Source organism: Pseudidiomarina xizangensis (genome assembly GCF_052541995.1).
This window is the reverse complement of record NZ_JBOBQA010000001.1, coordinates 1-57,671: the sequence shown is the minus strand read 5'-3', so window position 1 is coordinate 57,671 and position 57,671 is coordinate 1. Positions and strand designations below refer to the sequence as shown.

General features: G+C 48.7%; 48 protein-coding genes (1 of these 48 running past the window's edge). 23 read left to right on the top strand and 25 right to left on the bottom strand.

Going from position 1 to position 57,671, the window contains the following annotated elements; genetic code table 11:
- The 4 genes from parC to ACQ5ES_RS00225 form a co-directional block, all read right to left on the bottom strand.
- On the bottom strand, nt 1–1,696 hold the 5' portion of the coding sequence (parC, locus tag ACQ5ES_RS00240) for a DNA topoisomerase IV subunit A (RefSeq protein ID WP_445013965.1). Its footprint begins 545 nt before the window's first position; 1,696 of the gene's 2,241 nt are visible here — the first part of the coding sequence; the start codon lies at nt 1,694–1,696; the stop codon falls past the left edge of the window.
- A 14-nt stretch (nt 1,697–1,710) separates the two neighbouring features.
- Entirely contained in the window at nt 1,711–3,603 is a 1,893-nt protein-coding gene (parE, locus tag ACQ5ES_RS00235; RefSeq protein ID WP_445013964.1) for a DNA topoisomerase IV subunit B, read from the bottom strand.
- 76 nt (nt 3,604–3,679) lie between these two features.
- Nucleotides 3,680–4,120, bottom strand: coding sequence for a DUF1249 domain-containing protein (locus ACQ5ES_RS00230; protein ID WP_445013963.1), 441 nt, complete (start codon nt 4,118–4,120; stop codon nt 3,680–3,682).
- Nucleotides 4,121–4,129: 9 nt separating this feature from the next.
- A complete protein-coding gene (locus ACQ5ES_RS00225; RefSeq protein WP_445013962.1) occupies nt 4,130–4,735 on the bottom strand; it encodes an NUDIX domain-containing protein in 606 nt (201 codons plus the stop codon).
- Nucleotides 4,736–4,986: 251 nt separating this feature from the next.
- Between ACQ5ES_RS00225 and tolC the strand changes: the two genes are divergently transcribed.
- Together tolC and lpxL are read left to right on the top strand one after the other, a co-directional pair.
- The gene (gene tolC / locus ACQ5ES_RS00220) at nt 4,987–6,345 is read left to right on the top strand and encodes an outer membrane channel protein TolC (RefSeq protein ID WP_445013961.1); all 1,359 of its coding nucleotides are present in this window, start codon (nt 4,987–4,989) and stop codon (nt 6,343–6,345) included.
- The gene (gene lpxL / locus ACQ5ES_RS00215) at nt 6,338–7,264 is read left to right on the top strand and encodes an LpxL/LpxP family Kdo(2)-lipid IV(A) lauroyl/palmitoleoyl acyltransferase (RefSeq protein WP_445015340.1); all 927 of its coding nucleotides are present in this window, start codon (nt 6,338–6,340) and stop codon (nt 7,262–7,264) included. Before tolC ends, lpxL begins: the two co-directional genes overlap by 8 nt.
- Here lpxL and glnE read toward each other — a convergent pair.
- Nucleotides 7,261–10,032, bottom strand: coding sequence for a bifunctional [glutamate--ammonia ligase]-adenylyl-L-tyrosine phosphorylase/[glutamate--ammonia-ligase] adenylyltransferase (glnE, locus tag ACQ5ES_RS00210; protein ID WP_445013960.1), 2,772 nt, complete (start codon nt 10,030–10,032; stop codon nt 7,261–7,263). The two genes, lpxL and glnE, sit on opposite strands and share 4 nt — an antisense overlap.
- The gene (locus ACQ5ES_RS00205) at nt 10,032–11,579 is read right to left on the bottom strand and encodes a CYTH domain-containing protein (RefSeq protein WP_445013959.1); all 1,548 of its coding nucleotides are present in this window, start codon (nt 11,577–11,579) and stop codon (nt 10,032–10,034) included. Before ACQ5ES_RS00205 ends, glnE begins: the two co-directional genes overlap by 1 nt.
- 169 nt (nt 11,580–11,748) lie before the next feature.
- Between ACQ5ES_RS00205 and putA the strand changes: the two genes are divergently transcribed.
- Nucleotides 11,749–14,916, top strand: a complete 3,168-nt coding sequence (gene putA, locus ACQ5ES_RS00200) for a bifunctional proline dehydrogenase/L-glutamate gamma-semialdehyde dehydrogenase PutA (RefSeq protein WP_445013958.1) — start codon at nt 11,749–11,751, stop codon at nt 14,914–14,916.
- Here the strand turns inward: putA and ACQ5ES_RS00195 are convergent.
- The 3 genes from ACQ5ES_RS00195 to ACQ5ES_RS00185 are packed head-to-tail and all read right to left on the bottom strand — an operon-like array spanning nt 14,913 to nt 18,895.
- On the bottom strand, nt 14,913–16,688 hold the full coding sequence (locus ACQ5ES_RS00195) for an acyl-CoA dehydrogenase C-terminal domain-containing protein (protein ID WP_445013957.1): 1,776 nt from the start codon (nt 16,686–16,688) through the stop codon (nt 14,913–14,915). The genes putA and ACQ5ES_RS00195 overlap by 4 nt on opposite strands.
- A gap of 54 nt (nt 16,689–16,742) precedes the next feature.
- A complete protein-coding gene (locus ACQ5ES_RS00190; protein WP_445013956.1) occupies nt 16,743–17,453 on the bottom strand; it encodes a general secretion pathway protein GspB in 711 nt (236 codons plus the stop codon).
- Nucleotides 17,453–18,895, bottom strand: a complete 1,443-nt coding sequence (locus ACQ5ES_RS00185) for an ExeA family protein (RefSeq protein WP_445013955.1) — start codon at nt 18,893–18,895, stop codon at nt 17,453–17,455. The genes ACQ5ES_RS00190 and ACQ5ES_RS00185 overlap by 1 nt, the downstream gene beginning before the upstream one ends.
- A 104-nt stretch (nt 18,896–18,999) precedes the next feature.
- Here ACQ5ES_RS00185 and ACQ5ES_RS00180 point away from each other — a divergent pair, with 104 nt between their 5' ends.
- Nucleotides 19,000–20,106 (top strand): tRNA nucleotidyltransferase/poly(A) polymerase-related protein, encoded by a 1,107-nt coding sequence (locus tag ACQ5ES_RS00180; protein ID WP_445013954.1) that lies wholly within the window; start codon nt 19,000–19,002, stop codon nt 20,104–20,106.
- Here ACQ5ES_RS00180 and ACQ5ES_RS00175 read toward each other — a convergent pair.
- From ACQ5ES_RS00175 to folB, 3 genes are read right to left on the bottom strand one after another with little or no spacing between them, the layout of a single operon-like run.
- Nucleotides 20,095–20,889 carry an undecaprenyl-diphosphate phosphatase gene (locus ACQ5ES_RS00175; RefSeq protein WP_445013953.1) on the bottom strand — a complete coding sequence of 265 codons (795 nt, stop codon included), beginning with the start codon at nt 20,887–20,889 and terminating at the stop codon, nt 20,095–20,097. The genes ACQ5ES_RS00180 and ACQ5ES_RS00175 overlap by 12 nt on opposite strands.
- Complete coding sequence (folK, locus tag ACQ5ES_RS00170; RefSeq protein ID WP_445013952.1) at nt 20,886–21,437, bottom strand: 2-amino-4-hydroxy-6-hydroxymethyldihydropteridine diphosphokinase; 552 nt, start codon at nt 21,435–21,437, stop codon at nt 20,886–20,888. Before folK ends, ACQ5ES_RS00175 begins: the two co-directional genes overlap by 4 nt.
- Before the next feature lies 1 nt (nt 21,438).
- Nucleotides 21,439–21,792 carry a dihydroneopterin aldolase gene (gene folB, locus ACQ5ES_RS00165; RefSeq protein ID WP_445013951.1) on the bottom strand — a complete coding sequence of 118 codons (354 nt, stop codon included), beginning with the start codon at nt 21,790–21,792 and terminating at the stop codon, nt 21,439–21,441.
- A gap of 97 nt (nt 21,793–21,889) precedes the next feature.
- On the opposite strand from folB, the gene plsY reads away from it, so the two are divergent.
- Complete coding sequence (gene plsY, locus ACQ5ES_RS00160) at nt 21,890–22,480, top strand: glycerol-3-phosphate 1-O-acyltransferase PlsY (protein ID WP_445013950.1); 591 nt, start codon at nt 21,890–21,892, stop codon at nt 22,478–22,480.
- Here the strand turns inward: plsY and tsaD are convergent.
- The 3 genes from tsaD to ACQ5ES_RS00145 are packed head-to-tail and all read right to left on the bottom strand — an operon-like array spanning nt 22,477 to nt 25,737.
- The gene (gene tsaD, locus ACQ5ES_RS00155) at nt 22,477–23,502 is read right to left on the bottom strand and encodes a tRNA (adenosine(37)-N6)-threonylcarbamoyltransferase complex transferase subunit TsaD (protein WP_445013949.1); all 1,026 of its coding nucleotides are present in this window, start codon (nt 23,500–23,502) and stop codon (nt 22,477–22,479) included. The genes plsY and tsaD overlap by 4 nt on opposite strands.
- 51 nt (nt 23,503–23,553) lie before the next feature.
- Nucleotides 23,554–24,666: a PilT/PilU family type 4a pilus ATPase gene (locus ACQ5ES_RS00150; protein ID WP_445013948.1), complete on the bottom strand. Its 1,113-nt coding sequence runs from the start codon at nt 24,664–24,666 to the stop codon at nt 23,554–23,556.
- Nucleotides 24,667–24,699: 33 nt separating this feature from the next.
- Nucleotides 24,700–25,737, bottom strand: coding sequence for a type IV pilus twitching motility protein PilT (locus ACQ5ES_RS00145; RefSeq protein WP_445013947.1), 1,038 nt, complete (start codon nt 25,735–25,737; stop codon nt 24,700–24,702).
- A 38-nt stretch (nt 25,738–25,775) separates the two neighbouring features.
- Between ACQ5ES_RS00145 and ACQ5ES_RS00140 the strand changes: the two genes are divergently transcribed.
- The 4 genes from ACQ5ES_RS00140 to ACQ5ES_RS00125 are packed head-to-tail and all read left to right on the top strand — an operon-like array spanning nt 25,776 to nt 28,305.
- Nucleotides 25,776–26,495 carry a YggS family pyridoxal phosphate-dependent enzyme gene (locus ACQ5ES_RS00140; protein WP_445015338.1) on the top strand — a complete coding sequence of 240 codons (720 nt, stop codon included), beginning with the start codon at nt 25,776–25,778 and terminating at the stop codon, nt 26,493–26,495.
- A complete protein-coding gene (gene proC / locus ACQ5ES_RS00135; RefSeq protein ID WP_445013946.1) occupies nt 26,476–27,303 on the top strand; it encodes a pyrroline-5-carboxylate reductase in 828 nt (275 codons plus the stop codon). Before ACQ5ES_RS00140 ends, proC begins: the two co-directional genes overlap by 20 nt.
- 29 nt (nt 27,304–27,332) lie before the next feature.
- Nucleotides 27,333–27,857, top strand: a complete 525-nt coding sequence (locus ACQ5ES_RS00130) for a YggT family protein (protein ID WP_445013945.1) — start codon at nt 27,333–27,335, stop codon at nt 27,855–27,857.
- 4 nt (nt 27,858–27,861) lie between these two features.
- Nucleotides 27,862–28,305 carry a DUF4426 domain-containing protein gene (locus ACQ5ES_RS00125; RefSeq protein ID WP_445013944.1) on the top strand — a complete coding sequence of 148 codons (444 nt, stop codon included), beginning with the start codon at nt 27,862–27,864 and terminating at the stop codon, nt 28,303–28,305.
- On the opposite strand, the gene ACQ5ES_RS00120 is transcribed toward ACQ5ES_RS00125, so the two are convergent.
- Nucleotides 28,302–30,041: a potassium/proton antiporter gene (locus tag ACQ5ES_RS00120; protein ID WP_445013943.1), complete on the bottom strand. Its 1,740-nt coding sequence runs from the start codon at nt 30,039–30,041 to the stop codon at nt 28,302–28,304. The genes ACQ5ES_RS00125 and ACQ5ES_RS00120 overlap by 4 nt on opposite strands.
- Nucleotides 30,042–30,112: 71 nt before the next feature.
- Between ACQ5ES_RS00120 and rdgB the strand changes: the two genes are divergently transcribed.
- Nucleotides 30,113–30,709: an RdgB/HAM1 family non-canonical purine NTP pyrophosphatase gene (gene rdgB / locus ACQ5ES_RS00115; RefSeq protein ID WP_445013942.1), complete on the top strand. Its 597-nt coding sequence runs from the start codon at nt 30,113–30,115 to the stop codon at nt 30,707–30,709.
- Nucleotides 30,706–31,842, top strand: coding sequence for a radical SAM family heme chaperone HemW (hemW, locus tag ACQ5ES_RS00110; RefSeq protein WP_445013941.1), 1,137 nt, complete (start codon nt 30,706–30,708; stop codon nt 31,840–31,842). Before rdgB ends, hemW begins: the two co-directional genes overlap by 4 nt.
- 4 nt (nt 31,843–31,846) lie before the next feature.
- On the opposite strand, the gene trmB is transcribed toward hemW, so the two are convergent.
- Together trmB and ACQ5ES_RS00100 are read right to left on the bottom strand one after the other, a co-directional pair.
- Nucleotides 31,847–32,578 carry a tRNA (guanosine(46)-N7)-methyltransferase TrmB gene (gene trmB, locus ACQ5ES_RS00105; protein ID WP_445013940.1) on the bottom strand — a complete coding sequence of 244 codons (732 nt, stop codon included), beginning with the start codon at nt 32,576–32,578 and terminating at the stop codon, nt 31,847–31,849.
- Nucleotides 32,579–32,662: 84 nt separating this feature from the next.
- Nucleotides 32,663–33,724: an OmpA family protein gene (locus ACQ5ES_RS00100; RefSeq protein WP_445013939.1), complete on the bottom strand. Its 1,062-nt coding sequence runs from the start codon at nt 33,722–33,724 to the stop codon at nt 32,663–32,665.
- A gap of 154 nt (nt 33,725–33,878) precedes the next feature.
- On the opposite strand from ACQ5ES_RS00100, the gene mutY reads away from it, so the two are divergent.
- From mutY to ACQ5ES_RS00080, 4 genes are all read left to right on the top strand, one after another.
- Nucleotides 33,879–34,925, top strand: coding sequence for an A/G-specific adenine glycosylase (mutY, locus tag ACQ5ES_RS00095; RefSeq protein WP_445013938.1), 1,047 nt, complete (start codon nt 33,879–33,881; stop codon nt 34,923–34,925).
- Nucleotides 34,926–34,965: 40 nt separating this feature from the next.
- Entirely contained in the window at nt 34,966–35,238 is a 273-nt protein-coding gene (locus ACQ5ES_RS00090) for an oxidative damage protection protein (RefSeq protein WP_445013937.1), read from the top strand.
- A 188-nt stretch (nt 35,239–35,426) separates the two neighbouring features.
- The gene (gene proB, locus ACQ5ES_RS00085; protein WP_445013936.1) at nt 35,427–36,539 is read left to right on the top strand and encodes a glutamate 5-kinase; all 1,113 of its coding nucleotides are present in this window, start codon (nt 35,427–35,429) and stop codon (nt 36,537–36,539) included.
- Nucleotides 36,536–37,789: a glutamate-5-semialdehyde dehydrogenase gene (locus ACQ5ES_RS00080; protein ID WP_445013935.1), complete on the top strand. Its 1,254-nt coding sequence runs from the start codon at nt 36,536–36,538 to the stop codon at nt 37,787–37,789. The genes proB and ACQ5ES_RS00080 overlap by 4 nt, the downstream gene beginning before the upstream one ends.
- Here the strand turns inward: ACQ5ES_RS00080 and waaA are convergent.
- Together waaA and ACQ5ES_RS00070 are read right to left on the bottom strand one after the other, a co-directional pair.
- Nucleotides 37,786–39,846, bottom strand: coding sequence for a lipid IV(A) 3-deoxy-D-manno-octulosonic acid transferase (waaA, locus tag ACQ5ES_RS00075; RefSeq protein ID WP_445013934.1), 2,061 nt, complete (start codon nt 39,844–39,846; stop codon nt 37,786–37,788). The two genes, ACQ5ES_RS00080 and waaA, sit on opposite strands and share 4 nt — an antisense overlap.
- 5 nt (nt 39,847–39,851) lie before the next feature.
- On the bottom strand, nt 39,852–40,592 hold the full coding sequence (locus ACQ5ES_RS00070) for a glycosyltransferase (RefSeq protein ID WP_445013933.1): 741 nt from the start codon (nt 40,590–40,592) through the stop codon (nt 39,852–39,854).
- Nucleotides 40,593–40,750: 158 nt separating this feature from the next.
- On the opposite strand from ACQ5ES_RS00070, the gene ACQ5ES_RS00065 reads away from it, so the two are divergent.
- On the top strand, nt 40,751–42,337 hold the full coding sequence (locus ACQ5ES_RS00065) for a cryptochrome/photolyase family protein (protein ID WP_445013932.1): 1,587 nt from the start codon (nt 40,751–40,753) through the stop codon (nt 42,335–42,337).
- Between the two features lie 58 nt (nt 42,338–42,395).
- On the opposite strand, the gene ACQ5ES_RS00060 is transcribed toward ACQ5ES_RS00065, so the two are convergent.
- A complete protein-coding gene (locus tag ACQ5ES_RS00060; protein ID WP_445013931.1) occupies nt 42,396–44,201 on the bottom strand; it encodes a DEAD/DEAH box helicase in 1,806 nt (601 codons plus the stop codon).
- Between the two features lie 276 nt (nt 44,202–44,477).
- Here ACQ5ES_RS00060 and ACQ5ES_RS00055 point away from each other — a divergent pair, with 276 nt between their 5' ends.
- Genes ACQ5ES_RS00055 through trxA form a run of 3 tightly spaced genes read left to right on the top strand, consistent with a single transcriptional unit; the run spans nt 44,478 to nt 48,211 of the window.
- Nucleotides 44,478–45,935 (top strand): NAD-dependent succinate-semialdehyde dehydrogenase, encoded by a 1,458-nt coding sequence (locus tag ACQ5ES_RS00055; RefSeq protein WP_445013930.1) that lies wholly within the window; start codon nt 44,478–44,480, stop codon nt 45,933–45,935.
- 39 nt (nt 45,936–45,974) lie between these two features.
- Nucleotides 45,975–47,324 (top strand): aldehyde dehydrogenase family protein, encoded by a 1,350-nt coding sequence (locus ACQ5ES_RS00050; RefSeq protein WP_445015336.1) that lies wholly within the window; start codon nt 45,975–45,977, stop codon nt 47,322–47,324.
- A gap of 38 nt (nt 47,325–47,362) precedes the next feature.
- Nucleotides 47,363–48,211 carry a thioredoxin gene (gene trxA / locus ACQ5ES_RS00045; protein ID WP_445013929.1) on the top strand — a complete coding sequence of 283 codons (849 nt, stop codon included), beginning with the start codon at nt 47,363–47,365 and terminating at the stop codon, nt 48,209–48,211.
- Here trxA and alkB read toward each other — a convergent pair.
- On the bottom strand, nt 48,208–48,858 hold the full coding sequence (gene alkB / locus ACQ5ES_RS00040; protein WP_445013928.1) for a DNA oxidative demethylase AlkB: 651 nt from the start codon (nt 48,856–48,858) through the stop codon (nt 48,208–48,210). The genes trxA and alkB overlap by 4 nt on opposite strands.
- 125 nt (nt 48,859–48,983) lie before the next feature.
- Between alkB and ACQ5ES_RS00035 the strand changes: the two genes are divergently transcribed.
- From ACQ5ES_RS00035 to nspC, 4 genes are all read left to right on the top strand, one after another.
- A complete protein-coding gene (locus ACQ5ES_RS00035) occupies nt 48,984–50,402 on the top strand; it encodes a sodium-dependent transporter (protein WP_445013927.1) in 1,419 nt (472 codons plus the stop codon).
- 18 nt (nt 50,403–50,420) lie between these two features.
- Complete coding sequence (locus ACQ5ES_RS00030; protein ID WP_445013926.1) at nt 50,421–52,346, top strand: tRNA(Met) cytidine acetyltransferase TmcA domain-containing protein; 1,926 nt, start codon at nt 50,421–50,423, stop codon at nt 52,344–52,346.
- A gap of 101 nt (nt 52,347–52,447) precedes the next feature.
- Nucleotides 52,448–53,647: a saccharopine dehydrogenase family protein gene (locus tag ACQ5ES_RS00025; protein WP_445013925.1), complete on the top strand. Its 1,200-nt coding sequence runs from the start codon at nt 52,448–52,450 to the stop codon at nt 53,645–53,647.
- Between the two features lie 4 nt (nt 53,648–53,651).
- Complete coding sequence (nspC, locus tag ACQ5ES_RS00020) at nt 53,652–54,788, top strand: carboxynorspermidine decarboxylase (protein WP_445013924.1); 1,137 nt, start codon at nt 53,652–53,654, stop codon at nt 54,786–54,788.
- Between the two features lie 39 nt (nt 54,789–54,827).
- On the opposite strand, the gene ACQ5ES_RS00015 is transcribed toward nspC, so the two are convergent.
- The 3 genes from ACQ5ES_RS00015 to murB are packed head-to-tail and all read right to left on the bottom strand — an operon-like array spanning nt 54,828 to nt 57,566.
- Entirely contained in the window at nt 54,828–55,577 is a 750-nt protein-coding gene (locus tag ACQ5ES_RS00015; protein WP_445013923.1) for a type III pantothenate kinase, read from the bottom strand.
- Nucleotides 55,567–56,568: a bifunctional biotin--[acetyl-CoA-carboxylase] ligase/biotin operon repressor BirA gene (gene birA / locus ACQ5ES_RS00010; RefSeq protein WP_445013922.1), complete on the bottom strand. Its 1,002-nt coding sequence runs from the start codon at nt 56,566–56,568 to the stop codon at nt 55,567–55,569. Before birA ends, ACQ5ES_RS00015 begins: the two co-directional genes overlap by 11 nt.
- Nucleotides 56,565–57,566, bottom strand: a complete 1,002-nt coding sequence (murB, locus tag ACQ5ES_RS00005) for a UDP-N-acetylmuramate dehydrogenase (RefSeq protein WP_445013921.1) — start codon at nt 57,564–57,566, stop codon at nt 56,565–56,567. The genes birA and murB overlap by 4 nt, the downstream gene beginning before the upstream one ends.
- Between the last annotated feature and the right edge of the window lie 105 nt (nt 57,567–57,671).

Genomic DNA, 57,671 nt, shown 5'->3' with positions numbered 1-57,671 from the left:
TTCGTGCGGATGGCAGCAAATGGGCTTCGCAAGAAAAACTACGACCAGAACTATCAAGAAACACAACTTGCTGATTGCTTTTGCCTTGCGCACTAGCGAGGAAGTTATCACCTGATTTATACGCCAGGCTCGTTCCGTCAACGTCGTGTCCTTTCGCGGCGCGCACCCAACCTTTTTTCGATAACACGACAGTCACTGATTCCGCTGGGGTAAGATCGCGTTCGCTTAACGCCTTAGCTTCTTGCCGTTCAACCAATGGCGAACGTCGATCATCACCGTACTTCTCGGCATCAGCCAGAATTTCTTTTCGCATTAAGGTTTTCAGACGACGGTCAGAACTGAGCAACAATTCTAACTTTTCACGTTCCTTTTCTAACTCGTCTTGTTCGCCTTTTAGCTTCATCTCTTCTAATTTAGCTAAATGGCGAAGTTTCAATTCGAGTATTGCTTCGGCTTGCATCTCCGAAAGCTTAAAGCGTTTTATTAATTCTGCTTTCGGCTCGTCTTCATAACGAATAATTGCGATAACTTCGTCGAGATTCAGATACGCAATTAATAAACCTTCAAGAATGTGAAGACGTGCCAGAACTTTATCTAAACGATGCTGTAAGCGCCGTGTTACTGTCGTTTGACGGAACGTCAGCCACTCTTTAAGTACCGTAAGTATCGGTTTCACCTGCGGGCGACCATCGAGTCCCAACATGTTCAGATTCACCCGATACTGTTTCTCTAAATCAGTTGTCGCAAACAGGTGTTGCATCATTTGTTCGATGTCGACGCGATTTGAACGCGGCACGACCACCAACCGCGTGGGATTTTCATGATCTGATTCATCACGTAAATCTGACACCATTGGCAATTTCTTCGCTTGCATTTGTCCCGCAATTTGCTCAAGAACTTTTGAGCCAGAGGCCTGATGCGGTAGCGCATGAATGACCACTTCGCCATCTTCGAGCAGGTACTTCGCACGCATGCGGATGCTGCCGCGACCGGTTTCGTAAAGCTTTACGATTTCGTCTTTCGGAGTGATAATTTCAGCATCGGTTGGATAATCCGGCCCTTGTAAATGTTCCATTACCTCAGCAAGGTCGGCGCTCGGCTTTTCGAGCAGCAACGCACACGCGTGCGCAACTTCCCGGGCGTTGTGCGGTGGAATATCCGTCGCCATACCCACCGCAATACCGGTTACTCCATTAAGCAGAATGTGCGGCAATCGAGCAGGCAGCATCCGCGGCTCTTTCATAGTGCCATCAAAGTTTGGCGTCCAATCTACCGTACCCTGGCCTAGCTCACTTAATAGCAACTCACTGAAACGCGATAACTTCGCTTCGGTGTAACGCATCGCGGCGAACGACTTGGGATCATCCTGCGACCCCCAGTTACCTTGCCCATCAACTAGTGGATAACGGTAGGAAAAAGGTTGCGCCATTAACACCATGGCTTCATAACAAGCGCTATCACCATGTGGATGAAATTTACCTAATACGTCACCGACGGTACGCGCCGATTTCTTATACTTCGCCAGCGCCGACAAGCCAAGCTCGGACATCGCGTAAATAATACGCCGCTGCACCGGTTTTAAGCCGTCACCAATATGCGGTAACGCCCGATCCATGATCACGTACATGGAATAATTTAAGTAGGCGTCTTCAGTAAAGCGGCGTAACGGAATTTGTTCTACTGTGTCCATCGACATTCTTTTTCTTCTCCTTACAGCTCAGCCAAGTCGACCAAATTGCCTTTACTTTCCAGCCAATCACGGCGGTCACTGGCACGCTTTTTCGCCAACAACATATCCATCAGCTCTTCGGTGGCAGCTTCATCATCAACCGTCAACTGCACTAGACGTCGCGTATTTGGGTCCATGGTTGTTTCACGTAGTTGCAGTGGATTCATTTCACCCAAACCTTTAAACCGCTGTACATTGACTTTACCTTTGCGCTTTTCGGCATCAATACGATCCAAAATACCTTGCTTCTCGTCCTCATCCAGGGCGTAGAAAACTTCTTTACCCACATCGACCCGATACAGCGGCGGCATCGCCACATACACGTGGCCGAAATTAACTAGAGAACGAAAATGGCGGACAAAAAGGGCGCATAACAGCGTCGCGATATGAAGACCATCTGAGTCGGCATCCGCCAAAATACATATTTTCCCGTAGCGTAATTTTTCTAAATCTTCGGAGTCTGGATCGACACCCAAAGCAACGGAAATATCGTGGATTTCTTGTGACCCCAAGATTTGGTCAGATTCAACCTCCCAGGTGTTCAGGATCTTACCGCGTAGCGGCATCACAGCCTGAAACTCTCGATCCCGTGCTTGTTTCGCTGAGCCTCCAGCAGAGTCACCTTCCACCAGAAATAGTTCACCGCGCGACGGATCTTGTGTCGCACAATCTGTTAATTTGCCGGGTAACGGCGGCCCTTGTGTGACTTTTTTACGTACAACTTTCTTACTGGCGCGCATACGGCGTTGCGCGTTGTTGATACACAAGTCAGACAACTGCTCAGCTTGCTCGGTATGCTCGTTGAGCCACAAACTGAAGGCGTCTTTTACCACTCCCGAGACAAACGCAGAACACTGACGTGATGACAGCCGTTCTTTTGTTTGACCGGCGAACTGTGGGTCCTGCATCTTCACCGAGAGTATGTAGGTACAACGCTCCCAAATATCCTCTGGTGTCAGTCGAACCCCACGCGGCATTAAGTTGCGAAACTCACAAAACTCGCGCATGGCCTCTAATAAACCCTGGCGCAGGCCATTCACGTGGGTGCCGCCCTGGGTCGTTGGAATCAAATTGACGTAGCTTTCGGCAACACCCTCACCGCCTTCCGGGAGCCAGGTTACCGCCCAATCTACCGCCTCTTCATTGCCACTATAGCTGCCAATGAATGGCTCTTCAGGAAGCGTCGGTAATTCCTGTACAGCTTCAACCAGATAATCACGGAGACCATCCTCGTACTGCCAGGTTTGCTCGCTCGAATCAATCAGGTTGCGAAAGGTGATTTTCAAGCCCGGACAAAGCACCGCTTTAGCCCGTAGCAAATGAGTCAACTTGAGTACAGAAAATTTCGCCGAATCAAAATATTTAGGATCAGGCCAAAAGTGTAAGTTTGTGCCAGTATTACGTTTACCGACGGTACCCGTAACAGTCAAATCGCTGACTTTGTCGCCATTCTCAAAGGCCATTTCATAAACTTGGCCATCACGCTTTACCGTCACATTGACACGGGTGGACAAGGCGTTAACTACTGAGATACCAACCCCATGCAAACCACCGGAGAAGTTGTAACTCTTGTTAGAAAACTTTCCACCAGCATGCAACTTCATCATAATCAGTTCGACCCCTGGCACCCCTTCTTCTGGATGCACATCGACTGGCATACCACGACCGTCGTCCTGTACTTCTAACGATTGATCAGGGTGTAAAATCACCAGCATTTCACGGGCGTGGCCGGCCAAAGCCTCATCCACACTGTTATCGATGACTTCTTGACCAAGATGATTGGGGCGAGTGGTATCGGTATACATTCCGGGGCGACGCCGCACCGGCTCAAGGCCATTGAGGACCTCAATCGCATCTGCTTTGTAATCTGACATGCGCTCTTCTTTTTGGTGACAAGAATTGTTGTTATAGGATGCTCATATACTGTTACAGGATGAGCTGAAACTCAAGCTAGTATTCGGTTGCTAAGCCTTGTTCACGAATAAGTTCAAGCCACTCCTGCAAAAATCGATTGACCTGAAATTTCTCGTTGGCTTGATGCATCGCTCGATTAGGCTGTTCGTACACCGCCCGCAGTCGTGTCACATTTTGACTGCGAGTCACTTCGGCCAGCTGCGCATCATGATACAAACGCACTTCAAGTTCCGTCTCTACTAACCCAGGTAGTTGCGTCTGCAGGGCGTGCTGTTGAATGCGAACATCTGTGGTATAGGGAGCACTTTGGATGACAGCCACTCGGAAATGTAAATGCGACCCAACCTTTATCAGTTGTTCATGTCCTTGTTTCACTTGTGCGACGACTTTAACCAGCGCAGCATAATTTATTGCCGCCAGCCGTTGCAGCGCAGCCAAGTCAAACTGGTAACGTTTTCGCTTCACATCAGTGATCATAGGTTTTCTTTAAGCTTCTCGTATCTGTTGCAAATGAAGTTGTAACCATTGTAGCCCAATCACACTTGCCGCATTGTTAATTTTTCCGTCTTCCAGCAGTTGTACCACCTCTTCACGCGGCAGTACGTGCACGCGGATATCTTCATTCTCACTTGCTAAGCCACCTTGCTTTGCCGCTTTGGTGCTATCTACTCGCGCAATATATATGGAAATTTTCTCAGTGCAGCCGCCGGGTGTTGATAAATAGGTCAATGCATAATCAAGTTGCTCGGTTGTCAGCCCTGCTTCTTCATCTAGTTCACGATGGGCGACAGCTTCGGGTTGTTCCTCTGGGTCGTCGATCATGCCCGCCACGAATTCCAGCAACCAAGGCGAATCATCATGTTCCAGGGCACCAATGCGAAATTGCTCCAACAGCACCAACTCATCGCGGTCGACATCATAAGGTAAAACTACCACGGCATGTCCTCGGTCCATAATCTCGCGATCGAACTCTTGCGACCAGCCACCAGCAAATAACTTGTGTTTTATGCGGTAGTTGAAAAGACTCAAAAAGCCTTTGCGGATACGTTTTTTCTCAATAACTTGATAATCATCATGGTTAAATTTTTGCACAGTAAACCTTTTGCGTTAGTTTTGCGTCTATGCTGTTTCTATCCTGCTACTTTACCAACCACGAGAAAGTGATTGGTTTTGTGCACAAATCTCATAATTAGTTACATTTAAGCATGTCCTGTTGCAACTGAAAGCATGAATCCAACCAACTATCGGGTGTATGCTAGTAATCATTCAAATGTGTATGTAAAATACCGAACAATTAGCAACGGTCATCTGAGCCAGACAAACCTATCAGGATAACTGAACTCATGAATAAAAAGTTTCTTTCAGCTCTCATCGGACTTACTTTTGCTGCGGGCAGTTCCGTCACTTATGCTGACGATCTCGCACAAATTTTTCAACTCGCTTTGCAAAACGACCCCACCTTAAAGCAAGCACAAGCACAAAGTGATGCTGCACGTGAAGGCGTTAATATCGCTCAAGCGGATTGGTGGCCACAAGCAGATTTATCTGCTGGTTATTCTCGCAGCACGCGCGAAACTTTAGATTTCGATAGTGGTGGTAATATGTTTATGTACGATATTACCAGCACCGGTTGGAATGCAGGCATTAATTTAAGCCAAACGTTGTTTAGTAAAGCTGTTTGGGAGCAGACCGCAATCGCCGACAAGCAAGCGTATCAAGCGGAGGTAAGTTACTTAAGCCAACGTCAGCAATTAATGATACGGGTAGTTAATTCTTACTTTAATGTGCTTGAGCGCAAAGACGATTTGGAATTCGCCGAAGCAGAAAAACGTGCGATCGAGCGCCAGCTAGAGCAAACGAAACAACGTTTTTCAGTAGGTTTGACGGCAATCACCGATGTGCATGAAGCCCAAGCTCAATTTGACAATGCTCTCGCGCGTGAAATACAGGCAGGTAATGCTGTTGAAATTGCCCGTGAAAGTCTGCGTGAAATTACTGGTCGTTACCACGAGAACCTAGCTCAACTCAATAAAGACGAGTTTTCACCAACATTGCCAACCCCGGAAAATGCTGACGCTTGGGTGAATACCGCTGAAGATAAAAACTTGCAGCTGTTAGTACAGCGAGTTGCTGTGGAAATTTCTAATCAACGCATCGATCTAGCACAAGCAGGTCATTATCCTCGGGTATCACTCTCCGGAAGCGTGTCAACTCAAGATAGTGAAAGTGAGGTTCTGGGTCGAACCACGAACCCACCACGCATGGACAGCACGTCAATTGGTCTGAATTTGAATGTCCCGCTGTTTAGTGGGTTCCGTACCTCTTCGCAAGCTGATCAGGCACGAGCTAACTATGTTGCTAGCAGTCAACAACTCGAACTCACGCGACGCAATGTCGAACGCCAGGTTCGTAGTGCTTATTACGATATTGTTGCTGCTATGGCGACTATACGCGCTTTAGAACAAGCAGTTGTCTCGGCCGAGAGCGCATTAAAAGCGACTCAGACGGGGTTCGAAGTCGGTACAAGAACCATTGTTGATGTGCTCGATAGCACGCGTAATTTGTTCAATGCTCGCCGTAACCTTTCGACTGCGCGTTACAATTACATCCGTCAATCACTGACACTGCAGCAAGCTTCCGGTAAGATCAGTGAACAAGATCTGATGGCAATTAATGCAAGTCTGATTAATGAAAATAATTGAGAAGCCGCAATTCGAAACAAGGTTTTTACTACCTAAATATTGGCTGACCTGGTTAGGGGTCAGCCTTCTTTATTTTGTTTCCTGGTTACCTTACAAATGGCAACTGGCCATGGGTCGAGGGCTGGGAAAGCTGTTCTACAAATTTGTTCCGAAACGCGCAGAGGTTGCCCGACGCAACCTCAAATTGTGCTTCCCCGACAAGTCCAGCAGCGAAATTGAACAGCTGCTTCGCACCAATATGCAAAATACCGGCATTGCCTTTTTCGAAACGGGCATGGCATGGTGGTGGCCCAACTGGCGGATGCGCCGCAAACTTCATGTACACGGCGTCGAGCACCTGCAAGCCCCGTTACGTGAAGGTAAAGGCGTATTACTCTTGCTGTTCCACTTTTTGAGCCTGGAAGTGCACGCCCGCTTGCATGGTTTGATCCAACCGGCAGTTGGACTTTATCGCCCGCACAACAACGCATTGATGGAGTATTTACAGACCCGTGGACGTGGTCGCTCGAATAAGTACATGATCCCAAAGACAGATGTCCGAAGTATGATGCAAGCGATCGAACAAGGTGAAATTGCAGGTTACCTTCCAGATCAGGATTACGGTCGGCGCCGTACAGTTTTCGCACCTTTCTTTGCAGTTAAAAAAGCCAGCACAACAACGGGAACCCTATTATTTGCCGCCAATAAAAAGTGTGCCGTGCTATCAACCACCTGTTTTCGCCGCGCTGATGGCAGTGGCTATGATGTAACCTTTTATCCGCAGTTTGGTGACTTCCCAACAGATGACCCCATCGCCGATGTTACCCGCGTGAATAAAATGGTCGAGTACGCGATTATGCAACGTCCTGAGCAATACATGTGGGTGCATCGACGCTTTAAAACACGGCCCAATGAGGACGACCCGAGCCTCTACGGTTAAGCAAACCATTGACGCCAGGCTTGCTGTACGACACTGCGCTCTTGCTCAACCGCTAGATGCGTCAGCGAACCACGGTCATCTAGTGCCAGCTGGTGCAACCATTCGCGCTCACGTATGTACACATCGGTCAGCGCCTGAGCTTGCTCGGTGCGAATAATACCAAGCTCACCCGCGCACTCAATAATACGCACGTTATCAGAATAACGGGGTAATTCCGGATAATCAGCACTAAATCGCAGCACCAGATACTGCACTAAAAACTCGATGTCGGTAATACCACCGACGCCTTGCTTCAAGTCAAAGGTATGTTGTGTTTTAGCTTCAGCATCGCGCTGTTCATTGTGCGTACGCATCTTTTCCCGCATGGAAACAACGCTTTCGGTCAGCTCCTGAGGATCACGTTTACGGCGCAGCTGCGTGTGCCGTAGCTCATCAAATGCCGCCCGTAATTTGTTGCTACCAAACACCGCCCGAGCGCGAACCAGAGCCTGTAATTCCCACGTCCAGGCGTCCTCGTCTAAATAGTTTGCGTAAGTGTCAACACGACTCACCAATAGCCCCGCCTTGCCCGAGGGACGTAAGCGCATATCGACCTCATACAACACACCAATCATGGTTCGGGTGGTAAATAAATGTAAAATACGCTGCGCTAGACGCAGATAAAATTGTTGCACCTCAAGCGGTTTAGCGCCGTCAGTTTCACCTTCATAGTCACTGTCGGTAATAAACACTAGATCAAGATCTGAACTGTAACTTAGTTCCAAACCACCCAATTTCCCGTACGCGATAACCGCTAAGCCAGTATCCTCGATTGAGCGTCCTGGCGGACAGCCGTGGCGAGCAGCCAGATGCTGCCAGGCCAAATGCACCACGTGTTCGATCACCGCTTCAGCAAGATAGCTTAGATGATCGCTGACTTTCATTAACGACAAGGCGCCGCTAATATCTGCCGCAGCTATTTTTAGCTGGCAGGACTGTCGCGCCTGGCGTAACGCATTTAGTTGCGCTTCCAAATCGTCCTCTTGCTCCGGAATACGCACCATATAGTCGTTGATTATAGCGGGGTAATCACGTAATTCCGGAAGTTCATAAAGATGTTGCGGATCAATGAGCTCGTCCAACAGAATTGGGAAATTGGCCAGGTGTTGGGTAATCCACGAACTTGCCCGGCACAGCTTGATTAACTGTTCTCTGGCACCCGAGTTCTCCACTAACAGTTCAACGTAAGCCGTGCGGCTCATGATACGCCGTAAAACCGTAAACACCCGCTCCAGAACAACTTCGGCGTCAGCTAGCTGCAAACTACGTTGTAATAACAGGGGAACGAGTTTCGCCATTGCTTTACGCCCGCGAGGCCCACTACCACGTTTACGTATTTCATGCCGTAAGTCACTTACCAATGCCCAAATTTGCTGCGCACGCTGCTTATTTAATCCGGCGTCGTGTAACACGTCGAGCGCAGTTTCATCCTCGATCATGTCCTGCCACAGCAACTGCAGCGGACCGGCGTCTTCATCGTCGCTCTCGTTGTCGCCGATCACAGTTTGGAAATGCGCATGCACCTTAGCCATGTTCGTGCGGATTTGTTCTGCCAGCTCTGCCCAGCTGAGCTCAAAAGCTCGGGCGACGCGCTCCTGACGCGCTGAATCACTCGGTAACGTTTGCGTTTGCTCGTCGTTCAGTTGCTGCAACACATGCTCGACCTTACGCAAATATTCATAGCACGTCATGAGTTCTTCGATGGCGCCACTGGGCAGTAGGCCAAGCTCATCAATTGCCTGATATGCACGATAAATAGAGGGGGTTTGCAGTTGGCGTTGCTGACCACCGCGAATTAGCTGAAAACTTTGCGCAATAAACTCGATTTCACGAATACCGCCAGGCCCCAGTTTAATATTGTTCTGGACCCCCTGCCGTCTTGTCTCCTGAGTGATTAAGGTTTTCATTTTCCGAAGTGCATCGATCGCCGAAAAGTCAATATAACGACGATAAACGAAGGGCCTTAACAGTTGCCGCAACTGCTGTTCGTAACCATCAGAAGCACCAATTAAACGAGCCTTAACCATGGCATAGCGCTCCCAGTCACGACCCTGTTCCTGGTAGTAATTTTCCAACCCTGCCAAGCTCGTAACCACCGGTCCGGACTGACCAAAAGGGCGTAAACGTAAGTCAACGCGAAAGACCCTTCCATCACCCGTCACTGTATCCAGCAAGCCTACTAAAGCTTGTACCAGCTTGGTAAAAAAGATGTTGGTCTCGATAGGCTTCCGTGGATGGTCCGTTTCACCGCGTTCGGGATAGCAAAAAATAAGATCAATATCCGAAGAGAAATTAAGTTCGCGTCCCCCTAGTTTGCCCATTCCAATAATAAGCAGCGGTTGCGCGTTTCCTTGTTCGTCGCGCGGACAACCATAGCGCTCACTCAATTGTGGATAAAGCCAATCGCGTGCAGCAATAATAAAGGCATCGGCAGCTGCTGATATATGCGTTAGCATTTCTTTTAACTGCAGCTGTTGTGCGAGATCAGCGGCCGCTAAGCTAGCAAACCAGCGTTGTCGGAAACGCCGCAGAACCTGCTGCGCTTCGCTTTCAGTTGTGACCCCGGTCAGTGCATCTCGCAACAGCGACAAATAATCGTCAGGGTTAGGTAAAACCACTTTGCCAACTTTATCAACAACAACAGCATCGGCATCGTTTTGCCATGTCGTGGCAATAAATTCACTTACTGAACACCAAAACTCTTGCTGTTGCGAACGCTCTGTCATCATTAACCTAACCAGTAGGGTTCTTGCTTTAACGCCGCTTTCCGCGAATGCTCCAGCGCATACAGCAATGATTCTAACTGCACCGTTTGCCAGTTCAGCAAACGATCAGGTTGATTATCATCATTATCTTTTATTGCATCACGGAGCAATTTTAACGCCATGATTTCGCGGATCCCTCGTACCATATCTTGCCAGGGGGCACGAAACTGCTCTCTATCCTCTTCATCAAATAGATAACCTACGCAATAGCCCAACTGAAGTGAGCTTTGCAGCAATGGTAGTTGTTTTAAATAGTACTCAGGTTTTAAGTCGCGCTCTTTGGCAAATGCATCGATTACATTTTGCCAATCTTCACGCAGCCGCTGACTTGCCCACTGCCGCAATGGCAACTGTGCGACCTGTTCATGTCGCGGCTGTTCATGACACAATGCCCCCAGCTCCAACAAGGTTAACTGATAATCATCACGAACACTTAAACTCTGCACCAGCTCCAACTGCACCGCATGCTGCTGTTGCTCGCGAATCGCATCATATAATTTCGGATACTGTTCCAGAGCACGATGATAGGCACCATCTTCGGCAGTGAGTTCAGTCAAGCCATCATAACGACTCAACCATCCCAAATGCCCCAGCATTTGCTCCAGTCGTAGGATGTGATCGCCGACGTCAGTTTCTAAAGTAGCAAGTTGCTGCAACACAACTTTACTCAAGCGAATACCGTCAGTAATCCCCGCGACGGCTCGTACACTAGGCACTTCGGTTAAACAGGCATCATTATGCTGCCAATATTGCAACGCATAGGTCAGAGCTCGATAAAGCCCCGTTCCGACATCATCATTCGGCTGCTGTGGAACAAAATGCGCATGCGTGAACGGCTCAAGTACAGTTTTACCAGCTAACATGTATCCACGTGCGGCTTTACTGAGGTTACCGAGTCGCGCATTCAGGCGCGTGATAAACCTTCTTGCTAAGCGATAGGCATCGGTAATATCGCCTTGTTGAACCTCAAGCTCGATTTCCGCCAGGGGGCGCTCTTGCTCACCTACTTTTATCAAGCCTTCATCGTAGACCAGCTCAATATGTCCATCACCGCTCGGTAAGTGCCATCGATAACGAGTAAAGTCGGTACGAAAGATTTCATGAAGATCGCGATTGATATCAAATAAAGGAAAGTCATCAGGCCAAATATCTTCTTCGAACAGCGTCAAGTCAGGTTGTTCTGAGGTAATCGCAGTGTTGTATTCCGGTCGACTGTGCACACCACCTAAAACTTCTCCGGCTAGCTTAATGGTTTGCTCACGCTGGTCTCCGCGCTGACGAATCCGCAAACCCATATCATGCTGCCGTAACCGCAAATCCTCGGTATCGAAATAACCGTTACTCAGCTGCAACTCAGTCATCTCAGCGTCTTTCGCGAGGCTTTGGCACAATGCCAATACTTGCTCGCGAGAAACACCTTCTACTAACAGTTTGATCTCAATTTCCTGGCTCACAAAGACTCTCACGTACTTCGATTCATCTAGGTTATCTACGGTACTCGCAGCCTGCATGCGGGTCAACTGAAATGGTCTTGACAGAAGGGTACAAAAATTGCACCGTGGGCGGCGAGAAAAAATTTAGAAATCTGATTGTATGGGCTTTACGCGCGCTAAAAAAGACATATACTTGCGCGCAAATTATGTCCCCTCCAGCCTTAGGCTGAGTCTTACAGGAGATGCTATGTTCAAAGCCAGTGATGTACTTCAGGCTCAGTACACCGGTGCCGACCTCGGCACTTTGCAACGCGCAATCACAGAAAGTTATTTAGTTGATGAAGATGCGTATCTGCAAGAGTTGATGCAACTCGTGCCTAATGATGACGCGACCCTTGATGCGGTAACCGAAAGATCAGCCAAGTTGGTCAATACCGTACGCGAGCGTGCCGAAGGCGGCGGTGTCGATGCTTTTTTACAGGAATATAGCCTCGATACCAAAGAAGGCATCATCTTGATGTGTTTGGCTGAAGCTTTATTGCGTGTTCCCGATGCCCGCACCGCAGATGCCTTAATTCAGGATCGTCTCTCGGGCGGCGCATGGCAAAAGCATATGGGACAAAGCGCATCGTGGTTAGTGAACTCCGGAACCTGGGGTTTGGCTTTAACCAATACGGTGATCAACCCAACCGGACAACCGATGCAAACCCCACGCGGCGTGTTTCGACGCCTAACCCGACGCTTAGGCATGCCCGTCGTGCGTAAAGCAACGTACACCGCGATGCGTATTATGGGAAAACAGTTTGTGCTTGGGGAAAGCATCGAACAAGCGCTAAAGAATAGCCGTGCCAATCGTGATAAAGGCTACACCCATGCCTACGACATGTTAGGCGAGGCGGCGCTAACTATGGCTGATGCGCGACGCTATCATGAAGAGTATGTGAACTCTATTAAGGTAGTGGCAAAAGAGGATTTTAATAATCCCAAGGCGCCACGGCCGACTATTTCGATCAAGTTATCTGCCCTGCACCCACGGTACGAATCGGCGAATCAAAATCGGGTACTGACCGAACTTGCGCAAAGTCTTACTGACCTCGTCAAGTTAGCTAAAGAAGCAGATGTCGGTGTCACCATTGACGCCGAAGAAGCCGACCGCCACGAATTATCGTTAGAGTTGTTTGAGAAAGTCTACCGTAGCGGCGTATGTAAAGGCTGGCCACGCTTTGGTGTGGTTGTTCAAGCGTACTCGAAACGCGCCCTGCCAACTTTGTGCTGGTTAACCGCGCTGGCCCGCGAGTGCGGTGATGAGATACCGGTACGACTGGTTAAAGGTGCTTATTGGGACACTGAAATAAAACTGTGTCAGATGAATGGCCTGACCGGTTACCCAGTATTCACCCGCAAGGCGAATACTGACGTCAGCTACCTTGCCTGCTCTCGCTATTTGATGAGCGAGGCTACTGATGGTGCGCTGTACCCGCAGTTTGCTACTCACAATGCGCAAACCGTGGTTGCTATTCAACAGATGAATGAAACTACTAAACGCCGTATTGAATTCCAGCGGCTACACGGGATGGGCGATGAGCTTTACGACACCCTACTGCAAGACGAACCAGAAACTACGGTGCGTATTTATGCACCGGTAGGTGCACATAAAGATTTGTTGCCCTACTTAGTTCGTCGCTTACTAGAAAACGGCGCCAACACCTCGTTTGTGCATAAGTTAGTCGACCCAGATACCCCGGTCGACGAGCTCATCAAGCACCCGATGCACACCATTACCAAGTACGAGACTTTGGCCAACACTAAAATTCCATTGCCGACGCAGATTTTCAGCGATCGCAAAAACTCGTTAGGATTGAACATGAACATTCATTCGCAAGCAGATGACTTTATTGCTGCGGTGCAGCAATACCGTGATAAACAATGGCAGGGCGGTCCAATCGTCAATGGCGAAGTTGCTGATGCCCACCATCGGGTAAGCATTACCAGTCCACAAGAAACCCAACGGCAAATCGGTAGTATCAGCTGGGGTGACAAAGCACTTGCTGAACAAGCGTTGAACAGCGCCAATGCTGCGTATCGCCGCTGGCGCGATACCGATGTCGAAGTCCGTGCAAAGGCTCTGGAGAAGTTTGCCGATTTAATGGAAGCTAACCGTGATGAGATGATCGCATTGTGCTCGCTCGAAGGCGGTAAAAGCTTACAAGATGGTATCGATGAGGTACGTGAAGCCGTCGACTTCTGCCGATACTACGCTGTTGAAGGGCGTAAATTAATGGCGGACAGCACGACCCTACCCGGTCCCACCGGCGAAACCAACGAACTCTTGGTGCAAGGCCGCGGAACCTTTATCTGCATCAGTCCCTGGAACTTCCCGCTCGCCATTTTTACTGGTCAGGTTGTTGCCGCTTTGGTCGCCGGTAATTGTGTCATCGCTAAACCCGCCGAACAAACTGGACTTATCGCTTTCCGCGCAGTTCAGCTGTTGCTTGAAGCAGGTATCCCAGGTGACGTGGTGCACTTTATGCCGGGTAGTGGCGCTGAAGTAGGTTCATTTTTGGTTAGCCAGGAAGATATCGGTGGCGTCTGCTTTACTGGCTCTACTTACACTGCACAATCTATTAACCGTGCCCTGGCGGCACGTACTGGCGCAATCGTGCCATTGATTGCTGAAACAGGCGGTCAGAATGCCATGTTGATAGATTCAACCGCGCTACCTGAACAAGCGGTAACTGATATTGTCGATAGTGCGTTCAAGAGCGCCGGGCAACGCTGCTCTGCGCTGCGCGTATTGTTCGTCCAGGACGATATCGCTGACCGTGTCATCGACCTATTAAAAGGTGCGATGGCAGAACTACAAGTTGGCGACCCGTTATTACATGAGACCGACGTTGGTCCAGTTATTGATGGTGTCGCTAAAAGTACTCTGGAACAACATATCAGCGATATTTCCCAAGCTGGCCGTTTGATCGGAAAAGCGCCAATGCCGGATTACACCAATGGCGGAACTTTCGTTGCACCGACGGCGATTGAAATCGATAGCATCAATCAATTGGTAAAAGAAAACTTTGGCCCCATTTTACATGTTATTCGCTATTCAACCGACAATCTCGACGATGTTATCAACAGCATCAATGCGACTGGCTTTGGTTTAACCTTTGGCATTCATAGCCGCAACGAAACTTTTGCTGCCGATATCGCGCGCCGGATTGATGTAGGTAACGTTTACATTAACCGCAACCAAATCGGTGCCGTAGTTGGCGTACAGCCATTTGGTGGCCGCGGTATGTCCGGTACTGGTCCAAAAGCAGGTGGGCCACATTACCTCACCCGCTTTATCACCGAAAAAACGCGCACCAACAACATCACTGCTGTTGGTGGTAACGCAACCTTGCTCTCTTTGGGTGATTAAAACTCGTCCAACTCATGCAAGTACAACGACTGGCTGCCGTCTTCCACGGCGGCGGCCAGACTTTCTACCCGCGGTAAGAGTCGCGCCATAAAAAACTTCGCAGTCTTAACTTTACTCGATAAATATGGACGCTCCGCGGTCAGTGGTAATGCAGCTTTTGCCATCCGTAACCACAAGTAGCCATAAATCACATAGCCAAGCAGATGCAGGTATTCAACTGCCACACTGTTAATCACGTTTTCATCTTCAGCAACCTGCCCTAAGACTTTTTCTGTTACTGCAGAAGCGCGCCGCACGGCTTGTGCCAACAACGCATATTCAGCTTCGAGTTCCGCCACCGGCTCGTCCAGCAGACTCTGAATGTCGTCCAGCAATGGTTTAATTAGCTCACCACGCGAACCAGCAACCTTGCGTCCTAGCAAATCAAGAGCTTGAATGCCGTTGGTCCCTTCGTAAATCTGAGCGATACGACAGTCGCGTACCAATTGCTCTTGCCCCCACTCCCGCACATAACCATGGCCACCCAATACTTGCTGACCGATGACCGTGGTCTCGAAGCCTGTATCGGTTATAAATGCCTTCGCTATCGGGGTCAGTAATGCAACCAATGCGTCAGCGCGCGCTTTTTCAGCGGCGTCATCACTGTACTTCGCTGTATCAAGTTGCTGTCCTACATAGGTTGAAAATGCTCGTCCACCTTCAACAAAAGCCTTCATAGTCAGCAACATACGACGGACATCACCATGCACGATCAGCGGATCGGCTTCTTTATCAAGATCCCGCGTGGCTTTTGCGCCCCGTCCTTGAATCCGGTCCTGGGCATAGTCCAGCGCGGTTTGGTAAGATCGTGCCGCAGCCCCAAGTCCCTGAATGCCTACGCCCAAGCGCTCGTAGTTCATCATCGTGAACATCGCCGGCAAACCTTGGTGTGGAGCGCCCACTAGCCAACCTTTGGCACCGTCGAAGTTCATCACGCAAGTTGCTGATGCGTGAATACCCATTTTATGTTCGATGGAGCCGCACTGAACACCGTTACGCTCGCCGACGTTGCCATCTGCATCGGGTAAAAATTTAGGCACAATAAACAGACTGATACCTTTACTGCCCGCTGGCGCGCCGGGAAGCTTTGCCAGTACTAAGTGGACAATATTTTCGGTGAGATCATGTTCGCCTCCGGTAATGAAGATTTTGGTACCGGTAACAGCGTAGCTGCCGTCCGCTTGCGGTTCGGCTTTGCTTCTAATAATTCCCAAATCAGTGCCCGCATGCGGCTCAGTCAGACACATTGTGCCGGTCCATTCGCCAGCAGTCATACGCGGTAAATAAAGGTTTTTCAAATCATCGCTGGCGTAGGCATCAATGGCAATGATTGCGCCGGCTGTAAGACCTGGGTAAAGCGAAAAAGAAATATCAGCAGCACATAGCATTTCTTCGTACTGTGCCGAAACTACTTTGGGTAGGCCCATACCACCAAAGTCTGGATTCGCTGTTACTCCAACCCAACCACCAGCGGCTAACTGTTGAAAATTCTCTTGGTAATTTTGTGGAGTGGTAACCCTACCGTTATCGAATGTCACGCCTTCTTCATCGGCAGCACGGGCGTGGGGTGCAATCATCGACTCAGCTAGCTTTGCAGCTTCATCAATAATTGCTCTCGCCATATCCACATCAACCTCAGCGAGCGAAGAAAAGCGCGCCCAATCTTCATCGACATGGAACACATCTTGCAGCAAAAACTGCATGTCATCACGAGGAACTCGATAATCCGCCATACACCACCTCAATAAAATCAAACAATGAATTTAAACAGGTGTTTTAATATCAACTTAACGCGAGCTTGTCCAGTCCTCTAATGCAGGTTGTTGGAATGCATCGTTGCCAAGTGCTAAAACAACGTGGTTCGGTGCGATTGTAAGAACCTGAATTCCCTGCCAAAGATCACCTTGGCGTAAACGCTTTCCGGCCAGTTCGATAAAGCGTTCATTGGCCCGCGATGAGTATTGGTGGGCATCGTAACTAAAACTCGGGATCTGCGACTGCAAACGCCCGGTAAGATCACTAATGCGCGGCAGAACCGAATTTTTCTGACTACCTCGGCTGCCGGTAGCCACAATCGCCTCTTCAAATGCGGAGAGTAAATCTGCTGGCACTTGATTAAGATCGACAGCTTGATCTTTTGCTACTGCTGCTGGTTCTGAAAAGCTCGACTGTGTTTGTTGTTGTCGTTCCGGTTGCGCTGCTACTGTTACTACAGGCTCTGACACCGCTTTCGGCGCAGGTAGTGCAACAACGCGCACCGGCTTCGGCTCACCCAACTGCCACTGCTGTTCGGTTGCTACAATTGGTTGCTGTGGTGGATTTGGCGTCAGTAGCAATAGCACCGCTAGCCAACCCATGATTGCTGCAAACGGAACTGCCAACCAAGCCAACCACAGCAAAGATCTTGGTTGGCGGGCTGCGGGTTCGAGTAATACGGCTGACTGTGCTGGCAGTAGCTTTGATTGCTGCTGCCGTAACGCTTTTAATACCGACGACATCAGTATTGCCCCCCAGACTCTCGCTGCTGCAACCGCGGTCCGATAGTTGTATGGTGACTGGCGAGCCACGCTAAGGTTATGCCATCAAGTTCGCCGGTCATAGGCAAACCATGTTGCTGCTGAACCGCTTGAGTCAATGCACTCAAATCCTGAATCGGATCAGTAACGTATGTGTGCAATTGCTTTTGCAGCCATAGCTGATATGTTTCGGCATCGCTCAAACTGTAGCCCGGAGGGTGCGGAAACAGTGCCATAAACTCACCAGTCCAACCGTCCGCAGGCTGCGTGTTGGCAGCGCCAATCCACTGCCAGTTACCCGACTCTAATTGAAGTAACACCGGCAAATTTAGTGCTTTGATGCGATCGAAACGCAACCGGCCTGTCACGCAACCCAGCTGATACGTTACCACCCAGTCGCACAAGGTTTTGTCGTTCGCTGGCTGTGGTAATTGCCATGCTCGCAGTAAGTCTCTTACTGGTTGTTGCTGGGCAACAGTTACGCGGTCGTCAGTGACCGGCATAGCGGTATTCTGCTGCCACTGCCACCACCAACTGCCCACCGCACCCAGGGCTAGAGCGATAACAGCTAAAGCTACCGCTCCCAATGGATTGAGCAGGCGCCGCGAAGTACCACCAGCAACATCTAACTCCTGAGCCGCATGACGTATTTGTGTGCGACCGACAACCTGTACCTGATCGTTGTATGCGGCTAGCAAAGCACGATCGCAAAGTAAATTTAACCGTCTTGGTATACCACCGCTGTACTGATGTACTAAGCGTAACGCGGTTTTATCAAATAATGCCCGCTGGGCGCCAGCAACCTGCAACCGGTAATTTATGTAGCGTTCAGTGTCGCCTTCTTGCAGGGGCAACAGGTGATAGCGAGCAGTAATGCGTTGCGCAAGTTGCCGTAACTCACGGCGACGCAGCAAATCCTGTAATTCTGGTTGACCGATCAGTATTACCCGTAGCAATTTATTTTGATTGGTTTCCAGGTTGGTCAACAGCCGCAATTGCTCTAAAACTTGTGGGCGTAAATGTTGCGCTTCATCAATTAGCACCACACACTGTTCACCTTCGGCATGGGCTGCAAGTAAAAATTCCGAAAGTTTATCGGTTAAGCGTTTATTGGTGATATTACGCTTCGCATAGCGAATGCCAAACTCATCGCACAGGGTCGCCAATAACTCTGTTTCGTTGAGCATCGGATTAAGGATAAATGCCGTGCGAGTTTGCTCTGGCAACTGCTCGAGCAATGCCCGAGATACGGTGGTTTTGCCAGTGCCCACTTCACCTGTGAGCAAGATGAAACCACCACTACCTTGCAATCCATAACTCAAATGTGCAAGCGCCTCTTGGTGACGTTCACTGAGATACAGAAAGCTAGGATCAGGCGCAATAGAAAACGGTTCTGTTTGTAAGCCAAAGTAGTTCAGATACATAGTATGTAGTCATTTGCTAACGTGAAACGATCTTCAGTGTAACGACTGACTTGCATCAGGGCTAGTCATTCGCCATCATCAGGATAAATAAATAGGAGTGTGGTGTGAAAGTCTATCTGGTCGGTGGCGCAGTGCGCGACAAGTTATTGGGTAAAGCCTTACATGAACGGGACTACGTAGTAGTAGGCGCGACCCCTGAAGAAATGTTAGCTCGTGGTTTTCGCCAGGTCGGGAAAGACTTTCCGGTATTTTTACATCCACATACCGATGAAGAGTATGCATTGGCTCGCACCGAACGGAAGTCAGGACCAGGCTACACAGGTTTTACCATCGCCGCCGAACCTTCCGTGACTCTCGAACAAGATTTACAACGCCGCGATCTAACCATAAACGCCATTGCTGAAGCTGATGATGGCCAACTTATCGACCCCTACGGAGGTTTGGCCGATCTCAAGGCGCGCATGCTCCGACATGTTTCGTCCGCATTCGTTGAAGACCCGTTAAGGGTGCTTCGTGCCGCTCGATTTGCCGCTCGATTTGCTGACGATGGGTTTGTGATCGCTGCGGAAACCTTACAACTGATGCGTCAAATCAGCACCCATGACGAGCTTGCTACACTCGCCAACGAACGGGTTTGGCAGGAAACTGTGAAAGCGCTGAACACGTCTCGCCCTGCGGTTTATTTTAAGGTGCTTAAAGACGCAGAGGCTCTCTCGCCCTGGTTCCCTGAACTAGAAGACAACACAACTTTTCACGCCGTGCAAGCGCGCCTTTCGGCGATCGATATGACGACTGCGGAGTTAGTGTTCGCGCTTTGGATGGGCGAACTTTCAGCTGCGCAAATTAACCTGCTCAGTGAGCGTTTGCGAGTGCCGAAGGAATGGCGCCAGCTCGGTAAACTAGCCTGCCGCTGGCATGCGGCTGCGCAACAGCTCACACAACATAAAGTTTTTGCCGAGTGCGCGCTACATGCAGACCTCTGGCGCCGGCCTGAACGATTCGGTCAACTTCTGCTGGTTTGGCGGCAACAGGGCCTTACCTTAACCGAACAGGAAAAGTTACAAACAGCCTTCGACGCAGCAGATCGGGTTTCGGCCGCGACGCTTATTGAGCAAGCGCGCGCCGCTGGAGAAAGTTTGGTTGGTCCAGAGATCGGCGCAGCGGTTCAACAAGCGCGTGACACTGCGATTGCCGGGGTTCTAAAGGAATAGGTAGAACAAAATCGCACCGAGCACCAGGCGGTAGATGACGAAGGGCAACATCCCCATCCGCTCAATTACCTGCAGGAACAGTTTGATGCACACATACGCCGCGACAAAGGCAATGGCCATTCCCAACAGCACCAGACCCCAAGCGACCGGTTCCGCCTGCTGTATGAGTTGTACACCTTTGTACCCACCCGCCAACATAATAATCGGTATCGACAACAAAAACGAAAAACGGGCGGCATCCATGCGCGTCAATCCCAACAGCAATCCAGCGGTAATGGTAATACCTGAACGTGAGGTACCAGGAATTAATGCGATAGCTTGCGCCAGACCAACAAATAACGCTTGTTTCAGCGTCAAAGCACTGAGTGATGATTTTTCGCTGGCCCGGGTATCGGCATACCAAAGCAAGAAACCAAAGGCGATGGTAGAGCTTGCAATGACGAGGGCGGAGCGGCCGTAGTTTTCTAACAAATCGTTACCGAGTAAACCTGCCATCGCCGCAGGTACTGTCGCCCAAACAATAAACCAAGCTAATCGACTATGGCTGGTATGCTGCCCACGCAGACTGTTAAACCAACCTACAACTAGCTCAACCACCTCGGTTCGGTAATAAAACACAACCGCGGCCAGGGTGCCAACATGCACCGCGACATCAAAAGCCAGCCCTTGGTCTTGCCACCCTAATAGCTGCGACGGCAAAATCAAATGCGCGGAGCTGGAGATCGGAAGAAACTCGGTAAAACCCTGTATAAGTGCAAGAATTATAGCTTCAAACGTACTCAACTTAGCTTTCCTTGTGCAGTGTTGGGAGTTATTAAGTTGGGGAGATCTTCAAACGGGAATTCTATCCGTTGCAAGCGTTGTTCGCCACGATAATTCTGCCAAAGTTGTGCAAATGACTCACCGACAACAGGATGACGATGGTGGGGCGCCAGCTCAGCCAGCGGGCACAACACAAAAGCGTTGTGCAAAATCTCCGCACGTGGCAGTTGTACCGGTGTCTCGCACACCTCATCATTGTATAACAGCACGTCTATATCCAGTGTGCGCGGACTGTACTTGGCTGCGCTGGACGGATGTCCATGGGCGCGCTCAATAGCTTTACAGGATTGGCTAAGTTCAGTCATCGAAAGAGCAGTTTTTAACGCCACGACGGTATTCAAGAAATCATGTCCCGCGAACCCAATCGCTTCACTTTCGTATACTGCTGCCACGCGCAGCGGATGTTCTACAGTCGCGAACTGCTGGTGCAATGCACGTATGCCCGCCGCAATGTGATGCTGTCGTCGTCGATTGCTGCCTAATCCTAAAAACACTTGCGCCAACGACATATCAGCTGCGACTCCGGGTGATTTCAACACCAACAGTCTGAGCAGCTGCGACAGCCTTTGGTTTACTCACGCAGACCTTAACAGTCGTCACCTGAAACTCACTTAAGATCAATTGCGCCACTTCTTCAGCCACGGTTTCGATAAGTTGCCGGGGTCGGGATTCAACCAACTTCACCACAGCCTGACTTAGAGCAGCATAATCCAGGGCATGCTCTAGCTCATCACTAGCCGCAGCAGCAGCTTGATCCCAATCCATGGTCAAATCAACTAGTAATGGCTGGCGCTGCTCATGTTCCCACTCATAAACGCCAATCAGGGCGTCTGTGCGTAAGCCTTTAACAAACACTTTATCCATTCAACACAACTCTTATAATCAGCGTAGAAATTTATTCCAGAAGCGCTTATGCTTAAGTCTTTGATAGTAACGGAAAGCGCGCCGGAAAATAAACTATATGGGTGCAATAATTGTATTGGCCATTGTCGTGGCCTACTTATTTGGATCGTTAAGCAGTGCAGTTATCATCTGTAAACTGTTCGGCCTACCTGATCCTCGTGTCACCGGATCGAAAAATCCGGGTGCTACCAATGTTTACCGGTTAGGCGGTAAAGTCCCGGCTATTTTGACCTTAAGCTTTGATGTTTTGAAAGGCATGATTCCGGTTTGGGTTTCATACTTTCTCGGTATCACACCACTATTCCTGGGTATGATCGCCGTCGCCGCTTGTCTTGGTCATATTTTTCCGTTGTACTTTCAATTTCGTGGCGGTAAAGCTGTTGCTACCGCCTTAGGCACCATGTTTCCAGTAGCATGGGAAATGGCGCTGCTACTTATTGCAACCTGGCTACTGGTTTTCAGAATCGGTAAAGTTTCCTCTCTAGCTGCCATCATCACCGTGACGCTTGCGCCGTTTTATGCGTATTGGATCAAACCTCAGTACACCGTACCGACAATTATGATTTCAATTCTCATCATTTGGCGTCATCAAGCCAATATTTCCCGCCTTCGCCACGGCAGTGAGCAACGCATTCGGCGTCGCCGTTAAGACCTCATTTGCGGTGCCTCTAGCTGCTCCAAGGGCCAACGCGGAAAGGTTTTCACTGCGGTATCTACCTGCTCTCCAGCTGCCAATCGTTGGGCCCCGGCAAAAGCAATCATCGCGCCGTTATCAGTACAGAACTCGGGGCGCGGGAAGAACACCTGTCCACCAATTTGTTCAGCAAATGCATGTAATTGCCGTCGCAGCTCTTTATTCGCACTCACTCCACCAGCGACAACTAGACGTTTAAGCCCTGTTTCACGCAGCGCACGGCGACATTTTATGACGAGAGTATCTACTACGGCTTCCTGAAACGCGCGCGCTATGTTGGCCCGAGTCTGTTCATCGGTAGCTGCGTCAGCGATGGTATTTGCAGCGAAGGTCTTCAGCCCGCTGAAACTAAAATCTAACCCAGGTCGATCGGTCATCGGTCGCGGAAACTTATAAGGGCCTGCTTGTCCTTGTTCAGCCAATGCAGCCAATCGCGGGCCGCCAGGGTAATCCAACCCCATTAACTTTGCCGTTTTATCGAAAGCTTCACCCGCTGCATCATCTACTGATTCACCCAGCAACTCATAACGACCGATACCATCTACTCGCACCAACTGTGTATGACCGCCGGAAACCAGTAAAGCGATAAAAGGAAAATCTGGAGCTTCAGGTTCAAGCATGGGCGCCAGCAGATGACCTTCCATGTGATGCACCGCGACTGCCGGAACTTGCCACCCCAACGCCAAACTACGGCCAATGCAGGCACCCACCAATAACGCACCGACCAGACCTGGCCCCGCAGTGTAAGCGACACCATCAATATCAGCAGAGGTCAGGTTTGCTTCGCTTAATGCGGCTTGAATCAATGGCAGGGTTTTTCGGACATGATCGCGCGACGCCAATTCAGGCACCACACCACCATAATCCGCATGCAATTTCACTTGCGAATACAATTGATGAGCTAACAGGCCTTGATCAGTATCGTAAATCGCGATTCCTGTTTCATCACAGGATGTTTCAATACCTAACACGCGCATGCTTAACCTCGTACCACCAGCATAAATTTGAGAGCGGTAGTTTACTCGAAGTTACTCAAGATCGACAGTCACTCCTTTCATACCACCTTCATCGCCCGGACGTGACTCGCCACTGAGCTTCACGCGCAGACGCAGATCGTTTGGTGCATCAGCATGGCGTATTGCTTCTTCAAAAGAAATCTTACGTGCCTTGTACAAGTCAAATAGCGCCTGATCGAAGGTCTGCATACCTAGCTCACGTGATTTGGCCATAATTTCTTTGACTTCGCCCATGTCATTCTTGGCGATCTTTTCAGCCACAATTGGACTATTTAACAGCACCTCAATTGCGGCTACCCGACCACCATCCGTCGTTGGTACCAGTTGCTGTGCAACAATGCCGCGCAGGTTAAGTGAAAGGTCAAACATCAATTTACCCACTTTCTCTTTTGGCACCATATGCATGATGCGCTCGATCGCTTGGTTGGCATTGTTAGCGTGTAATGTTGCGACACACAAGTGACCAGTTTCAGCAAAAGTAAGCGCATATTCCATGACCTCTTGCGAGCGGATCTCGCCAACTAGGATGACATCTGGTGCCTGCCGCAACGAACTTTTCAAGGCCGTTTCAAAAGTTTCTGTATCGGTTCCTACCTCACGTTGAGTAACCATCGATTTACCATGTTCATGGACGAACTCAACTGGGTCCTCAATGGTTATGATATGTCCGCGAGAATTCTGATTACGATAACCAAGCAATGCCGCTAAGCTCGTTGATTTACCTGTACCTGTACCACCAACGACCAGCACTAAGCCGCGTTTCGCCATAATCAGTTTGGTAAGGGTTTCCGGCAACTTTAATTCGTCCACGGTTGGAATTTCTGTAACGATTCGACGAATCACCATGCCGGCGCGTTGCCGTTGCCAAAATGCACTTACCCGAAAGCGACCAATCCCTTCGCGAAAAATCGCAAAGTTTGCTTCGAAATGCTTGAAGTACTCATCATGATGCTTTTCTCCAAGCGCCTCTTTTACCAGATCTAACGCCCCCTCCTCGGAAAGTTTTTGATCGCTGAGGTGACGTAGTTCGCCATTTACTTTGGCACTTGGCGGCAAGTTAGCGGAAACAAAAAGATCCGATGCCTCTTTCTCAATCATGATCTTAAGTAATTTATCTAGCAACATAGTGCTTCCTCGCTTCTGATCAGTCGCCATCGGTTATTTAAACGCCTCTTTGTTCGCCGCTTTCGCGCGTGCGTCAATACGCGCTACTAAGCCTTGATTGAGAAGGTTGAGCAAGCCTTGATCCAAGGTCTGCATGCCATGCGAGGCGCCGGTCTGAATTGACGAGTACATCTGCGCCACTTTGTCCTCACGGATAAGATTTTTAATCGCTGACGTTGCGATCATAATCTCATGTGCCGCCACACGCCCGCCACCGACACGCTTTAACAACGTTTGCGAAATTACCGCGCGCAACGATTCAGATAACATCGAGCGCACCATTGGTTTTTCATCACCTGGAAAGACGTCGATAATCCGGTCAATTGTTTTTGGCGCGGAAGTGGTATGTAAGGTTCCAAACACCAAATGACCAGTTTCTGCCGCCGTCATAGCTAAGCGGATGGTTTCCAGGTCACGCATCTCACCGACCAGCACAACGTCAGGGTCTTCACGTAACGCAGACCGCAACGCCGCGCTAAAACTATGGGTATCACGATGCACTTCACGTTGGTTTATCAAGCTCTGCTTATTCTTGTGCACAAACTCGATCGGATCTTCAATAGTGAGAATATGGTGATGCTTAGCTTCATTGATAAAATCGACCATTGCCGCCAAAGTGGTTGACTTACCAGACCCCGTAGGCCCTGTCACCAAGACTAATCCACGCGGTTGATCGGCAATCGTCTTGAAAATTTCTGGGCAACCCAGTTGCTCTAACGTCAGTACATCGCTGGGAATCGTCCGCAACACTGCGGCACACCCTCTGTTTTGTACAAATACGTTCACCCGAAAACGGGCAAGATCAGGAATTTCGAAAGAAAAATCGCATTCAAAGTTCTGTTCGTACTCCTTTCTTTGGCGATCATTCATGATGTCGTAAACCAATTCCTGTACTTGCTTGTGGGTCAGCACCGGAATATTAATTTTACGAACATCACCATCAACCCGTATCATAGGGGGAGAATCTGCCGAAAGGTGTAAATCTGACGCGTTATTCTTGACGGCAAAGCCTAGTAACTCAGTTATATCCATACCAGTTCTCTTATTTATTGTCGGTGAGCCGTAACATGATGAATAGCATAATTGACCGCTTAAAAGAAGTCCGCAATAGCATTGCATCGGCCTGTCTACAAAGCAATCGTAGACCAGAATCGGTGCAATTGTTAGCTGTAAGTAAAACCAAACCAGCTAAGAAGATACGCGAGCTATATCTGGCAGGACAACGATGCTTCGGTGAAAACTACTTACAAGAAGCGCTCGAAAAGCAACAGCAATTAAGCGATTTAGACGACATCGTCTGGCATTTTATTGGTCCCATCCAATCGAATAAAACACGTGACATCGCCGCCAATTTTAATTGGGTTCAAAGTATTGACCGGTTGAAGATTGCCCGCCGACTTAACGACCAACGCGCTAAAAATCAAGCGCCACTCAACATTCTAATTCAAGTCAATATTGATGATGAGCGAAGTAAAGCCGGAATCCAACCCGAGCAGTTGCTAGACTTTGCTGCAGAATTACAGGAGTTTCCGCAAGTGACCTTGCGAGGTCTGATGACACTGCCTGCAGCCAATGCATCCAGCTCGCAACAGCAACAGAGTTTGCAAGCAATGCAAAGGTTGTTTTCGCAATTAGCATCCCAATATCCTACAGTTGATACACTTTCTATGGGCATGAGTAATGATCTTGAACCTGCTATCAAAGCCGGTTCAACGATGGTTCGTATTGGTACGGCCTTATTCGGCGCCCGTGATACAAAAGGAGTAAAGAATGACAACGCAAGTGCGTAAAATTGCCTTTATTGGCGCTGGAAATATGACCCAAAGTATCGTCGGCGGAATGGTTTCAAGTGGCTATCCGAGCGATCAAATTTACATCAGTAATCCAAGTGTTGGAAAACTCGAAAAAATGGCGGAGTCTTTGCAGGTGCATACCAGCCAAGACAATGCAGAGGTCGCCAACGCCGCCGATGTCATCGTACTTGCTGTGAAGCCCCAGTTAATGGCAGATGTGTGTGCCGCACTTACCGAACAAGTCGACAATTTAAAAGATAAGTTAATTGTTACCATCGCTGCCGGTATTCGTATCGAAAAATATCGCCAGTATCTTGGTGACGATATCCGCATGATTCGGGTTATGCCAAATACACCTTCGTTAGTGGGTAAAGGTATGTCAGGTTTGGTCGCTGACGACCGTGTGAATGATGCTGATAAATCTTACATTACCGAAGCATTTGATGGTGTAGGCGCAACACTATGGGTTGCTGATGAGGATGAACTTGATATCCTTGGCGCAGTAGCTGGTAGTGGACCTGCTTACTTTTTTGAATTCATGGCCAGCTTGCAAAAAGCAGCTGTTGCCCTTGGCTTCGACAGTGACAAAGCCCGTACCATGGTGCAACAAACAGCGTTAGGCGCAGCCGAGATGGCGATTGCCAGTGACCTGGAATTAGAGGACTTGCGTAAACAAGTTACTAGCAAAGGTGGTTCAACGGCGAAAGGCATTGAGCAATACCAAGCATTCGATATTGATAAAATCTCCGATTCTGCGGTCAAAGCGGCAGTAAAACGAAACCAGGAAATGGCCGAACTTTTCTAAAAAGTCTACAGGTTTAAAGGCGAAAAACTATGGAACTCATGCGTTTTCTTATCACCATTGTATTCGAGCTGTTTTTGATGGTGGTGATCTTACGAGTCTGGCTTCAGGCCGCTCGTGCTGATTTTTACAATCCGGTCAGTCAGTTTGTGGTGAAGGCAACAAACCCGTTGGTTCTGCCGTTACGCAAAGTCATTCCAATGGTTGGGGTATGGGATCTGGCCACCATAGTTCTCGCGCTGCTGGTTAGCATTGCTAAATTTGTCGCGCTGTATGCGGTGCACGGTTATCCTATGATCTGGAGTGACATTTTATTGGTAGGTGTGCTCAGCGCGGTTAGTCAGTTCCTGCAATTATTGTTCTGGATTGTACTGATTCGTGCACTTTTAAGCTGGTTTGCGCAAGGTTACAACCCCATGCAGGCAATTCTGGTGCAGTTAACTGAACCCTTCTTAGCTCCTATTCGCCGCATCATTCCGCCGTTAGGTGGACTCGATTTGTCGGTGTTGGTTTTGGTCATAGGTATTCAGGCACTACGCATATTGATAGGGATTTAATGTTATGCACAAACTAAGCTCTTGGTTAATGATGTTGCTCATTAGCGCAGGGTCCGTCGTTGCGACTCCCGCGCTAGCGGAGCAAAGTAAGCGCCTTGGCCCTTGGGAAGTACATTACAACGCTTTCAATTCCACCCTGTTGCGCCCAGAGATGGCACGCCAGTATAATCTTGAACGTTCAAGCACTCTAGCCACGCTGAATATTTCAGTACTCGCGGCGGAACAACCGGGTAAACCAGCACAACAAGTGACGGTTGAAGGTTATGTGATGAATCCACTGAGCATGCAACAAACCTTGGAGTTTCGCGAAATAGTTGAAGGTGATGCGGTTTATTACCTAGCGCAGACGTCATTCACCAACCTTGAAACTCTGCGGTTCTTCATTACCATTAAACAGGGTGATGAACTACAGGAACTTCGTTTCTCAGAGGAATTCTGGCGTAATTAGTTGTCTTCGCGCTCGAGCAACTTAATCCCTACTTTGCTAATTTTATTGTTTTCGTTCAGCTCACGGACGGTGAGCTGAACACGTCCCAAAGTTAGTTGATCACCCACCACCATACGCCGATGAAACTTCTGTGAGAAGTACGCATGTAAGGTCATTCCGGCCTCCGCTTCAGGTAAGTTACCTAACGGATAGAAGCTAGCGACATCAGCCAGCGATAAGTCGCCGTTTAAGGTAAAGTCGCCGAAGAAATCACTGCTGTTGAGGGACCGCGATTTTCCACCTGCAGCTAACACACGACTGATCTCATCGAGATGTTGGACTTTAGCAACCACCAATACGTGATCATCTTCAAGTAGCTTCGGCCGCGTTTCTGGCTGTAACCATTCACCGTTGCGAATCAATCCCACAAATTCGAGTGGCACCGACCAACGCAACTCATACCAAAAATGATCGCAGGCTGGCGAGCGCTCGCTAATCTCATAGGACCATAATTCCAGCGGGTCATTGCTACCTACCTGGTCTAGCGCCATGCGCCGATCAGGTTCAGCCTCCAGTGGCACTTCTAGCTTGAGCCAACGCGCCATAGGTGCGAGGGTCCAGCCCTGCAACACCAGTGACACCAGCACCACCACAAATGCCACATCAAAAAATAGCTCTTGTCCAGGCAGGCCACTTAGCCATGGATACAACGCCAAAATGATAGGCACCGCACCACGTAAACCCACCCAGCTGATAAACAGCTGTTCACGTACGGGAAAAGCAAATGGTGACAAACTGATAACAACGGCCAGTGGCCTGACAATGAAAATCATTAAGCCAGCGATACTTAACGATAGCCACAAGTTCTCAATCAAGTGTGATGGTGTCACCAATAACCCAAGAATTAGAAACATCATGATTTGGCTTAACCACGCCAGTCCATCTTGTACTTGCAGAATGTGCATTAATTGCGGTAGCCGTGCATTGCCGATCATGTAACCCATGAGGTATACCGCCAGAAAACCACTGCCACCGGCGCCAGATGTGAGCGCGAACACAACCACAGCACTAGCTGCTGCGAGCAACGGGAAAAATGCAAACTGGGTCGTGATTTTACGGGCCATTTCGACAAATATCCGGCCGCCAATCCAACCGCTGGCGTAGCCGACGATAAGTTGCTGGGCAACCTCTAAACCAACAGCAGAAAATGAGAAGGCTTGTCCCGATGCGATTAACGTCGTCATCGTCATCGTCAGGATCACCGCCATCGGATCGTTAGTGCCCGACTCAATCTCCAGGGTTGAAGCGACACGCTGTTTAATTTTCAGGTTCTGGGATTGAAAGATACTAAATACCGCCGCAGCATCAGTAGAACTAAGAATAGCCCCTATCAACAACGCAGTCGCCCAAGGCAAGTCGAATAGCCAAACAATACCTAAAGCGGTCAATGTCGAGGTTAATGCAACCCCTAATGTGGCAAGACTAATAGCTGGCCAAAGCGCAACCCGGAAGCGCTCGCGCTTAGTTCGCATACCACCATCAAAGATAATGATGACTAGCGCCAATGAACCAATCAGAAAAGCAACTTGCGGCTGGTCAAATTCAATGCCGAGCAAACCTTCTTCGCCCGCCAGCATTCCAACCACCAGAAATACCAGGAGCAAAGGAGCGCCAAGCCGCGAAGATACGACCGCAGCGAGAATGCTCACCAAGAGTAGTGAGCCCATGAGCAGCATAATACCGTTTAAGTCTGCCAAGATTTCCCCTTTGGTCAGTGTGCCGCATGCCTTATACTAGACCTATTGTGCCGAAACCGAAGTCATCTGTCATGCAAGAAGTTGTATTAGCTACTGGTAATCAAGGAAAAATACGCGAGTTGAAGGAGTTATTGCAACCTCTCGACTGGCAAGTTCGTGCCCAAGGTGAATGGAAATTTGCCGAAGCTGAAGAAACCGGACTCAGTTTTGTTGAAAACGCTATTTTAAAAGCACGTCATGCCGCCGAGCAAACTGGACTTCCGGCACTGGCTGACGACTCAGGCCTCGCGGTTAACGCACTCGACGGTGCTCCTGGCATCTATTCCGCGCGTTACGCAGGCGACAACGCAACTGACCATGATAATGTGGTAAAACTCCTCGACGCACTTGCGGATAGCCCACCAGAACGACGCACCGCAAGCTTTCATTGTGTACTTGCGTTTATGCGTCACGCAACTGATCCAACCCCAGTGCTGTGCCATGGTATCTGGCACGGTCAAATCGCTTTACTCCCAAGTGGTGAAGGCGGTTTTGGTTATGATCCGGTTTTTTATCTGGCAAGCGAAAATTGCACGGCTGCAGAGCTTGCCAGCGCACGTAAGCGCCAACTTAGTCATCGCGGTCAAGCATTACGTAATCTGATTCGACAGCTGCAAGCGCAATCATGATACTTCCTCCGCTATCACTTTATATGCACATTCCCTGGTGCGTGCAAAAATGCCCCTATTGTGATTTTAACTCGCATGCACTCAAAGGTGGTGTTCCGGAAGATGCCTACATTGCGCGTCTACTGGACGACCTGAGGGCGGATCTTGAATGGGTTCAGGGGCGTCCCATACAAAGCATTTTTATTGGTGGAGGAACACCGAGTTTACTAACACCAAAGGCGGTGAAACGCTTGCTTGATGGCATAACAAACCATGTAGAACTCACTGCCGATTGCGAAATCACCTTAGAAGCTAACCCTGGCACCTTTGAAAAAGAACGCTTTCAAGGCTTCGTCGAGGCAGGTGTTAACCGATTATCGATTGGCGTACAAAGTCTTGCCGCGGAGCAATTACAACGTCTTGGTCGGATTCATAATCCACAGCAGGCCATAGCCGCCGCAGCACATGCCGACAAATTAGGTTTACGCAGTTACAACTTGGATTTAATGCACGGCCTACCCGACCAAAGTCTAGCCCAGGCGATGGCAGATCTCGACGGTATTATAGCGTTGAATCCGCCACACATTTCCTGGTATCAACTTACCATCGAACCCAACACGTCATTCGCCAGTCGCCCACCGAAACTTCCTGACGATGAAGTGCTGTGGCAAATTTATCAACGCGGCCACGAAAAATTGGAAGCGGCGGGCTATCATCACTATGAAGTGAGCGCTTACGCAAAAGCCGGTGAACAGAGTCAGCACAATCGCAACTACTGGCAGTTTGGTGATTATTTGGGAATTGGCTGCGGCGCACATAGTAAAATTACGCGAGCTGAAACAAACCAAATCCTACGCTGCGAAAAGACCAAACACCCACAGGGCTATTTAGATCTTACCCGGCCCTTGCGCTACCGTTTGTGGTACGTCACGCCCGCGGAATTGCCATTCGAATTCTTTATGAATTTACTACGCCTGAATGAACCTATGACCAAGCAACTCTTTGTTGAGCGCACGGGTCTGCTACTTGCTGAAGCCGAGCAAGCACTAGCTCCAGCAATAACTAAAGGCTTATTGACGAGCACTCATAATCAATGGGAAACGACGCCACTGGGACGCCGTTTCTTAAATTCAATACTTGATGAAATGGTTTAAAAAGCTACTCAATGCGAGTGAATTTTAAGTCCCAGACGCCATGACCTAAACGTTCACCGCGTTTTTCGAATTTGGTCAACGGCCGTTCAGCGGGGCGTGGAATGTAGTCGTTAGTTGCTGACAAATTTTGCCATTTTGCGGCAGCTTGCATCACCGCCAACATATGCTCAGCATAGTTTTCCCAGTCGGTTGCCAAATGCAATACCCCACCGATTTGTAATTTACCGCGTAAATGTTCGATAAATTCCGGTTGGATTAAACGTCGTTTATGATGACGCTTTTTGTGCCATGGGTCGGGAAAGAATACTTGTACTCCGGCCAAAGCATTGTCCGCAACGCAGTCTTGCAAAACTTCTACGGCATCATGTTCAAAGACTCGTAGATTGGTCACGCCCTGCTCTTCGGCTTCCATCAGGCAAGCGCCCACGCCTGGTCGATGCACTTCTATACCGATAAAGTTCTTCTCTGGTGCAGCAGCTGCCATAGCAACCAGTGACTGTCCCATACCAAAACCTATTTCGACTATGGTGTCTGCGTCCCGCCCAAAAACGTCGACCAGGTCGAGTTTACCATCTTCGTGTTTGAGTCCCATAGTTGGCCAACTGCGTTCAAGTGCAGCAGCCTGACCTTTGGTTAAGCGACCTTCGCGTTTCACAAAACTACGAATTTTACGAATATAACGCCCTTGCTCTTGCGCTTCGTTTAGATTGGTCTGAGTTGATTGCTTTTCGTTCATGGCAGAGTTTTCTATCTCAAATTAAGACAAAAAAGGCGCAACCAAGTTGGACTCGGTGCGCCTTTCTCAAAAAATAACTAAGTCTTAGTTATCTTGTTTTACCGGTACTTCTTTAGTTACCGACATTTTCGCTTCAATACGGCGATTCTTCGCACGATTAGCAGGCGAATCGTTCGGTACTAATGGACGATTTTCGCTGTAACCTACTGTGTTAACACGCTCTTGCTCGATACCGAAGTCCGAGGTCAAGCTATCACCTACTGATTTTGCACGACGTTCTGACAAATCTTGGTTGTATTCTACCGTGCCAATGTCGTCAGTATGACCTTCAATGCGAATATCCAACTGCGGGAACTCTTTCAAGAAATCAGCAGTATCTTGGATTTCAACTTTCTCGCCTGCTGGGATAACCGCAGAGTCAAAAGCAAAGTTGATCATCAATTCGTGAGTAACTGTTTCGTTGATATACATTACACAGCCGTACTGATCGACTTTATGCATCGGTTGAGTATTCGGGCAACGGTCTTTAGCGTCAACAACACCATCACCATCTGAATCAACTGGCGCAGCCGCTGGGACTGGTGCCGCTGGTGCAGGTGCTGGGCTGGATGACTGACCAAAATAGTAACGTAAACCTGTCATCAACAAGAACTCAGTTAAGTCACCGTCGCTCTGTTGTACTCCACCTTCAACAAACAACTGCCAGTTGTTGTTGAGTTGTTCGCGGTAACCTGCTCCAACACGCAAGAAACGGTTTGAAACGTCACCAAGCTCGGTGTAGTTAATACCGATGCTACCGTAAACATTTTCGGTAAAGTTGTAGAGTAAATCAACACCGTAAACTTGACCGGTGGCAGAATCCGCGTTTTCCAGGTCTCCGCGCAAGTAATCATAATAGACACGGTGGCCCCACTCTGGGGTAAACTGAAAGCCGGCTTCTAGACCATAGAATGCACTGTCGAACCCACCTTTGAACGTACGTAACTGATTGTTATCGATAGCGACACGATCAGAGTCCGTACCTAATGGTCCAAGACGTGGACCGACATACCATTGGCCTTCGTTAGAACTGGCTTGCGCAAATGCGGTACCAGTAACTGAAAGGCCTGCTATTACAGCAAATGAAATTGCGGCGATACGATTCACGAGATGCTCCTTTAATTTCCCAATGAATAGGTTTTGATTTCCCTTTACTATATACGATATAAGCAAGTTTTGCTTGTATTTCGGCGAATTCTTTGAGGTTTACAAAAGCTTTACAAAGCCTTGAACCCGTATCAAAAAAAAACGTTGAGGATTCATGCAACCTATTGAATATTATAGAGGCTCAGCAGCGAAAATCATCTCTCCTGAGTTACTCGCTCGAGTTATTATCGACTGGCAAGCGCAACATGGGCGAAATGATTTACCGTGGCAACGTGAAGCCACTCCCTATCATGTCCTCGTCAGTGAGCTCATGCTGCAGCAAACTCAAGTAAAAACAGTGATCCCCTATTTCGAGCGCTGGATTGCCCGATTCCCTGATGTTTGTTCACTCTCCGCAGCGTCTGAAGACGAGGTAATGCAACTCTGGCAAGGCCTTGGTTACTATCGTCGCGCCCGTAATCTAAAGGCAGCAGCGACCACGGTAGTCAATCAATATGCTGGTAAAATCCCAAGCTCAGCCGCGGAGTTACGTGAAATTCCTGGAATTGGGCCTTACACAGTTGGTGCTATTCGCGCATTTGCTTACGACGCACCTGGAGCTATTGTCGATGGCAACGTTAAACGTCTGTTCGCGCGGTTGTTTGCACTACCTTTTTTGGTCAACAAAAGTTCCCATGACCGTTACTTTTGGAATTTAGCAGAACACTTCACACCGCAGTTGCAGAATCGCCGCTTCGCACAAGGCCTGCTTGATCTCGGTGCCACTGTCTGCAAACCCAAACAGCCGCAATGTGACGATTGTCCATTGCAGCTGAATTGCCAAAGCCTGAAAGGTGATCAAGTTAGCCTTTACCCTAAACGTGAAACCAAAAAATCCATTCCAACACGAAATGGTTACTTTGTTCTGGATTTGACTCCTGCCGGTGTAGTGCTGGAAAAACGCGACGCCAGCAGTGTCTGGCCCAACCTTTGGAGCCTCCCAGAACTGCAAACGTCGCCAACAGGTAAGCCATTCGCCGAATTTAAACACACCTTCAGCCACTATAAGCTTGCCGCTTCGATATGGCGTCAACCCGCACCGCCCAAAACTGCGCAACAGCGCATCGCCTTAGAGGATCTCGCGACCCTCGGATTACCAGCTCCCATTCGAAAATATCTGCAAAAACTTGAGTCCGGACATGTTTGTCAGAAGCAGGTATAATGCGTAATATTGCAGTTCTTTTAAGAGCATTGAGGTAAATATGAGTCGCACGGTATATTGCCAATATTTGAATAAAGAAGCTGAAGGTCTCGACTTTCAAATGTATCCAGGTGAATTGGGTCAGAAAATTTACGAATCGATTTCTAAAGAGGCTTGGGCAGAGTGGCAGAAAAAACAGACGATGCTCATTAATGAAAAACGTTTGAACCTTATGGATCCTAAGTCCAGGGAATTTTTAGAGGAACAAATGAAAGCTTTTCTTTTCGAAGGACAAGACATCGAAATTGAAGGCTACACACCACCCAGCAAATAAACGCTAAGCGAGCCCCTTAATTATGGGGCTTTTTCTTACCTGATTTTCACGCTTATGAATCTTTTTTCAGCGCTATTTCCTAAATTTTACTAAACTATGATCAACATAGGCGTGAGTTATAGTTCGAAGCTAGAGAAACACCCACGATTCTGTTAGACTACGAACGAATTTTTCAAGAGGGAGCCACTATGAAAATGCCTTCCTGGCAGCGGGCTGTTGTAAAAGTTGGCAGTGCGTTGATTGCGCCAGACGATGCAGGAACGAGCAGTAAATATTTATTAGCCATTGCCCGTTTTATCATTGAATGTCATGAACGCGGGCAAGAAGTTGTGCTAGTGTCTTCCGGCAGCGCGGCTGCTGGACGTAAACACATTAGTTATGACAGCGATACCATTCCAGTTACCGTAAAAAAAGCAATGGCTGCCGTCGGTCAAACCGACATGATGGCAAATTGGTCACGCTTTTTTGACTTCCCCTGTGCTCAGGTACTGATGACCCATGGTGATTTACGTGACCGTGCACGCTATGTCAGTATCCGTAACACTTTGCATACATTGTTAGAACACAATGTATTACCCATTGTTAATGAAAATGATGCGCTCGCGACTGACGAAATGAAAGTCGGTGATAACGACAACTTAGCCGCTATGGTTGCGACTTTGGTCGATGCTGATGCGCTATTCATTTGCTCTGATATCGACGGGTTATTTGACGCCGACCCAAGGGTTAAACCTGACGCCAAGAAGATTCCAGTGGTCGACGAGATTACTGAGGAAATTTTTGCGCTCGCTGGCGGTACAACCAATAAGATCGCCACTGGCGGTATGCGTACCAAAATTGAAGCCGCAGAGAAAGCCACTTCGCACGGTATCGACACGTACATTGTCAATGGGCGTAAAGGCGAGACATTTGAATTGCTGTTGCACGGTAAAAATCCGGGGACGCTCTTCAGCCGTCAGCAAGATCCAATGACTAACAAAAAACATTGGTTGCGCCACACGTTAGTATCTCAAGGCGAGATTGTAGTTGATGCCGAAACCGCAAATAGCGTGGTTCAGGGCCAATCCCTCACAACCATGGGTATTGTCGACATACAGGGCGACTTTAATCGTGGCGACGCTGTCGTCATTCGCAACGGTGATAACGCTGAGGCAGTCGCAAAAGGAATCTGTCAGTACAGCTCACATGAGTTGATACATATCAAAGGACAGGAAGTCAGCGACATCGCTAAGCAATATGGGTACAGCCCAATCACTGAAGTTATCGAAAGTAACGACTTAATGATTCTGGAGGATGAATGAGTAACTCCGTAGCACAAGAAATTTCAAAACGCGCTGCCATTGCGGCACGTGCAGTGGCAACACTGAGTGAAGAAGAAAAAAACAAGGTTCTGCAGACGATGGCAGACACCATCCGCAAACATCAAGATAAGATCCTTGCGGTAAATGAGCAGGACATGCAAGCTGGTCGCGAGAAAAAGCTATCTGATTCTATGCTTGACCGACTGCAGTTAAATCCTGAGCGTATCGAAGGCATGGCAACCGCAATTGAAGAAATCATTGCCCTACCCGATCCTGTTGGTGAACGTAAACCTTTCAACACCCGTCCAAATGGCATCGTTGTTGAAAAAATGCGCATCCCACTTGGCGTTATTTGCATGATCTATGAAGCACGTCCGAATGTGACAGCTGATGCTGGTGCACTTTGCTTCAAGTCAGGCAATGCAGTAATTCTGCGTTGCGGTCGTGAAGCTATCGAAAGTAGCAAAGCGATTGCTGAAGCCCTGCATGAAGCACTACGCGAATGCGGTCTTCCGGAAGATGTTATAACAGTCGTACCGACACCAGATCGTGAACTCATGCTGCAGCTGTTACAACAAGATGACTACATAGATCTGGTTATTCCACGCGGCGGTGAAGGCTTAATTCGTTTTGTCAGTGACCACAGTAAGATTCCAGTGATTCAGCATTACAAGGGTGTATGCCACCTTTATGTCGACAAAGATGCTGACCAAGACAAGGCGCTAGCTATATTGTTGAATGGCAAGACCCAGCGCACCGGGGTTTGTAACGCGCTTGAAGGGCTATTAGTACATCAGGCAATTGCTGCGGACTTTTTATCTAAAGCTGCTAAGGCACTACAGGAAAAATCTGTCAAAATTCATAGTGATAAAGCATCAGCCAGCTACTTTACCGATGCTGATGTGATTGCCGACGATGCCTTTGGTGAGGAGTATCTGGCTCTTGAACTCGCAGTCCGCACTGTGGCCGACTATGATGGCGCCATTGAGCATATTCAGGACTTCGGTAGTGGTCACACAGAAGTCATTGCAACTGAGAATGAAGCAACTGCTCAACGTTTTATTCGTGAAGTTGATTCAGCCGTTACCATGTGGAATGCGTCATCGCGGTTTAGTGATGGTGGCCAATTAGGCTTAGGCGCCGAAATCGGTATCTCGACCAGTAAACTGCATGCTTATGGCCCGATGGGACTACAAGCACTGACGACAGAGAAATTTGTTGTCACGGGCACAGGACAAATCCGCGACTAGGATTGTTCTTCGTAACCGGCAAGCAACAGAGGCCAATCGCGTTCTTCCTGCCAATGGAAGTCGCGCTTGGCCTCTTTTGCTTTACCCGCTTCTTTGAGAAAACTGCGTAGCAACCGCGCCATATTTACTTGCTGCCATTCACCGGCATCGCGGAAGCCGCATTTATCGAAGTCCACTAACCACACCCTCCCGTCTGCGCCGAGCATGATGTTATGGCAATTCAGATCGGAATGGTAGACGCCGGCGTCATGAAATTGACGGATGACTGCACCCACCTGTTGCCATTCTTGACCCGTTACCGGGCGTTGCCCCACAAGCTTAAATAGGTCTTCTGTTTGCGGAATAGTTTCCACCAGAATGTCAGCACGATAGCCCCAAATAGGAGCTTTCTCGTAACGCGCAGCTAGTGGTTTAGGAACTGGCAATTGCTGCTCGCGTAGTTTCAGTAAAAGCTCAAATTCCGCCATTGCGCGACTGCTTGCAATCGCTTCGCGGGCGAAACGGTCTTTATTCACTTTGCCAACTAAGCCACCGCGATAATAATGTCGGAGCAGCATACCTTGTTCGCCGTCGGCGACAAACCAAGCGGTACTGCGACCGGTGGCTGACCCCTTAATCTTCCCCTGCTGATGCCAGTAGTCAGCAGCAAAATAGTCGTCACTGAAGTCCTCAAAGCGTTCACTGTCATACCAAATTTCAACGCCAGGCTGCGGATTCAGCGTGGTTACTTTTTTCATACTAGCTAACTCCGTCGTAGCAGCAATGTTATTAACAACGCTACCATAAGCTGGGCTATGGCGTGCCATGTAACGATGTAGATCGTCTAACATCGCCACGGTTGCGCCTTGATCTTGAGCAAACTCACGTACGGCTGCTCGCTGCATAGTGAAACGCAGATTCGCATCATTTAATAAGTCGAGCCACTGCAACGCAAGCTGGTCGGCATCGGCGGCCCAACGCACACCACCAACGTTATCTAACCGCTGATAAATGTCCTGAAAATTAAACACGTTGGGGCCAGAAATTACCGGAGTATGGGTAGCAATCGGTTCTAATGGGTTATGCCCGCCACGCTTGATTAAGCTACCACCAACAAAAGCGACATCTGCCGCAGCGTACCAAAATAACAGCTCACCCATGGTATCTCCGAGCCAGACCTGATCCGTTACTGCCGGACTCTGATCTTCGCTACGCCGCGCTTGCGACAAGCCTTTCGTTGCAATCTTTTCAGCCACCGCATGAAAGCGCTCTGGATGGCGTGGAACTAAGATCAGTAACGCATTAGGGACCTTGTCTAACAGCTCGGTGAATGCATTCAGCACCAGCTCATCTTCTCCATTATGGGTGCTTGCCGCTAAAACAATCGGGCGTTGCAACTGTTGTTTAAGCGCGGTAGCTTGCGCCAACAATTCAATCGGAACATGACTATCAAACTTAAGATTTCCGCGCACAGCAATGCGTTCCGACGGCACACCTAAATTCGTAAACCGCTCAGCGCTGCTATGGTTCTGCGCAGCGACCCAGGTTAGTTGCTGCCATATGGGTCCCACCAACCAAGCATATTTACGATACAGCTGCTGAGATTTCTCTGACATCCGCGCATTTAACAACAGGACCGGCACTTTGTGTTGTTGTGCTTGCTGCAGAAAACAAGGCCAAACTTCGGTTTCTAACACTACCACTGCGCGCGGCGCCAGCTTTGCAAAAAAACGCCGCATTACGCAGGGAGTATCAATAGGTAGGTAAAGATGATGAACGCGGTCAGCGAAAAGTGTTTGCGCTAATGCAGTGGCTGTTGGCGTCATTGATGACAGCGTTATCGGCAGTTGTGGGTACCGCGCTAAAATCCCTTCAATAAACTGCCGCGCCGCCACGGTTTCACCAACCGAAACACAATGAATCAATAGCCCTTGCCGGGCTCTGGCTGGAATCACCTGCAACGCTAATCGCTGCCGCCACCGCAAACGATAGGCTGGAGCTTTAGTCCCGCGCAGCCAGAGGTAAACAAAAACCAACGGCACAACTAACCTGATAAGCAGACGATAGAGCGTCGTCATAGTGTCTAGCGCCAGTATTCTTTAATCCAAGTGGTAGGTAAAACTTTACGGTACCACTTACCGCTACGTCCAGCCACAGCATCATCAGGGTGCGGACGGCCATGAAAAATGATAACTTTAGCGCCTTCAGGGATCCGAGGTTGCTGAAAAAAGCTCAATGGAAATGGGCGTAAACAGTGCCGTTTAAAACTACGACACCACTCTGCCGGCCAATATTTTAGCTTTCCCTGACGATCAACGAATTGAGTAATAAATTCCTGTTCATTACGGACATCTTTACGCGAGCCCACGGGATCGTTTTTCAAATGCTCAAGGGCATCAACATGCGCTCCGATATTAAAACGGAAAACCGAGGTGTTCCCTGTGGCATCTGATTTATCCCACTCTTTGATCACCAAAAACTCTCCTTCCGGCTCAAAGAATTCGTCCAAACTACCGACAATAACGATATCCAAATCAAGAAAGAGTGTTTGTCCTTCAAGATCGTACAATGGCTTGGCGAAGCAGGTTAACTTGAGCCAGCCATGACCAAAGGTCCACGGCTTACGTTGATCAAAGTCTTCGAAACCCACTTCAGGGATCGGCTTTACTTCGACTTCTTCACGTATGCCATCAGTATCATCTGTTAAACAAACAAAACGAAACGGCCGTGATAAATTACGGCTGACCATGGAATAAAGAGTGTTGACATAATCTGAGCCATATTTTTGGCCCCACTTGATACAAATAACGTTAACTGGCTGCATTCTGATCCCTGCCCTTAAAACTCGCTTACTAATCTGCGCATAATGCCAAATTCTGTATGCTATGGCTATGTTTCGCTTTATAAAACACGATCTTTTCCTAAACTTCATCCGTAACCCATGACTAATCTTAGTACATATTTACTCACCTAAGGATTCTGATGACGCAACTCCGCTCCGATTGTCTCACGCAACTCTCAGATCTCTCTGACTCGACCTACTCAGAGGTTGCACTTATCCTCGGCGATCAGCTTAATACCCGGCATAGTTGGTTCCGGGAAAAACGAGCCGGTACCTTGTATGTGCTGTTTGAAATGCGTCAAGAGACCGATTACTGCCGGCATCACATACAGAAAGTTGTCGGTTTCTTCGCTGCTATGCGCAAGTTTGCCAATGCATTGGTACAAGCGGGGCATCAAGTTCTCTATCTAACCTTGGACAACCCAGATAACTGTCAGGATCTGACACGGAATCTCGAAACCGTACTATCCGCCTGTGGTAGCAATGAGTTGTGGTTGCAACAACCCGACGAGTTCCGCCTCGACCAACAGCTCAGTGAATGGCAAGCTGCTACATCGACCTCAGTCACTTGGTACGACAGTGAGCACTTCCTTACCGAGCGTGATGCTTTGGTGCAGTGGTTTGGTGAAAAAGATAAGTACCTGATGGAACATTTTTATCGGCGGGTTCGCAAACAAACGGGTTACCTCATGAATGATGGTAAGCCTATTGGTGATAAGTGGAACTTTGATAAAGAAAATCGTAAAACACCGGGCAAAACCAATTCGTTACCTGAACCACTATTATTTGCTCATGATGTCACTGAACTTGTTGACCTACTGGATAATGAACAAGTAGACACCTTTGGCAACATCGATAAAAAGAAGTTTATCTGGCCCCTCACCCGTAGTGAAGCAACACAAGTGCTGGATTATTTTGTTAGTGAGTTGCTATGCCACTTTGGTGACTATCAGGATGCGATGTTAAGTGAGCATTGGGCGCTTTACCACGCGCGCGTATCTTTCGCGTTAAACAGCAAAATGTTGAGCCCAAAAACTGTAGTAGAAGCGGCACTTTCAGCCTGGGAGGAAAATCCTCAGCAAATCTCGCTGAATCAAATCGAAGGTTTTGTCCGTCAGATCATCGGTTGGCGGGAGTTTGTGCGGGCAATTTATTGGCGCTTTATGCCGGACTATGGCAAAACAAACTATTTTGAGCATAAACAGCCGCTTCCTGACTTCTACTGGACTGCCAAGACGGAAATGAATTGTCTACAGCACAGCGTTCAACAGTCGCTGGACTATGCTTATGCGCATCATATCCAGCGCTTGATGGTGACAGGTAATTTCGCCTTGCTCATCGGCGCGGATCCCGATGCGGTAGATGCATGGTATTTAGGTATCTACATCGATGCGATTGAATGGGTCGAACTACCCAACGCCAGAGCCATGAGTCAATTCGCAGATGGTGGAAAGCTAGCGACCAAGCCTTATGTGTCCAGTGGCAGTTACATTAATAAAATGTCTGATTACTGCAAGTCGTGCGCCTATGACGTAGCCGTCAAGGTGGGTGAGAAGGCTTGTCCGTTCAATTTACTCTACTGGCATTTTATCGATCGGCACCAAGAAAAGTTCGCCAACAATCAGCGCATGGCGTTGATTTTAAGTCAGTGGCAGAAACGTGACGAAACGGATAAGCAAAACATCCGTCAACAAGCGAATAAGTTTATACAAAGCCTTAGCTCTTAGCATTTACAAAAACTAAAAGGGGAGCTCAAGAGCTCCCCTTTTCATTACTAATTAAGACTTATTGAAAGCGACGGGCCCGGCGCTCACCGCTTGGCTGGTGCTCTTTACGAGCAAGGCCTTTTGGTGCTGGGCGGTCGCCACGAGGCTTGCGCGAACGTGGTGGAATGGCTTGATCAGCAAGTTCCATGCCCATCTGCTGTTGACGTACGCGAGCACGTTGCAGGATACGCAAAACACCTGTTGGCAACCCCTTAGGTAGCTCAACTAGGCTATGGTTTTCAAATAATTGGATTTGACCAATATATTTGCTGTCCATTTCCGCTTCGTTAGCAATGGCACCAACGATGTCCTGTGGACGAGCACCGTGGTCACGACCAACTTGAATGCGATAGGTATCGAACTCAACGTTCGCATCGCGACGGTCACGCGCACCAGCAGCGACACGTTTTTCTGGACGCTTGCGGTCGCCACGATCATTGCGGTCGGTACGCTCGTTACGTTCCGCGAATTTACGTGGTGCAGGGTCTGTAGACACTATCAACGGACGTTGCAAATTCTGCTGTGCCAACAAAGCTACAGCAATTTGACTGGCCGATAACTCGGTTTCTTGCTGCATTTTCTCAACAATGGCAGTGAGTTCATCTAAGCCACCCTTCTCAAGCTGCGCAACAATTTTCTGCTGCAACGAGGCTTGACGGTGTGCACTAAGCTGTTTGGCGTCTGGCACTTCGAAGAACTCGATGCTGGCGCTAGTCAAACGTTCATACTGGCGTAACAAGTGTTTTTCTCGTGGACGGTAGAACAAAATAGCTTCACCGCTGCGTCCTGCGCGGCCAGTACGACCGATTCGGTGAACATAAGATTCGGTATCACCAGGTAAGTCATAGTTCACCACATGAGTGATTTCTGGCACATCTAAACCACGCGCGACCACGTCGGTCGCAACAAGGATTTCAATCCGGCCACTGCGCAACTGACCAACGGTCTGCTCGCGTTGGCTCTGGTTCAAATCTCCACTTAATGGTGAAGCTTTAAAGCCCGCAGCTTGCAGCTGCTCAGTCACTTCCATGGTGTCATTACGCGTACGTACGAAAATAAGTACACGTTGGTATTCCATGGTTTCTAACAAACGCGTCAAAGCCATCATTTTACTAATGCCGCGCACCTGCCATGCACGTTGACGAATGGTCGACTTGGCCGCTGTTTTGGCTTCGATTTTTATCGTAATCGGCTGCTCACCTTCGCTGGTTACCAGGAACGTTTTAGCTAGCTTACGAATCGCATTAGGCATAGTTGCTGAGAACAATGTACGTTGTGATGTATTAGGCACAGCACTCATAATTGCTTCAATATCGTCGATGAACCCCATATTGAGCATTTCATCAGCTTCGTCCAACACCGCCATGCGCAGTGCGTCTAGCTTCAATACGCCTTTCTTCAGCATATCAAGAAGACGACCTGGAGTACCGACGATGATCTGCGTACCTGTGCGCAATGCTTTAATTTGTGGACCAAAAGCCGCGCCGCCATAAACAGTCGCCACTTCCAAACCACGCATCTGCTTCCCAAATTCAGTGATAGCTTCAGCTACCTGAATTGCCAGCTCGCGGGTTGGTGCAACAACTAGCATCTGTGTTTGGCGTACTTTCGGATCGATCAGGGTTAAGCCAGGCAAACCGAAAGCGGCGGTTTTACCCGTACCGGTCTGCGCTTCACCCAATACATTCTTACCTTCTAGCAAGGCTGGAATGGCTTGGATTTGAATCGGGGTCGGTGTTGTAAAGCCCATGCTTTCTACTTGTTTAAGCACAGCGCTTGGTAGGCCAAAATCGGCAAACGATTGGCCATTAATTAGTTCAGACATTTGTATCTCTCATCATTTCTGTAAAGCGTATTAGGGGGTAATTCGCCCAGCTACAGAACACGATGAACACTCTGGCAGGATAAATAGGCGCTGAACCCCAGCGTAGTCAGGGGTTGAGCCGTTCCCATCATTAACGGTAATGACCCTGAGGCCGCGTACTATACGCTAGTCGCCGCAAATTAACAAGCTAAACTAGCGTTGCATGTGGGCCGGAGAAGCAACATACTCATAAGATATATAAAGTTTATAAAACTGGCCAACAACAAGGGGACACTTATGACATCCCACAGCATGCGTTCATTAACCAAGACAAATGCATTTATTGACGGGCATTGGGTACCAGTAGAACAACGTTTTGCGGTGACCAATCCAGCGACGGACGAAGTCATTGCTGAGGTCGCAGATGCAGATGCAGCAATTGCTGAGCGAGCGGTTGACGCGGCCCACAACGCGCTTCCGGGTTGGCGTAAAAAAACCGCGCGAGAACGTGCTGACGTATTAAAGCGCTGGTTCGATTCAATGCTCGCCAATAAACAGGCGCTAGCCGAACTGATGTGTGCAGAACAAGGTAAGCCGGTTGCCGAAGCCGCGGCCGAGATTGAATATGGCGCAAGTTTTGTTGATTGGTTCGCCGCTGAAGCGGAACGGAGTTACGGTGACGTACTGCCCCTGCAGAGTCCGGACAAACGAGTTTGGATCACCAAGCAAGGTGTAGGTGTTTGCGCGGCTATCACTCCTTGGAACTTTCCCAATGCGATGATTACCCGCAAGGTTGCCCCCGCTTTGGCAGCTGGTTGCACTATGGTCATCAAACCACCGCAGCTGACACCATTATCGGCGCTTGCTATCGCTCAGCTAGCGAGTGAGGTCGGGATCCCCGATGGCGTGATTAATATCGTACCAAGTAGCGACGCTAAAAGTGTAGGCAAGGTGCTTACGGAACATCCGTCGGTACGCAAGTTCAGTTTCACCGGCTCCACCAAAGTTGGTAAGACACTAATGCAGCAGTGCGCGAGCACGATGAAAAAGGTGTCATTCGAACTTGGCGGCAACGCACCCTTCATTGTTTTTGATGACGCAAATCTGGAACTTGCGGTCGAACAACTCCTCTTATGTAAATTCCGTAATGCTGGACAAACCTGTATCAGCGCGAACCGGGTATTAGTTCAGGAAAATGTCCTCGATAAGTTCGTTGAGCTGTTAAAACCAGCACTAAACAAGCTCAAAGTAGCGGCCGGCACTGCGGACGAAGTTAACTACGGACCGTTGATTGATCAAGACGCCGTCGACAAAGTGAAACGCTTGGTCGATGACGCCAAAGAACAGGGTGCTGAATGCATACAGGGTGGTAACGTACTCGACGACCTTGGTGCATTATTCTACGCCCCAACGTTACTCACCGGCATAACCTCGACCATGGACATCGCACAAGAAGAAATTTTCGGCCCAGTGATTGCCATTCAGACGTTTGCCACCGAAGAGGAAGGCGTACGCAAAGCCAATGCCACGCCGTTTGGGCTAGCAGGCTATTTTTGTGCAGAGGACTACCGTCGTATTGATCGGGTCAGTAACGCATTAGAATGTGGCATGCTGGGTATTAACGCCGGAGCTATTTCCCATGCTTATAATGCGTTTGGTGGTGTTAAAGAATCTGGGATTGGTCGCGAAGGCTCACGCTATGGTCTAGCAGAGTATCAAGAGACTAAAACCATTACTCTAGGTGGTTTTGCTTAAGGAGAATTACCGGTGTCAGATCTGCACATTACAGAGCTTATGCAACGCTTGCGTCACTCCTATGTGAGTGGCCTCACGCGCCCGCACTCCTGGCGCATTAAACAACTCAAACAGCTGTCATTGATGCTTGAAACACATGAAAGCGAACTACTTGAGGCATTACATTCAGATTTAGGTAAAAGCGCGGTGGAAGGCTGGCTAACGGAGCTAGGCTACTTAAATAATGACATTGAGCATACTTGCAAACATCTGCGTAAATGGATGAAGCCGACACGAGTCAGTCAACCTCTCATAGCCTGGCCAGGAAGCAGCTTCCTGCATCCGGAGCCCTTGGGAGTAGTGCTCGTCATCGGTGCTTGGAATTATCCATTACAACTGTTGTTGAGTCCATTGGTCGCCGCTTTAGCAGCGGGTAATTGTGTTATTTTAAAACCCTCGGAACTGGCCCCAGCAACCGCAACTCTGGTTGCGCGGCTGATTCCCGATTACCTCGCAAACGAAGCAGTACAAGTTGTCAATGGTGGCGCTGAAGTCGCACAAGAGCTGCTCGAACAACGCTTTGACCATATTATGTACACCGGCGGCGGTCGGGTTGGTCGTATCGTTATGAAAGCAGCCGCTGAACATCTTACTCCAGTGACTCTCGAGCTCGGTGGAAAAAGCCCGGCAGTAGTGCTCGCAGATGCTGATCTAAAAACCTCTGCGCGGCGCATTGCTTGGGGAAAATGGCTAAATGCCGGACAAACATGTATCGCTCCCGATTACGTTTTGGTGGACGCAAGCGTGAAAGAACCCTTCTTAACGGCTTTACGCGAAGCTATCCAAGACTTCTTCGGTGCTGACCCGAGTAATGCTGACGATTACGGTAAAATTGTCAATGAACAACATTGGCAGCGCTTAGTCGATTACCTTGAACAAGGCACCGTTACTCATGGCGGTGAAGTTGACCGCCAACTGCGCTATATCGAGCCCACAGTGCTTACCGACGTAGCCGTTGATAGCCCGGTGATGCAAGAAGAAATTTTCGGCCCTATCCTACCTGTGCTAACGGTTCCTAACCTTGCCAGTGCCATCGAGTTTATCCGCGAACGCGACAAGCCTCTGGCGTTATATGGGTTTAGTAGTTCACCCCGCAGCTTACGGCAACTGACCGAGCAAACCCATGCGGGGAACCAATGCAGCAATGATACCTTAATGTTTATGCTCAATCCGAAGCTGCCATTTGGCGGTGTGGGTCCGAGCGGTATGGGGCGTTACCACGGTAAGTTTGGTTTCGATACCTTTAGCCATCAAAAAGCTGTGATGCAGCGTCCGTTTTGGTTTGACCCAAAGTTTCGTTATCCTCCATACACGTCATTTAAACAAAAGCTTTTACGTTGGTTTAGTTAATTACAAACTAAGTCGTTCAACATAAAGAAGGAAACAATGTGGCAAACGTAGGTACTCAGGTAACCATTGAAAACTTCCAGGAAGTTATTCTGGAAGGTTCCAAGACCAAACTCATCATCGTCGACTTTTGGGCAGATTGGTGTGAACCCTGCAAACAGTTAATGCCAGTGCTCGAAAAGCTGGCTAACGAATTCAGTGATCGCGTAACGTTAGCGAAAATAGATTGCGATGATCAACAACAACTTGCTCAGCAATTTGGCATTCGTAGCCTACCGACCGTGGCGTTTTTCAAAGACGGTCAACCGGTAGACGGATTCGCTGGTGTTGAGCCAGAAAGCGCAATACGAGCCCGCATTGAAGAACATGTGCCTGGACCGAGTGATGACCTACTACAACAAGCACAACAACTGCTACAGCAAGAGCAATTCGAAGAAGCGTATTCCACCGCAAAACAAGCCTATGACCTACAGCCTGACGATGTGCAGGTGCAGCTTACGTTGGCTGATGCGGCATGCAGCTTAGGTCGGATAGAACAAACTGAGCAATTACTCGAAGCTATCCGACTCGCTGACCAAGATAGTTATTTCCAGCATGTACAGAGTAAACTTCAGCTTGCCCGCCAAGCTGCGGACAGTCCAGAATTGCGAGCATTGCAGCAACAAGTGCGGGAGCAGCCGGATAATCTTGAACTGACGCTAGAGCTTGCCAATAGCTTGTATCAAGCGCAGCGCATGGAAGAGGCGTTAGAGGTAATATTCTCAGTGTTACGCCGAGATTTTGAATTCCCACAGGCAAAACAGCAAGCACTCGACATGCTAAATGGCTTACCGAAAGGCGATCCGCTCGCCGCCAAGTATCGCCGGGTACTCTACAGCATGATGTATTAGGGGCCAGCACGGCGCAACGTCAGATTAATACGTTGCGCCCCCAGCAATGGGTGTTGGCCATCGCCTAATTTCGCTATGCCATGAAAGCGCAGGCGGTCAACACCACCCCAAACCACCACATCGCCGTGTAACAGTTCAATTCGCTGAGGTCGCTCAGTACGTACTTTTCCGCCCCACAAAAAACGGGCTGGTAAACCAAGGGATATCGACACGATCGGTGCGGAGAAAGAATGTTCATCGCGGTCTTGATGCAAGCCCATCTGTGTACCTGGCTTATAACAATTGACTAAACACGCGTCCGCTTCAAAGTTCCTAAAACCCAACTCAGCAGCGGCACAACGGGCTAAATCCGTCAGTACCGCAGGCATTTTCGGCCAGGGCTTTTGGCTTATCGGGTCCGTCGCGACATAACGGTAACCTTTACTGTCGCTGTGCCAACCGAAATCTCCACTGTTGGTGGTCACAACCGACATCGATTTGCCACCTGGCGTTTGTAAACGCCGCCATGGCGCTAGCTCAACGATCGCCGTAATTTCAGCCACCAGTTGCTGATCAAGAGCAAGTGCGTAGCCGCGTAGAATAGCGCTCTGCTCCCCTAAAGGAATTAAGCTCGTACTTCCGTTTGTCGAAAATAAGTCGTGTTGCATCGTATCTATCTGTTGCTGGTGCTTGCCGCATTCTAAAGCATACGCTAGGATTGAGCGAATATCCGTCGGGGATACCTATAAACCCCGCTTAGCTATGTATAATAACTATAAATAAAGGTCTCCCTATGAGTACATCGCGCGAGCATTTCAGCTCCAAAATTGGCTTCATATTGGCCGCAGCAGGTTCTGCTGTGGGTATTGGTAACCTCGTTGGTTTCCCCGTCGCTGCAACTAAAAATGGTGGTGGCGCATTCCTCCTGATTTATGCGTTCTTCGTTGCATTCATTTGCTTACCGATAATGCTCGCCGAGATGGGGCTCGGCCGTCGAACCCAGCACAGTCCTTTCAGTGCTTACGCAGAACTTGGTCAAAATACTAAGCGCTGGCGCATAGCCGGCTGGCTCGCCACCATTACCCCGTTTATGATTGCTGTGTTTTATATGGTGATCACAGTGTGGATTTTCGGTTACCTCTTCCAAACCCTATCGGGTAATCTCGATGCCATTGCCCAACCGGATTATTTTGGGCAGTTTGTTAATGATTACTCGTTTATTGGTTATCTGGTTGCCGTTACCGTAATCATTAACTTTATTTTGGTCGGTGGGGTCCGTAAAGGTATCGAACGCGCCTCAAAGATTTTGATGCCAACGCTCTTTTTAATGCTGATCTTGCTGGTCATTTTCGTACTGACACTTGATAACGCAATGGCTGGGGTAGAGTTCTATTTGGTTCCTGATTTTAGCAAAATTGACGGCAGCGTCATCAACGGCGCCTTAGCACAGGCTTTCTTTTCGCTGTCACTAGGTATGGGGATTCTCATCACCTATGGTTCATACTTCCGCCGTCACGACGATATCGTCACCTCAGGGAAGTTAGTCGCTATCACCGATACTACGGTTGCTTTTACTGCCGGTTTGATGACCTTACCCGCAATCTTTGCTATTTATCCTGAGACTAATCCCGAGTCGTTAAGTGACTCCTCTGTCTCAATGATTTTTTCATTTTTCCCACAAATTTTCATGCAGCTATCGAACACCGTGGGTTATGGCTTCGCGACTGTCGCAGCTTCAGTATTTTTCCTGCTAGCTTTCGTCGCTGCTATCACGTCTTTGGTCTCTATAATCGAAGTTCCAACTTCGTCATTTATGGAAAAACGTAACGTTTCCCGAAACAAAGCCCTACTGGTTATGGGCCTTGCCATCACTATATTGACATTGCTTGCTGCCACCTCGTTCGGCCTACTCCCTTGGGTCAGTAACGTAGTGACTTATGCTGGTGTCGATAAGTCGTTGTTCGATATTATCGTCGATGTTTTCTACGACACGATTCTACCGTTAAACGGCTTGCTGATTTGCTTGTTCGTGCGCTACCGTTGGAAGCGTGAAAACTTTGCCGCGGAATTAAGTGAAGGCAATAGCAACTACCCGAACACCTTCATGCACAAGTATGTGAACTTTGCGATTGGAACCTTTATTCCGGTTATCCTTGCTATCGTGTTCGCCAACACCGTGGCCACGAAGTTCTTTGGTGTGTCGTTGCTATAATTGAACAGCGGCAACGATATGTCTCTGGAACAAGCGTTTGTACCAGCACGACAGAATCTAAAAACAGCACGGCAACGTGCTGTTTTTATTTTTACTCCTGCTAGTGATCATGCACGCGGTGAACTCCTTCACCACTTGCTTAAGCTCGTCCCAGAGGCTGTCCATTTCAGCGACACGCAAGCAAGTAGCAAACCCGTTCACCGCTACCGAGATGAATTAGGACAAACCTATACCGATGTGGTACTTGATTATCAGCAACTCATTCATGCTGATGCGCTCGCGGCACTGACCGGAACAGTTTCTGGCGGTGGTTGCTTATGGCTGATCCTGCCGTCACATAGCTCAGCGTTTCAAGCTCGGTTACTAGCAAGCTCCGTTCAATTCGACCTCGTTCGCCAAGTAGCAAGCTGGCCGAAGTTGATAGAACATTTCGCAACCATTGCTCAACTCAAACTACCAACATCACCAGAGTCCAAATTTCCTTCCGCCGCACAGCAGTCTGTTATCGATGCCATGTGTAAGGCACGTAAAACGACCCACCTACTCCTCGCCGACCGTGGCCGTGGTAAAAGCACCGCTATGGGCCTCGCCATAAAAGCCGCTGGCTACACAACTCAACAGCAACTGCTGGTAACTGCACCACAGCCGCAAGCGACAACCGCTTTGCTCAAACATGCTGAGGGTGGTGCTAGATTTTGCGCCTGGGATCGTCTACTTCAGGATGTTGCCAGTTACGGCTCTGAGCTTGTCATTGATGAGGCCGCGGCAATTCCATTGCATATCCTCAAGCAACTTATGAATCGCTACAGCGTTTGGGCCATTGCCACAACAGTTGATGGTTACGAAGGCTGCGGTAAAGGCTTTGCATTGCGTTTTTTAACCTGGCTACAGGAGTCGACGATATGCCAGCGGCACATACTGGCAGCGCCACTACGATGGAGTCATGGGGATAGCGTGGAGCCATGGCTAAATGACCTGTTAATGCTAACTAACACTCAACTACCGAGCCCACCGCAGCAATTAGCTGAACTGCAATGGAACTATGTTCATGCCAGCGAGCTAAAGCAGGCAACCTTAGAGCAGGTGATAACCCTATTGCTAGAAGCCCACTATCAAAGCAGCCCGAATGACCTGCGGTTACTGCTTGATGATGCGCAACAGCAGTTAGGTTTGCTGTATGCCAACAGGCAACTGGTGGGTGTTTGTTGGACCGCACACGAAGGACCTATCGCAACACCATTGCAGTACCCCGTTCTCAGCGGTCAGCGACGATTAAAAGGCCAACTGTTACCGCAAGCCATAGGTTTTTATCGACAACAGCAAGCCTGCCTAAACTGGCGGTGGTTACGTATTGTGCGAATTGCCTCACATCCTCAGTTACTACGGCAAGGTATTGCTAGCATGATGCTCAGTAAGCTAATCGAGGAAGCCAAAAATCAAGCAATTGACGCAGTAGGCACCAGCTTTGGTAGTACTGCCGAGGTCACGGCGTTCTGGGGGTCTACACCCTTTGTTGAAATCCGACGTGGACAGAAGATAAATATGGCAAGCGGCGAAGTTAGCGCGATCTGGGCATTAGGCCTTACGCATTCAAGTCAGCATCTCATTACCCAACTACAACAACTGCATTTGGCTGAGAATGTTTGGCAGCAAAAACAACTTCCAAGCGTCAGATTATCGGTCCATACCATTATCCTTCCTCTTCTGCGGGGCTTTACCGATGGTTACCTACCGCTATCCAATGTGCGTTTTGCCTGGTGGTACCTACTCCAGCATCGGAATGATAAAGACTCACTGGTAACTCAACCACGCGGACTGTTTGAACCGGACTTAAGGGTTGCTGAGTTAGTTCAACTTAATCAGTTTTCCAGTCGCAGTGAATTTGAGAACCATCTAAGGAACGGGATCGTTACCTATCTGCTCGAGCATCGACTGCTGGGCTAACAACGGATGCTGGGCTAACAACGGATGCTGTTTTAGCAAAAATATGCTATCTTTCTGCCTTTATGTCACCCGTTTATGGAACCAAAAAAAGGGTCGTATACATGTCACGAGTATTAATTATCGGCGCTGGCGGTGTTGCTGGCGTCGTTGTCAAAAAATGCGCAATGTTACCGGAATATTTTTCCGAAATTCATTTGGCCAGCCGTACCGTTGCCAAGTGTGAAAGCTTGCAAGCCGAAGTTGGTAAAGATCGCGTCGTTGGGGTATACCAAGTCGATGCTGATAACGCCAATGAGGTTGCTGATCTAATTCGTAAGGTTCAGCCTGCGCTGGTAATTAACGTCGCCCTACCTTATCAAGACCTGCCAATAATGGATGCGTGCTTAGAAACTGGCGTGCACTACCTTGATACGGCGAACTACGAGCCAAAAGACGAAGCCAAGTTCGAGTATTCCTGGCAGTGGGCTTATCACGAGCGATTCAAAGAGAAAGGCATTATGGCATTGCTAGGAGCTGGCTTTGATCCTGGTGTTACTAACGTCTTTACTGCATACGCTGCCAAACACTATTTTGACGAGATTCATTATCTCGATATCGTCGATTGTAATGGTGGTGATCATGGAAAAGCTTTTGCCACCAACTTCAATCCAGAAATCAATATTCGTGAAATCACGCAACGTGGTAAATTCTGGGAAGATGGTCAGTGGCATGAGACGGCGCCAATTAGTGTCCGTGAAGATCTTGACTATCCGAATGTGGGCGTACGGGCATCATACTTGCTCTTCCACGAAGAACTTGAGTCATTGGTGAAACATTTTCCAACCATCAAGCGTGCTCGGTTCTGGATGACCTTCGGTGAGCAATACTTAACGCACTTACACGTGCTCGAGAATGTCGGCATGACATCGATTCAGCCGATCGAATTCCAGGGGCAAAAAATTGTGCCGTTGGAGTTTTTAAAAGCTGTACTGCCGAACCCTGGTTCACTGGCTGAGGGTTACACCGGTATGACGTGTATCGGTACCTACGTAACCGGTTTGAAAGACGGCAAAGAAAAAACCATCTTTATCTATAACAACTGCGATCATGCGGTTTGTAATGCTGAAGTCGGTGCTCAGGCGGTCTCATACACCACTGGAGTACCAGCTATGATCGGCGCTTCAATGATGCTGCAAGAGCATTGGATGAATCCTGGTGTTTGGAACATGGAGCAATTTGATCCAGACGAATTTATGGAACGTCTCAACAAGTTTGGCCTGCCATGGCAGGTTGTTGAGTGCGAATCGCCGTTCAAGCGCTAATACTATGAATCTGCCATATGCAACTGATGTTATTCCATCGCCTTGTTACGTATGTGATGAGGCCTTGTTAGAGCGTAATTTAAAATTAATGGAACGCGTTCAACGCGAGAGTGGTGCACAGATCATTCTCGCGCTAAAAGGCTTTTCAATGTGGAGTACGTTTCCGCTGATTCGTCAATACCTTGGTGGTTGCACCGCGAGTTCAGTATGGGAAGCAAAGCTCGCAGCAGAAGAATTCGGTCGCGAAGTGCATGCTTACGCACCGGGCTATAAGCCAGCAGAAATCGATGTCTTGCTACCTTTAGTGAATCATATTTCATTTAATAGCTTGAATCAGTGGCATGCCTACCGTGAGCAGGTTATGGCATCTGGTGTTTCTGCCGGGCTTCGGGTTAACCCTGAGCATCAAGAAGCAGAAACTGAGCTCTATGATCCCAGCGCACCGGGATCACGATTGGGTATTCGCGCAGCAGATCTGGATAACGCCGACCTTACTGGTATCGAAGGTTTACATGTACATAATCTGTGCGAGTGCGATTCGTTTGCGCTAGAGCGTACGTTACAGGCCGTCGAAGCAAAGTTTGGTGCTTTATTGCATAAAGTAAAGTGGCTTAATCTCGGTGGTGGCCACTTAATGACACGAACTGGTTACGATGTTGACCATCTGGTCAGGCAGCTGAAACGGCTGCGCGAGACCTATAACTTACAAGTCATTCTTGAACCTGGTTCCGCTGTTGCCTGGCAAACAGGACCATTGGTTGCAGAAGTGGTCGACATTATCGAGAACGATGGTCCAATTGCTATTCTCGATATCTCCGCAACAGCTCACATGCCAGATGTGCTGGAAATGCCTTACCGCCCTGCCATTACCGGCGCGCGTGAACCCGGGATTTTACCGCATACCTATAAGTTAGGTGGAAACTCCTGTCTTGCTGGTGACGTTATCGGTTTATATAGCTTTGACCAGCCATTGCAACCGGGCAGTCGCATCATTTTTGAAGATATGATGCACTACACCATGGTCAAAACGTCATTCTTCAACGGAGTGGAACATCCGAGTATTGGCATACTGCGGCGCGATGGCAACTTTGACCTGATCCGCAAATTTAGCTACGAGGATTTCCGTTCACGGCTATCTTGATTAAACGAAAGCACCGGTCACCCATTACCGGTGCTTTTTTTAGCGGCCGTCTCTGGCATACAGTGCTAATCCCTGTAATACCAACTCACTACGTAATTCACCACGACGTTTAAGTTCAATGGGTAGTAGTGGTGTCGAACCGCCACTGAATAACAAACGAAAATCGAACCAGTCCAGTTCAGTTTCCGTCACATACAAAGCTTGCCGGACTAAACCCGCAAACATATTTACGCAACCGTCCATCAGGCCGTCTGGCGTGCTGGTACCCAATTTATTTGCCCGACCCCACATTTTGGTACCTTGGGTAAAAACACGAGGAGCCCGTTCCACTACCGCTCGTTGCATTAAGTCAACACCAGGCGTTATCCAACCCCCTAAATGTTGACCCTGCCCGTCAATCCAGTCGACAGTAATTGCCGTTCCTGCATCCACGATTAAAGTCGGTTTGCGCTGTTCATTATATGCCCCCAGCATCGCCAACCAACGGTCAACACCTAAGTGTGTCGGCTCTTGATAAGCGTTGCATACACCAAAACTACTGGCCTCTGAGACTATGGTGTGAAGTTCCGCTTGATAACATTGTCGGCGTAACCAATCCTGCAATAAAGCTTGTTGGGGTGCGCCCCCTACCATAGCAAGCCAAACAGCGACAACGGGAGCTTCAAGCTGGATCCCACCAAGCTCGTCGTAAGGTAGATTAAAAAGTGGCTCCAAATGCCCATCAGCGTCCATTTGCGCAACTTTTACCCGGGTGTTTCCGGCATCAATAAGTAACTTTTTAGAATTCATAGCGTAAACTTACTTCTCCTGCATGAAAACGCTCTAACTGTCCATCCACTGCCACCAGTAGTGAACCATCTTCCGCTATTCCTTGTGCATAACCAGCAATTACCTTTTCACCTAACTGAATACGTACTTCACGATCTTGAAGTCGATCGAATGTATTCCATTGCTGAATGAAAGGTTCCAGCCCTTCAGTTGCGTATACCTTCAGCGCATCGCGCAACTTGACTACAAGTTTAGCGACTAATGCATTACGTCGCACTGGACCACTAAGTTCCTGCTCAACGTCGGTCCAAGGTTGGTCAATTGGAGCATCAAGCCAATCTGACATGCGCAAATTAATTCCAACGCCAATAATCGCATGCCCAGAGTCAATAGCCTGCCCTTCGAGTTCAATCAATATCCCCGCTAATTTTTTACCGCCTACCAAAACATCGTTTGGCCATTTTAGTTGCACGTGATCTATGCCCACAGCAGTCAAGGTATCGGCTAGGGCTGTGCCTATAGCAACGCTTAACCCCATAGCCGCTGACATACCGTGTTCCAACGGCCAGTACATACTTAGGTAAAGGTTTGATGCAAATGGAGAATACCAGACTTTGCCGCGCCGCCCCCGACCTGCAGTCTGCGCTTCAGCGACTACGGTGTATCCTGCTGGCAGTCGCCTATGCTCGCGTAAACGAGCGCGCAGCACATCATTACTTGAGGTAACCACACGAGCAACTTCCAGATTGTCAGCACTAGTTTCATTAGCGCTTTGAGCACTACCGGCTTGTCTGATTTCATTCTCGTCAAGAAGCTCGACAGCTCTAGCTAGTCGGTAACCTTTTCCAGTCACTCGGAAAACATCAAGGCCAAGCAGTTGAATATCTTTAATATATTGGCTAATTGCAGTACGAGTCACACCAATTTTTTCACCGATGCGTTGTCCCGAATGGAACTCTCCGTCGGCGAGCAGTTCAATAACCTTAATGACGCGCTCATCACGCTTACTCATATGCTTATAAGTCCTTTGTTGTTCAGTAATCGAACTTCGATTTCAAGCTTGATCGCGAATTCACTCTGAACCTTCTCCTTAATTGTATCCGCCAGGCAGAGCAGATCGGCACCAACCGCATTATCTTTGTTAACCAGAACCAAAGCTTGTTTATCATGCACCGCCGCGCCACCGCAGGTCACCCCCTTTAACCCCAGATGATCAATCAACCACCCTGCGGCGACTTTCACCTGATGATCATCTACCTGATAGTGTGGCAGGTTGGGAAAACGCACCACCAGTTCGGTAAAATATCCACGTGATATAATTGGGTTTTTAAAGAAACTTCCCGCGTTTGGTAGCACAGCAGGATCCGGTAATTTACTATTTCGTATCGCGATAACAGTATTCATAACTTCAGTTGCTGTAACTGCGTCCGATAGGTTGGACAGTGCGCCGTAACTAAGATTAGGCTGCCAACTCTTCGGCAACGAAAAGCTCACATAAGTAATCACGTAACGTCCAGATTGCTGCTTAAATAAACTGTCACGATAAGCGAAGCAACATTCGCTTTGTGCGAACGTCACAAACTGTTTGTGTTGTCGATCCCATGCTTCTACTAAGCGTATAAACTGTGCCGCCTCGACGCCATAAGCTCCGATATTTTGAACAGGAGCGGCTCCTACACTACCAGGAATAAGAGCCAGGTTTTCCAAACCCGGCATCCCCTGTTCAAGGGTTTTCACCACAAGTTTATGCCAGTTCTCCCCAGCTCCAATACGCAGCTCATAACTCGACTCTGTTTCATAACTTTCGTAGCCGGTAATCGCAACCCGAAGGATTGAGGACGCAAAATCTTCAGTAAAAATAGTATTACTACCTTCACCGAGAACATAATAATCATCTTCAAGTGCAACTAGATCATCGGCTACAGTCAACTCAATGACGGCTTGCGCGCTATAAGGCAACCTGAAAGTATGTAACTCTTTTAAAGAGACGAATTTATGAATTGTTGTCATAGATGCATTCTAAACTAGCCAGTGTTTTTTATGAAGAAGAAAGAGTAAAGGCGATATTGGCTGTTGGCTGTTGGCTGTTGGCTGTTGGCTGTTGGCTGTTGGCTT

Excerpts from the sequence above, each read along its gene's own strand:
- parE (WP_445013964.1), bottom strand. The coding sequence starts at position 3,603 with ATGTCAGATTACAAAGCAGATGCGATTGAGGTCCTCAATGGCCTTGAG.
- ACQ5ES_RS00230 (WP_445013963.1), bottom strand. The coding sequence starts at position 4,120 with ATGATCACTGATGTGAAGCGAAAACGTTACCAGTTTGACTTGGCTGCG.
- tolC (WP_445013961.1), top strand. The coding sequence starts at position 4,987 with ATGAATAAAAAGTTTCTTTCAGCTCTCATCGGACTTACTTTTGCTGCG.
- glnE (WP_445013960.1), bottom strand. The coding sequence starts at position 10,032 with ATGATGACAGAGCGTTCGCAACAGCAAGAGTTTTGGTGTTCAGTAAGT.
- ACQ5ES_RS00205 (WP_445013959.1), bottom strand. The coding sequence starts at position 11,579 with ATGCAGGCTGCGAGTACCGTAGATAACCTAGATGAATCGAAGTACGTG.
- putA (WP_445013958.1), top strand. The coding sequence starts at position 11,749 with ATGTTCAAAGCCAGTGATGTACTTCAGGCTCAGTACACCGGTGCCGAC.
- ACQ5ES_RS00195 (WP_445013957.1), bottom strand. The coding sequence starts at position 16,688 with ATGGCGGATTATCGAGTTCCTCGTGATGACATGCAGTTTTTGCTGCAA.
- ACQ5ES_RS00190 (WP_445013956.1), bottom strand. The coding sequence starts at position 17,453 with ATGTCGTCGGTATTAAAAGCGTTACGGCAGCAGCAATCAAAGCTACTG.
- ACQ5ES_RS00185 (WP_445013955.1), bottom strand. The coding sequence starts at position 18,895 with ATGTATCTGAACTACTTTGGCTTACAAACAGAACCGTTTTCTATTGCG.
- folK (WP_445013952.1), bottom strand. The coding sequence starts at position 21,437 with ATGTCGTTGGCGCAAGTGTTTTTAGGATTAGGCAGCAATCGACGACGA.
- folB (WP_445013951.1), bottom strand. The coding sequence starts at position 21,792 with ATGGATAAAGTGTTTGTTAAAGGCTTACGCACAGACGCCCTGATTGGC.
- plsY (WP_445013950.1), top strand. The coding sequence starts at position 21,890 with ATGGGTGCAATAATTGTATTGGCCATTGTCGTGGCCTACTTATTTGGA.
- tsaD (WP_445013949.1), bottom strand. The coding sequence starts at position 23,502 with ATGCGCGTGTTAGGTATTGAAACATCCTGTGATGAAACAGGAATCGCG.
- ACQ5ES_RS00150 (WP_445013948.1), bottom strand. The coding sequence starts at position 24,666 with ATGTTGCTAGATAAATTACTTAAGATCATGATTGAGAAAGAGGCATCG.
- ACQ5ES_RS00145 (WP_445013947.1), bottom strand. The coding sequence starts at position 25,737 with ATGGATATAACTGAGTTACTAGGCTTTGCCGTCAAGAATAACGCGTCA.
- ACQ5ES_RS00140 (WP_445015338.1), top strand. The coding sequence starts at position 25,776 with ATGAATAGCATAATTGACCGCTTAAAAGAAGTCCGCAATAGCATTGCA.
- proC (WP_445013946.1), top strand. The coding sequence starts at position 26,476 with ATGACAACGCAAGTGCGTAAAATTGCCTTTATTGGCGCTGGAAATATG.
- ACQ5ES_RS00130 (WP_445013945.1), top strand. The coding sequence starts at position 27,333 with ATGGAACTCATGCGTTTTCTTATCACCATTGTATTCGAGCTGTTTTTG.
- ACQ5ES_RS00125 (WP_445013944.1), top strand. The coding sequence starts at position 27,862 with ATGCACAAACTAAGCTCTTGGTTAATGATGTTGCTCATTAGCGCAGGG.
- rdgB (WP_445013942.1), top strand. The coding sequence starts at position 30,113 with ATGCAAGAAGTTGTATTAGCTACTGGTAATCAAGGAAAAATACGCGAG.
- hemW (WP_445013941.1), top strand. The coding sequence starts at position 30,706 with ATGATACTTCCTCCGCTATCACTTTATATGCACATTCCCTGGTGCGTG.
- trmB (WP_445013940.1), bottom strand. The coding sequence starts at position 32,578 with ATGAACGAAAAGCAATCAACTCAGACCAATCTAAACGAAGCGCAAGAG.
- mutY (WP_445013938.1), top strand. The coding sequence starts at position 33,879 with ATGCAACCTATTGAATATTATAGAGGCTCAGCAGCGAAAATCATCTCT.
- ACQ5ES_RS00090 (WP_445013937.1), top strand. The coding sequence starts at position 34,966 with ATGAGTCGCACGGTATATTGCCAATATTTGAATAAAGAAGCTGAAGGT.
- proB (WP_445013936.1), top strand. The coding sequence starts at position 35,427 with ATGAAAATGCCTTCCTGGCAGCGGGCTGTTGTAAAAGTTGGCAGTGCG.
- ACQ5ES_RS00080 (WP_445013935.1), top strand. The coding sequence starts at position 36,536 with ATGAGTAACTCCGTAGCACAAGAAATTTCAAAACGCGCTGCCATTGCG.
- waaA (WP_445013934.1), bottom strand. The coding sequence starts at position 39,846 with ATGACGACGCTCTATCGTCTGCTTATCAGGTTAGTTGTGCCGTTGGTT.
- ACQ5ES_RS00070 (WP_445013933.1), bottom strand. The coding sequence starts at position 40,592 with ATGCAGCCAGTTAACGTTATTTGTATCAAGTGGGGCCAAAAATATGGC.
- ACQ5ES_RS00065 (WP_445013932.1), top strand. The coding sequence starts at position 40,751 with ATGACGCAACTCCGCTCCGATTGTCTCACGCAACTCTCAGATCTCTCT.
- ACQ5ES_RS00060 (WP_445013931.1), bottom strand. The coding sequence starts at position 44,201 with ATGTCTGAACTAATTAATGGCCAATCGTTTGCCGATTTTGGCCTACCA.
- ACQ5ES_RS00055 (WP_445013930.1), top strand. The coding sequence starts at position 44,478 with ATGACATCCCACAGCATGCGTTCATTAACCAAGACAAATGCATTTATT.
- ACQ5ES_RS00050 (WP_445015336.1), top strand. The coding sequence starts at position 45,975 with ATGCAACGCTTGCGTCACTCCTATGTGAGTGGCCTCACGCGCCCGCAC.
- alkB (WP_445013928.1), bottom strand. The coding sequence starts at position 48,858 with ATGCAACACGACTTATTTTCGACAAACGGAAGTACGAGCTTAATTCCT.
- ACQ5ES_RS00035 (WP_445013927.1), top strand. The coding sequence starts at position 48,984 with ATGAGTACATCGCGCGAGCATTTCAGCTCCAAAATTGGCTTCATATTG.
- ACQ5ES_RS00030 (WP_445013926.1), top strand. The coding sequence starts at position 50,421 with ATGTCTCTGGAACAAGCGTTTGTACCAGCACGACAGAATCTAAAAACA.
- ACQ5ES_RS00025 (WP_445013925.1), top strand. The coding sequence starts at position 52,448 with ATGTCACGAGTATTAATTATCGGCGCTGGCGGTGTTGCTGGCGTCGTT.
- nspC (WP_445013924.1), top strand. The coding sequence starts at position 53,652 with ATGAATCTGCCATATGCAACTGATGTTATTCCATCGCCTTGTTACGTA.
- ACQ5ES_RS00015 (WP_445013923.1), bottom strand. The coding sequence starts at position 55,577 with ATGAATTCTAAAAAGTTACTTATTGATGCCGGAAACACCCGGGTAAAA.
- birA (WP_445013922.1), bottom strand. The coding sequence starts at position 56,568 with ATGAGTAAGCGTGATGAGCGCGTCATTAAGGTTATTGAACTGCTCGCC.
- murB (WP_445013921.1), bottom strand. The coding sequence starts at position 57,566 with ATGACAACAATTCATAAATTCGTCTCTTTAAAAGAGTTACATACTTTC.